At 68.6% G+C, this 57,671-nt stretch carries 31 protein-coding genes and 1 tRNA gene (2 of these 32 only partly in view); 15 read left to right on the plus strand and 17 right to left on the minus strand.

Features of this window, described 5'->3' with window-relative positions; translation table 11 throughout:
• A protein-coding gene (locus AC5L35_RS18835; RefSeq protein WP_495060999.1) for a protein kinase domain-containing protein crosses the window boundary here: on the minus strand, window positions 1-5,189 show its 5' portion. It extends 979 nt beyond the left edge of the window; 5,189 of the gene's 6,168 nt are visible here — the first part of the coding sequence; the start codon lies at window positions 5,187-5,189; the stop codon falls past the left edge of the window.
• 696 nt (window positions 5,190-5,885) lie between these two features.
• Here AC5L35_RS18835 and AC5L35_RS18840 point away from each other — a divergent pair.
• From AC5L35_RS18840 to AC5L35_RS18860, 5 genes are all read left to right on the plus strand, one after another.
• The gene (locus AC5L35_RS18840; protein WP_495060956.1) at window positions 5,886-8,111 is read left to right on the plus strand and encodes a DEAD/DEAH box helicase; all 2,226 of its coding nucleotides are present in this window, start codon (window positions 5,886-5,888) and stop codon (window positions 8,109-8,111) included.
• A 16-nt stretch (window positions 8,112-8,127) separates the two neighbouring features.
• On the plus strand, window positions 8,128-9,042 hold the full coding sequence (locus AC5L35_RS18845) for an HNH endonuclease (protein ID WP_495060957.1): 915 nt from the start codon (window positions 8,128-8,130) through the stop codon (window positions 9,040-9,042).
• Window positions 9,043-9,133: 91 nt separating this feature from the next.
• Window positions 9,134-12,331, plus strand: a complete 3,198-nt coding sequence (locus tag AC5L35_RS18850; RefSeq protein ID WP_495060958.1) for an AAA domain-containing protein — start codon at window positions 9,134-9,136, stop codon at window positions 12,329-12,331.
• 94 nt (window positions 12,332-12,425) lie between these two features.
• A complete protein-coding gene (locus AC5L35_RS18855) occupies window positions 12,426-13,817 on the plus strand; it encodes an MFS transporter (RefSeq protein ID WP_495060959.1) in 1,392 nt (463 codons plus the stop codon).
• A 16-nt stretch (window positions 13,818-13,833) separates the two neighbouring features.
• A complete protein-coding gene (locus AC5L35_RS18860) occupies window positions 13,834-14,277 on the plus strand; it encodes a hypothetical protein (protein WP_495060960.1) in 444 nt (147 codons plus the stop codon).
• 47 nt (window positions 14,278-14,324) lie between these two features.
• On the opposite strand, the gene AC5L35_RS18865 is transcribed toward AC5L35_RS18860, so the two are convergent.
• The 7 genes from AC5L35_RS18865 to AC5L35_RS18895 form a co-directional block, all read right to left on the minus strand.
• Entirely contained in the window at window positions 14,325-15,461 is a 1,137-nt protein-coding gene (locus AC5L35_RS18865; protein WP_495060961.1) for a DNA cytosine methyltransferase, read from the minus strand.
• Between the two features lie 38 nt (window positions 15,462-15,499).
• Window positions 15,500-17,401 (minus strand): DNA cytosine methyltransferase, encoded by a 1,902-nt coding sequence (locus tag AC5L35_RS18870; protein ID WP_495060962.1) that lies wholly within the window; start codon window positions 17,399-17,401, stop codon window positions 15,500-15,502.
• A complete protein-coding gene (locus AC5L35_RS18875; protein WP_495060963.1) occupies window positions 17,398-18,279 on the minus strand; it encodes a hypothetical protein in 882 nt (293 codons plus the stop codon). Before AC5L35_RS18875 ends, AC5L35_RS18870 begins: the two co-directional genes overlap by 4 nt.
• Entirely contained in the window at window positions 18,276-19,979 is a 1,704-nt protein-coding gene (locus AC5L35_RS18880) for a hypothetical protein (protein ID WP_495060964.1), read from the minus strand. The genes AC5L35_RS18875 and AC5L35_RS18880 overlap by 4 nt, the downstream gene beginning before the upstream one ends.
• A 107-nt stretch (window positions 19,980-20,086) precedes the next feature.
• Window positions 20,087-21,073, minus strand: coding sequence for a PD-(D/E)XK motif protein (locus tag AC5L35_RS18885; protein WP_495060965.1), 987 nt, complete (start codon window positions 21,071-21,073; stop codon window positions 20,087-20,089).
• Window positions 21,070-23,640: a Z1 domain-containing protein gene (locus AC5L35_RS18890; protein ID WP_495060966.1), complete on the minus strand. Its 2,571-nt coding sequence runs from the start codon at window positions 23,638-23,640 to the stop codon at window positions 21,070-21,072. The genes AC5L35_RS18885 and AC5L35_RS18890 overlap by 4 nt, the downstream gene beginning before the upstream one ends.
• Window positions 23,641-23,711: 71 nt before the next feature.
• Window positions 23,712-24,170 carry a very short patch repair endonuclease gene (locus AC5L35_RS18895; RefSeq protein ID WP_495060967.1) on the minus strand — a complete coding sequence of 153 codons (459 nt, stop codon included), beginning with the start codon at window positions 24,168-24,170 and terminating at the stop codon, window positions 23,712-23,714.
• A 235-nt stretch (window positions 24,171-24,405) separates the two neighbouring features.
• Between AC5L35_RS18895 and AC5L35_RS18900 the strand changes: the two genes are divergently transcribed.
• The 7 genes from AC5L35_RS18900 to AC5L35_RS18930 all read left to right on the plus strand — a co-directional run bounded on the left by AC5L35_RS18900 (window position 24,406) and on the right by AC5L35_RS18930 (window position 41,482).
• A tRNA-Ile gene (locus AC5L35_RS18900) sits at window positions 24,406-24,480 on the plus strand.
• A gap of 621 nt (window positions 24,481-25,101) precedes the next feature.
• A complete protein-coding gene (locus AC5L35_RS18905; protein WP_495060968.1) occupies window positions 25,102-29,733 on the plus strand; it encodes a DEAD/DEAH box helicase family protein in 4,632 nt (1,543 codons plus the stop codon).
• Window positions 29,730-31,583: a UvrD-helicase domain-containing protein gene (locus tag AC5L35_RS18910; protein ID WP_495060969.1), complete on the plus strand. Its 1,854-nt coding sequence runs from the start codon at window positions 29,730-29,732 to the stop codon at window positions 31,581-31,583. The genes AC5L35_RS18905 and AC5L35_RS18910 overlap by 4 nt, the downstream gene beginning before the upstream one ends.
• Window positions 31,576-34,776 (plus strand): helicase-related protein, encoded by a 3,201-nt coding sequence (locus tag AC5L35_RS18915; RefSeq protein ID WP_495060970.1) that lies wholly within the window; start codon window positions 31,576-31,578, stop codon window positions 34,774-34,776. The genes AC5L35_RS18910 and AC5L35_RS18915 overlap by 8 nt, the downstream gene beginning before the upstream one ends.
• 1 nt (window position 34,777) lies before the next feature.
• Entirely contained in the window at window positions 34,778-36,625 is a 1,848-nt protein-coding gene (gene drmB, locus AC5L35_RS18920; RefSeq protein ID WP_495060971.1) for a DrmB family protein, read from the plus strand.
• 825 nt (window positions 36,626-37,450) lie between these two features.
• Window positions 37,451-38,767: an ice-binding family protein gene (locus AC5L35_RS18925; protein WP_495060972.1), complete on the plus strand. Its 1,317-nt coding sequence runs from the start codon at window positions 37,451-37,453 to the stop codon at window positions 38,765-38,767.
• A gap of 627 nt (window positions 38,768-39,394) precedes the next feature.
• Window positions 39,395-41,482, plus strand: coding sequence for a glycosyl hydrolase (locus tag AC5L35_RS18930; RefSeq protein WP_495060973.1), 2,088 nt, complete (start codon window positions 39,395-39,397; stop codon window positions 41,480-41,482).
• A gap of 4 nt (window positions 41,483-41,486) precedes the next feature.
• Here the strand turns inward: AC5L35_RS18930 and AC5L35_RS18935 are convergent, their stop codons facing one another.
• From AC5L35_RS18935 to AC5L35_RS18965, 7 genes are all read right to left on the minus strand, one after another.
• Window positions 41,487-44,312: an alpha-L-rhamnosidase gene (locus tag AC5L35_RS18935; protein ID WP_495060974.1), complete on the minus strand. Its 2,826-nt coding sequence runs from the start codon at window positions 44,310-44,312 to the stop codon at window positions 41,487-41,489.
• Between the two features lie 32 nt (window positions 44,313-44,344).
• Window positions 44,345-45,166, minus strand: coding sequence for a carbohydrate ABC transporter permease (locus AC5L35_RS18940; protein ID WP_495060975.1), 822 nt, complete (start codon window positions 45,164-45,166; stop codon window positions 44,345-44,347).
• Window positions 45,163-46,092, minus strand: coding sequence for a carbohydrate ABC transporter permease (locus AC5L35_RS18945; protein WP_495060976.1), 930 nt, complete (start codon window positions 46,090-46,092; stop codon window positions 45,163-45,165). The genes AC5L35_RS18940 and AC5L35_RS18945 overlap by 4 nt, the downstream gene beginning before the upstream one ends.
• Window positions 46,093-46,197: 105 nt before the next feature.
• A complete protein-coding gene (locus AC5L35_RS18950; protein ID WP_495060977.1) occupies window positions 46,198-47,523 on the minus strand; it encodes an ABC transporter substrate-binding protein in 1,326 nt (441 codons plus the stop codon).
• 675 nt (window positions 47,524-48,198) lie between these two features.
• Window positions 48,199-48,402 carry a hypothetical protein gene (locus AC5L35_RS18955; RefSeq protein ID WP_495060978.1) on the minus strand — a complete coding sequence of 68 codons (204 nt, stop codon included), beginning with the start codon at window positions 48,400-48,402 and terminating at the stop codon, window positions 48,199-48,201.
• On the minus strand, window positions 48,399-48,656 hold the full coding sequence (locus tag AC5L35_RS18960) for a hypothetical protein (RefSeq protein WP_495060979.1): 258 nt from the start codon (window positions 48,654-48,656) through the stop codon (window positions 48,399-48,401). Before AC5L35_RS18960 ends, AC5L35_RS18955 begins: the two co-directional genes overlap by 4 nt.
• Before the next feature lie 52 nt (window positions 48,657-48,708).
• A complete protein-coding gene (locus tag AC5L35_RS18965; RefSeq protein WP_495060980.1) occupies window positions 48,709-49,686 on the minus strand; it encodes a trypsin-like serine peptidase in 978 nt (325 codons plus the stop codon).
• A gap of 963 nt (window positions 49,687-50,649) precedes the next feature.
• On the opposite strand from AC5L35_RS18965, the gene AC5L35_RS18970 reads away from it, so the two are divergent.
• Entirely contained in the window at window positions 50,650-51,063 is a 414-nt protein-coding gene (locus AC5L35_RS18970; RefSeq protein ID WP_495060981.1) for a GlcG/HbpS family heme-binding protein, read from the plus strand.
• 148 nt (window positions 51,064-51,211) lie between these two features.
• On the plus strand, window positions 51,212-51,994 hold the full coding sequence (locus tag AC5L35_RS18975) for an SDR family NAD(P)-dependent oxidoreductase (RefSeq protein ID WP_495060982.1): 783 nt from the start codon (window positions 51,212-51,214) through the stop codon (window positions 51,992-51,994).
• Window positions 51,995-52,024: 30 nt separating this feature from the next.
• Here the strand turns inward: AC5L35_RS18975 and AC5L35_RS18980 are convergent, their stop codons facing one another.
• Together AC5L35_RS18980 and AC5L35_RS18985 are read right to left on the minus strand one after the other, a co-directional pair.
• Window positions 52,025-57,004 (minus strand): AAA family ATPase, encoded by a 4,980-nt coding sequence (locus tag AC5L35_RS18980; RefSeq protein WP_495060983.1) that lies wholly within the window; start codon window positions 57,002-57,004, stop codon window positions 52,025-52,027.
• Window positions 57,005-57,139: 135 nt separating this feature from the next.
• A complete protein-coding gene (locus AC5L35_RS18985) occupies window positions 57,140-57,346 on the minus strand; it encodes a hypothetical protein (RefSeq protein ID WP_495060984.1) in 207 nt (68 codons plus the stop codon).
• Window positions 57,347-57,658: 312 nt separating this feature from the next.
• Here AC5L35_RS18985 and AC5L35_RS18990 point away from each other — a divergent pair, with 312 nt between their 5' ends.
• On the plus strand, window positions 57,659-57,671 hold the 5' end (the start) of the coding sequence (locus tag AC5L35_RS18990; protein WP_495060985.1) for an SDR family oxidoreductase. Its footprint extends 932 nt past the window's final position; 13 of the gene's 945 nt are visible here — the first part of the coding sequence; its start codon is at window positions 57,659-57,661; the stop codon falls past the right edge of the window.

A 57,671-nucleotide genomic window follows, 5' to 3' on the forward strand; every position in this document is an offset into this window, starting at 1 on the left:
CGGCCGACGTTCGTGATACGCACGGTCGCCGAGTCGCCGTACGTCACCGTCGCGATCGGACCGTTCGAGTCGGAGACCAGGGCATCCCGGCGGCCCGGGCGAGCGCCGTGGTCGTGGAAGCGGTACGAGGTCACCAGCCGGAAACCCGCCCGCCTGCGCTCCTCCTCGTCCGAGGAGATCCGCTCCCGCCGTTGCGTGTAGACGGTGTGCAGCTGGAGCAGACCGGTTGTCTTTTCCCGAATCGGCTCCTTGCAGAACTCGCACCTGTCGGCTTTTCCGAGGACGTCGTGGTGGTAACCGCAGGCGGTGCAGCGCTTGGCCTCGGTGGTGACCACGTCTCCTGTGGCGTCCGGCGGCAGCTGGATACGCGTGACCTGGTAGCGGGAGCCCTCGTGGTAGATGAGCGCGCCGGGGCCGAACTCACGAATGGCCAGGAACCGGGGGCGCTGGAGGTAGTCGCCCTCGCCGAACCTGCGGGTGGAGGTGGGGATGTAGGCGGCCAGGGGCAGCCGCGGGAAGGAGTACCCGGGCAGGAATCCCTCGCTGGCGAGATAGCGGTAGGGGCTGAAGTCGGCCAGCACCGACTTGCTGTCCACGCTCTCGTTCTTCAGGAGGTTGAGCTGCGTCTCCGCTTCCCTGCGACGGCGGACGGCGAAGTTACGGTCGCGTTCGGACAGGGTGTGGTCGAGCACCCGGCGGTTCTGCTCGGCCTGGTCCACAAGCGCGGCCTTGAAGAGGCCCCGCCATCGCTCGAAGGCTTGGTCGAACTGGTCGTCCGCGACCCGAAGGGTGTCCTCGATCCACTGGTCGTGCCACCACGTGGTGTCCTCGAACTCCGTCAGCAGCCGGCCGAACACCTGCCGGGCGGCCGTGACGGCACGCTGCTGCGTGTGGGGATCATGCTGGGCAGCGGCGATGTGGTCGTGCAACGGCAATAGGGGGTCGGGCCGGCGGGCTCCCTCGTCGTAGCCGATGTCGATGATGTCGGGGATGGCGCGGCCCAGCTTGAGTCCGGACTCGGCCAGCCAGATGGCCTGTACGTGGGAGCGCACGAGGTCCTCGTTGGCGAGGTCGAGGCGCGGCGGGGTGACGGCCCCGGCAACCATGCGGTCAGAGCGGCGGAAATAGTACTGGTCGTGGCTGTTTCCGGTGGCGCAATAGGTGGTGACCAAGGCAGGTTGTCCTGATCTGCCCGCTCGTCCGCTGCGTTGAGCGTAGTTAGCGGGGGTGGGGGGCACGTTGCGCATCATCACGGCGTTGAGCTCGGAGATGTCGACGCCGAGCTCCATCGTCGGTGAGCAGTAGAGGAGCTTGAGCGTGCCCTTGCGGAAGTCTTCCTCGCGCTGCTCGCGCACATCGGGGCTGACCTGGGCGGTGTGCTCCCGCGCCGCGAGGCCACCAAGGGTGCCAGCCGTATTCCGGTAGAGGTCGCGGAAGAACGGGTTGACGCGGGGACCGTCACCGCTGGCGTAGGTGCGGGTGAGCGGGTCATGGAAACCCGTCTCACCGTTCCCATAGCGCCAGATGAGTGCGCGAGCGGCGATGCGGTATCCGGTGATGGTCTGGCTTGGGGATCGCCGGTATCGCCCCGTTCGCTGCGGTGCCGTGTCGACCTTGGTCAGCAGCGCAGCATCAGCCAGCACGTTCATCACAGCCGCGATGACGTGCTGCGTGTCGTCGGTCGACAGGCCCGGGAAGTGCACCCGGCGCAGGTACTTGCCGAACTTTCCACGGCCGGACACGAAGAGCCCCGACCGGTCCATGCCCGGCTTCGACCCTTGCGGGTAGGCGGTGCCCACCTGCGGGCGGTCGCTTGTCGACAGCACCCACGGGTCGACGAGGCGCTCCTCGCTGGCGCGCTGCAGGTTGTCGAAGTCGTCGCGGAAGTACTGCACGTCGACGGCGAGCGCTCGGCGCATCTCGTTCAGCAGCACCCGCATGATCTCGGCACGGCGGACCGGCTCGGCATCGCGAAGTTCCGGCTGCGTCTTCGCCCACCGGCCGTGCTGCTCGGCAAGCCAGTCCAGGTCTTCGTAGTCGATCTCCAGCAGGCCGGTCTGCTCCAGGTTCGGCATGGTGACCCGCCAGCCGCGCTGCAGGTCGAGGTAGAGCCGGAAGGCGATGACATCCTGCAGCGTCTTGGCGGCATTGCGGGCGAGCGCGGGCGGCAAATCCGTGCCGCCCGTGTAGTCGGCCACGTCCAGGCCAAGGGCGTCCGCAACCCGAGATGCGAGTTTCTCGTGCCGAATGCCGTCCTCGCCCGCCTCGGACATTGCCTGGAACAGGGCGGCCCGCAGCTGAGTGATCTGCACGAAGTCGTTGAAGTGTCCCGCCTGCAGTGAGGCGTCCTGACGGTTGTCGACGAAGGTGAGCAGCTTGCGCGCCCTCTTGTCCAGCGCCTCGACGGGCGCTTCCTTCAGTGAGCGCACGATGGAGGCAGAGACGAGCGAGGTGGCCGACGAACGGCCTTCCTGGTCGAGGGTGGCCAGCTTGGCGAAGTCCTTGCCTCGGACCTGTTCGTAGCTCACACCGCAATGCAGGCAGAACAGGAAGGGTGCAGGGATGAACGCCGCTGCGAGCTGGCCGTCGCCTTCGGTTCCGTAGGGGTCCACCGTGACGGCCATGGGCAGCCGCTTCCGGTAGGAGTCCCGCAGAGCCTCGTAGCCGTGGTCGTCGACCTCCAGCCAGGACTCCGGAAGGCGTCCATCGAGGAGGGCGTCCTCCACCGTGCGCGGCCACGGGCGGTCGGAGTCGATGTACAGATAGCCATCGCCGGCCTGTCCACTGGTCGCGGCGGTGTCCCGACGCGGTTCGTAGACGACCCTGTCGTCCTTCGGCTTCCGCCAGACGGTCAGGTACTCCTGGCCGCACTCGCGGCAGAAGGCGAGCGGGAGCAGGATCTTGCCATCGGAGCCTGGCTGGACCCGCTGGTAGTCGCGCGTCAGATGCCGAGTGACCTTGTCCTCCAGCGTGACGTAGACCGTGTCGCCCTTGGACAGGAACTGGTGCAGCCGGAAGGCGAACAGGGGGCGCTCGGTCACGGGATGCCGGGCCTCGGAGCCTGCCTTCAGGGTATGGCGGATCGCCCCCACGCAGATGTGCTCGGGCAGACCACTGTCCTGGGCGAGTTCGGCGGCCGCGTCCTCGATCTTCGCAGGCTTCTGCCGGATCAGGCGGCCGGTGCCCTCCTCGGTGGCGAGACCGAAGCGGGTCTCGATCCAACGCGCGAGCGGGTCGGCCACCAGGTCGGCGTATGCGCGCGGGGCCACGCCTGCTTCGAGTCGCTCGATCGGCACCGTGTCCGGGGTGTCGCCGGTGGCGCGCACCAGCGTCTCACCGATGACATTGCCGGGGCTGACGGGTGCGCCGAACAGCGTGGACGCGACGCGGGCGACGACCTCTTGCTGCGCGGCGAACGTCCCTTCGCTGGACATGGTTGCGGAGGTGCCCACGCACTGCAGGCGCTCGGCCTTGCACGCCTCACGGACCCGGCGGATCAGCAGGGCGACGTCCGCACCCTGGCGGCCGCGGTAGGTGTGCAACTCGTCGAAGACGAGGAACTCCAGACCGCTGGCCATCTTGATCAGCGAGCGCCGGTCGTCGGGCCGGGTGAGCATCAACTCCAGCATCACGTAGTTGGTGAGCAGGATGTCCGGCGGATTGTCGCGGATCTCCTTGCGGCGCTCGTCGCCCTCCTGGCCGGTGTAGCGGGCGTAGGTGACGGGCTCGCGACCCTTGCCATAGCCGTCGAGGAGGTACTTGTCGAGCTCCTTGAGCTGGCTGTTGGCCAGGGCGTTCATCGGGTAGACGATGATCGCCCGGACGCGCTTGCGGGCCCCGGGCTCCTCGCGCTCGCGGTCCCTGAGGACCTTGTCGACGATCGGCACGATGTAGGACAGCGACTTGCCGGATCCGGTGCCCGTCGTGAGGACGTAGGACTCGCCGGAACGTGCGATATCGATCGCCTCGCGCTGGTGGCGGTGCAGGGTGAGCGGGCGGCCGTCGCACACCAGGCCACCATCGGTCTTGCCCGCTTGGAAGATGCGCGTGCACTCCTGGTGCAGCACGCCTGCGTTCGCCAGCTCGAGAACCGTGCCACCGGAGGCGAAGAACGGGTTCAGGGACAGCCAAGGGTCCGGCCACTGCGACTTTGCGTCGAGATCCTTCTCGACGAACGCGGCGATGTCCTCGTCGCGGATGATGGTGCCGCCCTCGGTGAACGCCCGGTAGTCGTCGACGAGCTTGCGGTGCACGCCGAAGACGTCCATGCCGGACATGGCCTGCCGGGTGTGAGGATCCGGTCTGGCCGCCACCGGAGTGGTCGTGCGTGGCTTCGCCAGGAGCGGGACCGGGTTCAGCTCCTCCCACCCGGGGATGCTCTTGTCGCCCACCGCAAGCGGCAGCAGGACCTCTCGGACGGCGGCCGCGTCGACCGGGCGGTCAACTGGATCCTTTTCCAACAAGCTCTCAATGAGTCGGGCGAGTTCCTTCGGAACGTCCGAGCGCAGCGGTCCCAGTGGGGGTGGGGGCTCGGTCAGGTGCTTCTGGCCGAGTTCGTGTGCGGACTCGCTGTGGAACGGTGGGACGCCAGTGAGCAGCTCGAACAGCACGCACCCGAGGGCGTACAGGTCGGCTGCCGGGCCCACAGACGACTCGCGAAACTGCTCGGGTGCCATGTAGCGGGCGGTGCCCACGGTGACTCCGGTGCTGGTCAGCTGGGCGTGCTCGATGTCGTCGACGATCCGTCCCATGCCGAAGTCGAGGACCTTGACTTTGCCGCCACGGAGCACCATCACGTTGGACGGTTTGAGGTCGCGGTGGATCACGCCGACTTTATGCGCTGCGGACAAGCCGGCTGCGATCTGTGCGCCCAGCGCGGCAACCCAGGAGATCGGCGACTGCGGGCACTCCGAGACCAGGTCACGGAGCGATCGTCCGTCGAGAAACTCCATTGCCAGGTAGGCCAGGCCCGCGGAGTCCGCGCCCCCGTCGATGATGCGGGGCAGGTTGGGGTCGTTGAGCTTGCGCATGATGCGGACTTCGCGGCGGAACCGCTCAACCGTCTTCGCGTCTGACGAGGAGTCGATGAGCGCGCCCGCACGGCTCCGCAGGATCAGCTTCACAGCGACGATGCGATCGACGGCATCCCCCTTGGCCTGCAGATCCTCCGCGCGGTGAACCTCGCCCATGTTGCCCTTGCCGATGGGGCCTAGCAGTCGAAACCGGTCCGCCACGAGGTCCAGGTTCGGGGCCACTTTTCCTCCAGCGATGTCCGGCCGGTTCCGCGTGTCGTACATCGACGCTGCGGGCTTCAGGAGTGTACACATGATCTAGCATCTATCGAGACTAGTATCTGTTAGCGATGTAAACGAGCGAGGTGGACACTTGGACAGCCGCCATGGCGGTCCCACTGCGTTGAGGTCGACGGACCTGGTCAGGTCGGCCGGGAATCGCCAGTTTGGGTGGGGGATCTCGTACGGCCTGTGTTGCCGTGTTGGGAGCGCCCACGTCGTTCCTGGTGATCGTCGTCCGACGACATGTCGTTGCCCGGGGCCCCGGTGCTACAGCGGTGGCAAAACTTCGGTGAAGAGCTGCCGGTGTGGCGGTGGTTCCGGCTGTTCGAGCGTTCGTTCGGTCGAACCGGTCGTTCGTCGTACGCCTGCTCACCCCTCGTCGGGGCCTCGGCCCGGCGGTCGTGGCTGGACTGGTCGGTCGGTGCGGTCCCACGCCGCTGGCCCGTCGCGTTGCCCCGTTCGTGTGATCCACCAGCGCCCTGGTGACGCCCACGTCGCCGGCGACGATCAACCGTCGGATCAGCGTGATGACCAGATGTGGGGGAAAACAGTGCAGTCGGTGATGGGTGCTCGGATGACGGCGAAGCACCGGTGAGCCAGAACGCCCCCGACGAGGCAGCTCTCGACATGGCCCGAGGCAAGATCGGGCCTGGTGCTCAAGCCACGATCGCGGCTGTTCGCGAGCTCGTCGACCGAGCCACTGCGCTGGTCTCCGCACCGCAGATCCTCCGCGACGTTGCTCGACACCAACTCGAGGTCCTCAACGGCGAACGGGTCGCGGCGCGTCTCCGCGAGACGCCGATCAAGGCGCTCAAGGACTTCGCTGGGCGTGGCGTACGGCTCGGGGCGATCGAGCAGGCCGGCTACCGCACGGTCGCCGACGTCCTGAACGTGCAGGACTATCGGCTTCACCAGCTTCCCGGAGTCGGTCAGACGACGGTTCAGGAGGTCAAGCGCGCGGCGCGCACCGTCGCCGTGCAGGTGCATCGCGACACCCGGTTCCGTTTCGACCCGGACCGCCAGGATGGTGCGCAGACTCAACTGCTGGCTACCCTCGCCGCCCTACGAGCAGCCGATTCTGCCGCGGCATCGCTTCAGAACCCCCTTCAGTCGTTACGGAGGCAGGTCGCGCCCCTGCTGGCTGACGCGGAACGGGCCAGTAGCCGGATCTCGATGTTCTTCTCCCGGCGCTCGAAGAAGAACGCGGCACTGGATGCGCTGGCCAAGCTCGACGTGATCCTGGCTGATCCTCGAACCAAGGCTCTGGAACAGGCGATCCGAGCCCACGAGCAGCAGCTCGACCCCCGCAGCTACGAACGAGGACGGCTGTGGGGGCAGTACCTGTCCGATGCCGCATCAGTCAACGCTGTGCTGTCGACCGTCGGAGGGGCCGGCGGAGCCGAGGACGAGGACGCGGCACGTGGCTTCGTTCCTGAGGAACTGCGCCAGCGCATCAGCGCCGTACCGCTCGATACGAGCAAACTGACGTCGACACTGCGTGGATATCAGGTTTTCGGGGCGCAGTACGCCATTCACCAGGAGCGATCCATCCTGGGCGACGAGATGGGCCTCGGGAAGACCATCCAAGCGCTCGCCGTATTCGCGCACCTTGCGGCAAAGGGCCAACGGCGCTTTCTCGTCGTTTGTCCCGCGAGCGTCCAGATCAACTGGCTCAACGAAACTGCCAAGCACAGCGTGCTTACGGCTCACAGCCTGCATGGTGCCGACCGGGATGCAGCCGGTCGCCGGTGGCTCCGCGACGGTGGTGTCGGCGTGACCACGTTCGGCACGCTCGGCCGCCTGCCCGCCGATGTGCGTGCCGCCGACGTCGCGATGCTTGTCGTCGACGAGGCGCATTACGTGAAGAACCCGGATGCTGCGCGTTCGAAGGCGGTGCACGAGGCGGTGCAGCGCTCACAGCGCTCGCTGTTCCTCACCGGGACGCCGATGGAGAATCGCGTCGAGGAGTTCCGCACGCTCGTGGGCTACCTGCAGCCCCGCGTGGCGCGGGACATCGACGCCGCCGACGCCATCGCGGGCGCCAAGTCCTTCCGCCGCGCCGTCGCCCCCGTCTACCTGCGCCGGAATCAGGAGGACGTGCTCACCGAGTTGCCGGAGAAGATCGAGACCGAGTCCTGGGTGCAGCTCGGCAACGACGACGAGGCTGCTTACACGTCGGCTGTGTCGTCCCGCAACCTCATGTCGATGCGACAAGCGCCGCTCAGCTCGCCAAGCTCGGCGAAGCTCGAGCGGCTGAAGGATCTCGTCGAGGAAGCCGAGCAGGACGGGATGAAGGTCGTGATCTTCTCCTACTTCCTGGGGACCCTCGAGCTGGTCCACCGCGCACTCGGGTCGTCGGTGGTCGGGACGATCAACGGATCGGTGCAGCCTGCGGCACGCCAGCGGATCGTGGACGACTTCTCCGCGCGGCCAGGACACGCGGTACTGCTCGGACAGATCGAGGCCGGCGGCGTCGGCATCAACATGCAGGCCGCGTCCGTCGTGATCCTCACCGAACCACAGTGGAAGCCCAGCACTGAGGAGCAGGCGATAGCGCGTGCGCACCGGATGGGCCAGGTCCGCACGGTGCAGGTCCACCGGCTGCTCGCCAAGGACAGCATCGACGAGCGCATTCGCGAGATCCAGCAGGGCAAACGGCTGCTCTTCGACGAGTTCGCGCGCAAGAGCGACGCCAAGGACGCCGATCGCCGAGCCGTGGATGCCACCCACCACCGACCTCGAATGCTCGACGACGAGTCGGTTCCGCTCGAGCGTCGTGTGCTGTTCGCCGAGCGATACCGGCTCGGCCTTGGCTGACCGGTATCGTCCCGCCGTGATCAACAGCCCGGAGTTCGACGCGGTTCTCCGCAGGGAAGCCCAGCGTTGGCTCACCGTCCGTACGAACGACGGGCAGATACCGATCTCGTCGTCCGACCTCCTCGACTTCGAGGTGGCCGGGCAGCCGTTCCGCCTCATGGACGCCCAACGGGGCATCCGGAAGCCCCGCGAGCTCTCGTCGGCGCTCTCGATCCGCACCGTATACACGGTCGAGGGCAAGGAGCGGCCCTACGCCGACGATGTCGGACCGGACGGCTTGCTGCGGTACAAATGGCGTGGCGCCGACTACAAGCATGCGGAAAACCGTGCGCTTCGAACCGCCATGGAAGACCAGGCACCGCTGATCTGGTTCTTCGGTGTCGCGCCCGGTGTTTACAAGCCGATCTATTTGATGTACCTGCTGTGGGAGGAACCGGAACTGCAGCAGTTCGTCATCGATCCGGATGTGGCGCGAGGGCTGGTGTCGAAGGGTGGCGAGATCACCGAGCAGGTGCGGCGCTATATCCTCCGGCAGACGAAGCAGCGACTGCACCAGCCGGTCTTCCGCGCCACAGTGCTTCGCGCGTACGAGACGCGGTGTGCGGTGTGCGCGCTGCGACACGCAGAGCTGCTCGATGCAGCCCACATCGTGCCCGACAGAGAGGCAGCCGGAATCGCGTCCGTCCGCAATGGCCTGGCCCTGTGCAAGATCCACCACGCTGCCTACGACAGCTCGGTCCTCGGGATCAGGCCGGACCTCGTCGTCGAGATCCGCGCCGACTTGCTCGAGGAGATCGACGGTCCGATGTTGGAGCACGGTCTGAAGGGACGTCACGGTCAGCGGCTGATGGCCTTGCCGAAGGTCCGGGCCGAGCGTCCGAACATCGACCTCCTGGAGGAGCGCTACGCGCGGTTCCGCGCCGCTGGCTGACCTCGTGCGCCCTGCAATGTCACTCAGATAGCTCTGTGTGAGCAAGCGGTCATCCTTGGTTGAATCGATCAGGGGCGGCGAGCGGGGGCGGATGGCTGCGGACTGGTCTGTTGAGGTCGTCGAAGCGGTCGAACGATGGATCGAGACGAAGCCCGAGCGCGGACGGAAGGTTGCAGGGTGGCGGAAGGTCGGCCTGGCTGACCCGCCCCGTGACGGCTGGCTGGTGCTGGATCTACGACTCAACGGGACCAACCCGGACACGCTCGGCGAGCCGTGCTTCGCTGGCGAGCGCGGCCCCGACGTCGAGTTGGCATATCCGATCGAGGAGTTCCGCATCGTCGACGGCGTACTCCTGCTGCGCGAGCCCCCGGGCCTACCCAGCCGTTGCCGTCACCTGTGGGTCCGTTCGATGTCGGCTCGGTTCCTCCTCGAGAAGCTGCGGGACGGCTTGCGTGCCGCAGGATCGGCGCCCTTGGCCGAGGCGCTGGCCGAGAAGAGGCTGGCGCAGCGAGCAACCTCGCGGGCAGATGCTGTGGGCCTCCTCGATTCCCAGGCTGAAGCCTTCCGTGCCTGTCTGAGTCCGGGCGTTCGGCTTGTCTGGGGTCCGCCAGGGACAGGAAAGACGCAGGTGCTCGCCCGCGCCATCGAGGAGCTCGTCCGTAGGGGCAAGCGCGTCCTGCTCGTATCGACGGCGAACGTCGCAGTCGACAACGCCCTGCACGCCGTGCTTCCTCGACTGCCGCGCCGCCCTGGAGTGGCGATCCGTGTCGGTCCCGCTCACCTGAAGGAGATCGCGGCCGATCCCGACGTCCAGCTGGAGCGGCTGGCGGCTACCCAGTCCCGCGCCGCTGATCAGGAGCGTGAGCAGGCGGCCGCGCGCCTGCGCGAGATGGACGGGCTCGATGCCGAGATCGAAGGCCTGCAGGCCGAGCTGGTTGACTACGACGATCAGACCTACCGGGCTGCGGCAGCGCGCGTTGCGGCCGAACGGAAGGTTGAGGAGCTTGGCCCACGAGTCCGGGATGCCGAGGCTGCGGCCAGGAGAGCAACTGCAGCAGAAGCGGCGGCCCGAACAGCGCTGCACGATGCGACGGCGACCCACGCACAGCTCGACTTGGCGCGCCGTGCGCTCGCCCAGCACCGCAACGCTGCCGACGAGCTCGCTCGTCTCGACGAGGAGCAGCGGACCCTCCGACTAGAACGTGACGCCGTCAACAACGAGCGCCCACCGCGCGGCCTGCTCGCGCGCCAGCGCCATAGCTGGCAGCGCAATCGTGTAGCGGCGGACTACAAGCGATTCGTCGCGGAGGCGGCCGATCGACGGAGAGGCCTGCTGGCGGTGCAGGTTGAAGCACGAGCGATCAGCGGCACCGTCAGTTCTGCCGATCTCGACGCCGCTGACGTCCGTCTCACGGGTGCGCAGCACGCTGCTACCGCCGCTCACGATGAACTCCAGAGCGCACGGCGCGAACTCAGCGGCTTGCGCACTGCCGTTCGGGATGCCAGATCTCACGGCAACCCGACCGAAGATGATCAACAGCTTGTCGCGCGGTGCGTACGGCGGAATCTCCCGATGCGACACCGACGGTTGCAGGAGTTGTTCGGCCGGCAACGCGAGACCGCAGGGCAGCGGGGTGCGATCGAAGCAGAGCTCCGCGCGATCACCGACCGGGTCCGCAATCTGCGTGCTAACGCGGAGAAGCAGCTTGTCCGGGAGGCCCGCGTCGTCGCGACGACGCTCGCACGATCCAGGCTCAATCGCGCGATCGCATCGACGATGTTCGACGTCGTCCTCGTCGATGAGGCTGGCGCAGCTGCACTGGCCGAGGTACTGCTCGCGCTGTGTCGCGCGAAGACCACGGCAGTGCTCTTCGGAGACTTTTTGCAGCTCGGGCCCGTACTCGAGGGGCTCGAGCGCGATTCCAGCCCGGCAATTCAGAAGTGGATCCGGGCTACCTGCTTCTCCCATGTGGGCATTCACGCCCCGAGCGACATCGACGCGACGGGAAGCTGCGTGGCGCTCACCTATCAGTTCCGGTTCGGACCGGAGCTGCGCCGGCTCGCCAACAGCGCGATCTACGAGGTCCTACGCGATGCCTACGAGCTCCCCGGCGTCAACGTCCGACCCCAGACGGAGATCGTGCTCGTCGACGTCTCGACCGTGCCCGAGCTGGCTGCCATCCGTGCCGGAACGGTCAGCGGCAAGTGGTGGATGGCGGGCGTCGTGCTGTCCCGGGCGTTGGCGGAACTACACGTGCCCGACGGAGCGGTCGGTGTCGTCACGCCGTACCGCGCGCAGTCCGAGGCAACAGTCGCTGCGCTGAACGACCGAGGCATGGTCGCAGGTACGGCGGTAGGAACGGTGCACTCTTTCCAGGGTCGCGAGTACCCGACGGTCATATTCGACCTCGTGGACGACGGACGCGGCTGGGTGGCCAGCGGGAAGCGCAGGGCATCACCCTGGGAATACGACGGATTGAGGGCCTTCGGTGTGGGCATCACGCGTGCCCGAAGTCGCCTCTATCTGATCGTTGATGGGCAAGCTCTGGCAGCTGCGGGTAGCGGACCGTTGAAGCAGCTACGAGAAGGCATTGACCGCGGGGAGATCCGGTGCTGGAGTGCCGCGGCAATGCTCGGTCTTGACGACCCGCCTCGCGGTCCGGTCGATGAGACGTTCACCGAGGTCTCCCGGCTACTTCAGCAGCTTGTGACCGTCACGGATGTGCACGACGAGCACACGTTCGGCCGTGAACTCCAGCGGCATCTGGGAGCCGCACGAACCTCGGTATGGATGTGGTCGCCGTGGATCGCCAATCGGGCGAGGGACGTCGTGCCGATGATCCACGCGGCTGTCGAGCGCGGTGTCGACGTTCGGTTGTTCATGCGACCGGACCACGATCGCCTCATGTCCAAGGAATGGGCTCAACGTCAGCTACCCGCGCTTCTCGCGTCAGGCGTCACACTCATCCGCTCCGACGTCGAGCATCGGAAGATCGTGGTCATCGACGAGCAGATCGTGCTTTTCGGCAGCCAGAACCCGCTATCCAACACCCCCGGAAGCTCTCGCGAAACCATGATCACGATGGACGGCCGGGCGTTCGCTTCGCGGTTGCTCATCGAGTTGCAGGTCGAGGAGGTCGGGACTCTGCGGCCGTGTTCGTCGTGCACGGAGCACATGGAGGTGCGGCGACGTCGGAGCGCAGCAGCAGATCTGTACTGGCAGTGCCGGCCGTGCAAGGTACAGATTCCGGTGCCTCGCCCCAGGCGTACGCGTTCGACGGCAGGATGATCGCTTCGGCGCGCCAGATCGTGAGGGCATCCGGCCAGAGTCTTCGACATCACACGTACCCCGGAGTCGCTCTTGCGGCGATTACGGTGTCCGGGTGCGCGAGGAAGCAGGTCTGAACCGGGGCCTGGCGCTCCTCATCGCCGGCGCGTTCTTCATGGAGATCCTCGACGGCACGATCATCGCGCCGGCCGCCCCGCACATCGCCGCCGACTTCGGGGTCGGCCCGGTCGACATCAACATCGCCATCACCGCCTACGTCCTGACACTGGCCGTGCTGATCCCGATCAGCGGGTGGCTGGCCGACCGCTTCGGCGCCCGGCGGGTGTTCACGGTCGCGTTGCTGCTGTTCACGCTGGCTTCGGCGGGGTGTGCCGCCGCACCGACGTTGCCCATCCTGACGGCGACGCGGGTCCTGCAGGGCGTGGGCGGCGCGATGATGGTGCCGGTCGGGCGGCTGGTGGTGCTGCGGACGACCGCCAAACCCGACCTGGTCCGCGCCATCGCCTACCTCACCTGGCCCGCCCTCGCCGCGCCCGTCATCGCCCCTGTACTCGGCGGGGTGCTGAGTGAGTACGCGTCGTGGCGCTGGATCTTCTTGATCAACATCCCGCTCGGGGTGGCCGCGCTGCTGCTGACCCGTCGTCTGGTGCCCGACCTGCGCGCCGAGGACGCAGGGCCGCTCGACCGTCGCGGGTTCGCCCTGACCGCCCTCGGAGTCGGCGCGCTGGTCGTCGGGATGGAGAGCCTGGGTGCGGGGGAGACGCGGTGGGTGGTGGTCGGGGTCGGGCTCACCGTTGCTGCCGTGCTGCTCGGTGCTGCCGTGCGGCACCTCCTGCGGTCCCCGCGCCCGCTCGTGGACCTCCGGATCCTGCGGGTCGCGACCTACCGGGTGACGGCGGTCAGCGGCTCGATCTTCCGCGCGGTGATCACCGCTGTGCCGTTCCTGCTGCCGCTGTTCTTCCAGCTCGGCTTCGGCTGGTCGGCGGCCCAGGCGGGGTTCGCCGTGATCGCGCTGTTCCTCGGCAACGTGGGCATCAAGCCGCTGACCACACCTCTGATGCGCCGCTTCGGGATCCGCACGGTGCTGCTCGGCTCTGTCGCTGCGTCTGCGGCGTGCCTGGTGGCGATCGCGTTCCTCCAACCGACGACACCCCTGCCGCTGCTCGTCGCGGTGCTGGCGGTGAGCGGGATCTTCCGGTCGATCGGGTTCACCGCCTACAACAGCGTGGCGTTCGCCGACGTCGAGGCGGGTCGGATGACGCACGCCAACACGCTGCTCTCGACGCTGCAGGAACTCGGCGCCGGCCTCGGGGTCGCGGTGGGAGCGTTGCTCGTGCGACTCGGTGAGGCGGTCGGGGTGATCCACGGCGTCGCTGGCCCCTTCCGCGTGGCGTTCGTCCTGCTTGCCGTGCTGCTGGTGGTGCCGGCGGTCGAGGGCCTGCGCCTATCCCGGTCGGCGGGCGATGTGGTCACCGGCCGGGCGTAGTCGAAAGGGAGACGTTGTGGCGGCACGACTCAGGCTGACGGCGGCCGACATCGGGGCGTGGCTCTTTACCTGCAACCCGCGGGAGTTCGCCGAGCTCGAACCGGGTCTGCGTGGCGGCGCCTCGGTCGACGGATGGTGCGCGCATCCCACCTACCGCGTCGACCTGGTGAAGGCAGATCAGGCCGCCGTGCTGTGGGTCTCCGGCAGCGCGACCTCGGTTCCGGAGCCGGGGATCTGGATGGTGGGGCGCACCACCGGCGTCATTACGCGTGACGAGCCGCGGCTCCGGGTCGGGTTGGCGATGACCCTGCTTCCCGAGGTGCTGCCTCGTGAGCAGCTGCGGGCTGATCCTCGGACCTCGGGGCTGGAAGTGCTTCGCGCGCCCCAGATGAGCAACCCGTCCATCGTCTCGCCGGAGGAGAAGGCGGTGATCGAGGAGCTGATCGGTGGGTGGCCGTGAGTGGCTACAGCGAAACGCTGGAGGCACTGTGTTGACTCGCGTATGAGTCAGCTGCCGACGGGTGACATCGCGGCCTCCGCCCCGAGATCCTCCTGGGCGCATGGATCAGCGCTGCCTGATGTGCCTGGAGCGCGCCACGAGGCGTTCACAGCCGCGTCGAGCATCGTGCTGTCCAGAGGCAGGTCGAGGGCCGCGGCGAGAACATGAGCGGCGAGACGTGGCGGGATCGCATTGCCGATCTGCTGGGCGATGTCCTTCCCCTGCCAGGGGTAGTCGATGGGGAAGGTCTGTAGCCGACCGGCTTCGGACAGGCTGAAGCGCTCCGATCCCTCGTGCGCGCCGACCAGACGGTTTCGTCGGATCTTCCCGGTCACGGTGGCGGCGGGCTCGTCGGATCGGCGTCGACCACGAGCCCTCGGGTCCCCTCCCGTGCCGTAGTTGGAGACGACGGTGAAGGGACCCGGCCGGCTCAATGCGCCGTCCATCGTCTCCCACGGAAGCAGTCCGTCGTTGACTCCCTCCAAGCGCGGTACGCCCTTACGGAACCGACGATGGGTGGGACGGGGGAGTTCCACTTTGCCGTCGAGGCGTGCGATGAGGATGGCGCGTCGTCGCGTCTGCGGCACTCCGAACTCCTCCGTGTGGAGAATTCCGTGATCAGCCCGGTAGCCGATGGCTTCCAGTGCCTCCCTCACTGCGCCCCAGACCGGAAGGACCGCAGGTACCTGCTCGAGGACGATGGCCTTGTACGGGCGACCGAGCAGGTTCGCCTCCAGCGCCCATCGCAGGGGCTCCAGCACCAGGCCTGTCCGCTCGTCGTCGAGTTCGGCCAGGGTCGCGCTGATGTCCTCGCCCGCTGCCATCCGCTTGACCAGGGCGAGCACTTGATCAAGTGCCCGGCGACCTGCGCCCGTTCCGGCGACGGTGAAGGTCTGGCAGGGCGGTCCGCCTGCGAGGATGGTCGCTTTCGCGAATTTATGGTTCGGCCCGAATTTCCTGACGTCGCCGTGAGTGGTGCCAAGTCCGGCCGCACGACGGGTTGCGCAGGCGTTGGCGTCCCACTCGACGCCGTGTGCGGACACACCGAGCCAGCGCGCAGCAACGTCGAGGCCTCCCGGACCCGCGAAGAGGTCGACCATGCTTGCCCGAGCAGGCGAACAGATGTGCGATTGCTCGGACGTCATGAGGCTGCATGCTATCGATCCACTCTCGGCCATCGAACTCACCGCGCCGACAACGCCGCGGCGACGGCTCGGCCCAGCGCCGATGCCATCGGTGGGGGGGTTGCTTCCGCCACCTGTCGATAACGAGCGGTCTTGCGACCCGCGATGGTCCAGTCATCCGGGAACCCCTGGAGCCTGGCGACCTGCTCCACCGTGAGTGGAACCAATCCCGGACGGCCGAGCTGAGGATCCCAGTGGAAGTCGGGGCCTGGAGGGTCGTCGGCGACGGTTCCACCGTCGACCCCCAACCGGGCCCATGCCCGTTTCGATCCGGTCGGGCCGAGGTCCGCTCCGCCTCGTTCCCAGGATCCGCCCACGAGGGTCGGTGCGATCCGGTTGGCATACGCGGCCCATTGTCCTGCCTGCAGCCATCCTCGGGCTGCCATGGACTCTTCCAGCGCCTCGCCGACCGTGATTGGAGGCTTCGGAGCGCTCGCCGGCGGCTCGAAAGACTGCACCTCCTCGCCCCGGAGGGCGACGAGGACTCCGTGCTGTCGGTCCTGGGGCACTCCGTGCTCCGCAGCGTTGACCACGAACCATTCGTACGAATAACCCAGATCAGTGAGCTGCTCGCGGACGAACATCCGGATGGCTGCGAACTCATCCCTGGTGGCCAAGCCCGGGACGTTGTCGACGAGAAGCCCCCGTGGCCGCATGTCCTTCACCAGACTGATCGTGGCCCTCAGCAGCTCGATCTCCTGATCACTGCCGCGAACACGGTTGGCCGTGGCGGCCGCTTGTACCCGCGGCAGACCTGCCGACAGCAGATCCACGCCGCGTACTTGCGGGTGTTCTGCCGGATCGAAATCGAGCAGATCCATCTCCCGGATGTCCCATCCCGGACGGTTGGCGCGCAGGGTGTCACAGGCAACCGGACGCTTGTCGAGCAAGAGCGTCGGGCTGAACCCGGCCCGTTCCAGGCCCAGAGCCAGACCGCCGGCGCCGGCGCACACGTCGACGAGAGTCAGAGCGGTGGAGGGCTCCTCCGATCGTGCTCGTGCGCCGGATCCGCCCGATCGCGGATCTTCCCGCAGGCGCACTTCGACGCGGGGTGCCGGGACACTCCGTGTCGTGGCGACCGTGAGTGGGTGTGTTTCCTGCTCGGTCGTAGCTCCCCTCGCATCTGCTCGCTGCTCTTGCCCCCGACGTGGCGTCGGAGGAATCTCCGCCCGCAGTGCACGCAGCTGGTCGTCGATCTGTTCGTCAGTGAGCGCCGAGAAGTCGATGAACATGACCCGGCGCCGCAGCAGTGGGGTGATCTGTCGCAGCAGCTCCGAGCCACCCGCGTCGTGCGCGCCGTCCGTGAGAGCCAGTCGGGCCACGGCGCGAGCCAGGCGGGGCACGCCACCGATAGTGCGGCGCTCCGTGATCTGGTTCAGGTCCCGCTCGGTCAGAGTGCGGAGCAACGAGAAGTCCGCGCGGCCGTCCCGCATGGTCTCGACGAAGGTGAGAGCCTGCCACCAGAGCCTGGCGTACATGTGACGTGTTCTGTCGGACGAAACCCACCGCTCGGGGTTCTCGCTGTCGAACCAGCGCCAACGCACGAGATCGGGTGCGGCGACGAGGGCCAGGAAGTTCCACACCTCGTTGTGAGCAGCTTCGACGGTGTTGATCTGCATGTGTCGGTGCAGCACCGCGGCAGCCGCACGGTCGAAGCCGATCCGGCTGCGGTCGTCCGACGACGGTTCCGGGTAACCGAACTCCGCCGCCGTGCGTCGCAGCTCCGCCACGAGGCCGAGCACCTGCTGGTCGCCGGCGCGGATCCCGCCTGTGGCCGCATAGGTGCGCCGGGGATGCTCCGGGGATGAGAGTTCGACGAGTCGTTCGACATCGAGCCGGCGCCGCTCGTCGTACAGCACGCGTGCAGGTACGGCGGCCAGCCGGGGCCACAGCTGGGTCATGAGAGCCGCCGTCCGAATCCGATACTGCGTGCTCCGGCGATCACAGCGGCCTTCAGCGCCATCGAGTCGACGTCGGCAGCGGTCCAGCGTTCGGCGTCAGGCAGGATACGACCGGTCAGGATCCGCGCGCTCGCGCCTGCGGAGTCGGCTTCACAGTCCGACAGCTCTGGCCAGCGTGCGAGTGCCCAGCGCACGATCTCCTCCACCACGCCCTCGAACATTGTGTCGTTGAGCACCCGATGCGCCTCCGCCGTGCGCCGCCCCGCGGAGACGGCGGCGACGAGCGCAGTGTCAGCCGAGTTGATCAGCAGGAGGAAGGAACCCATCGCCGCGACGTCGGGGGAGGAGGGCAGCTCGAGGTACCAGCTCGCCCGAGGATCGCGTCCGATCGACCGGAAATCGACGATCTCGGTGGGAAATGCGGACCCGTGACCGGTCAGGCGGACTGTCGTCTCGTCGTTCCACAGCACGCTGCCCGCCCACCGTGGTTCTCCCGAACGGGCGTGCATACGGTTGGTCGCGAGGACCAGCCTGCGGGTCAGAACGATCGTCGCTCCGGCTCGATCAGGGGGAACCTCCAGCTCGAGGGCGTTGTCGCCGTCGAGAACTTCGAACATGACGGGATCGCTCACGAGCCTGCTGTCGGTGGCGCGCCAGCCCAGCGACCAGAAGAGGGGGGTGCCGTCCAGCAGTCCGGTCGTGGATCGCAGCGTGGTGAGGCTGACGCCGACGCTCGAACGGAGACGAAGACGTGTGCGGTAGTCCCACTCCTCGATCCACGCCTCGAGCGGCTCCCACTCGACATCGACGAGTCGCTGCCAGGCCGAGGCGTCGATGCTGTCGAGGGGCGGGACGAAGTAGGGGCGGACGTCTCTCATGAGCGCGTTTCTCGTACGTCGAGGTCGATGCGGACCACGGCGTCCGGCGGAGGCGCGACGAGCAACTCCCAGGTCCGTTCGTCGTCGCGGTCGACCTCGATGGCGGCACCCGACCACCGGCTTCCCGCGTCAACCGAACGCCAGCCGACGACCTCAGGCGAGGACAGCTGACCGTCCGGATCCTCGACCCCGCCGTCGACGACGACACGCGGTCGGGCGACGACGATGCGACTCTCCGTCCAGTCGGGGAACCGCACCAGGCCGCGGATCAGAGCCCTGCCGTCGGCCGCCACGAGCTCAGGGCCCTCCACGAACCGCGGGACATCTCGCCGCCCTCCTCCTCCTCCTCCTCGTGTGGTGAGGCGTGTCGACCCCGTCGACGCCTCGGCTGCGCCGCCGTCGGCCGCGAGCAGCCCGGAGAGCTTCGACGCCAGCGCCGCCAGCGGGATGTTGCCCACCGGGGTAGCCGGCCGTCCCTTCGCAACGCGGTCGCGCAGCTCGTCGCGCACGAACGCGTTGCCGAGCCGCACCACGCCCAACGCAGTGCCGCCCAGGCCGTTGGTCACCCAGGTGTCGTGGGTCGGGGGCTCGGCCTCGGCGAAGAAGGCGTCCGCCTCGGTCGATGCGCGGAACACCGCGCCGTACTGAATGGACTCGTCGGTGGTCGACTCACCCTCGACGTAGTCGACGACGAGGTCGGCCTGGCGCATCCGGGCACAGTGGTGGGCCGCGCCGGTGAACGGAGCCGCCGCGGCGATGACCGAGTCGGTGCGGATGGGAGCCATGGCGTCGACGACGGCAAAGCGGCCTATCTCCGTCGGCGGTGATTTCCGGACGGGGACGCGGTAAGAACCGGGTTCCGACAGCCTCCGGTAGGCCTGGACGAACGGGGCGAGCTCGATCGATGTCTCAGGGTCGGGTACCTCCATGAGGAAGCCATCATTTCGCACCGAACAGACCAGGCGCCCCGGACGGTCGCGCAGCATGCGCGGCCAGAGGTTCCACAGCATCGTGGACGCGAGGAACTGGGCGGCGTCGTTCCCGTCGCGCGGCTCATCGCCCTCCCGTCGGCGGCCGAGATCGGCATCGACGATGGCGATCGTGGTTCCGGTCGCTCCGTCGGCGAATCGGGGGAGGCCCAAGCGTTGCGCCATTGCCTCGGCCTCGTCGTCGAGCAGCGGCCGGGTGTGCCCGTCGTCCTCACGCACGCCCAGCCAGTGCCTGCCCGTATAGCGGCGCCCGTCGTCCGTGTATCCGTCGCCGAGCGCGGCGGCGATGAGGCGACGCTGGCGGGTGCCGCGGAAGATGCAGACGCTGTCGGCGACGATCACGTGGCATCTACTGACGTTGTAGAGGATGCCCTTGCCGAAGCCGTACGAGCCGCCCCCAAGGTCGAGATTCTTCCGCTCACCGACATTGCGGATGAAGTTCACGAAGTCCGGTCGCTCGCCCTCGCGGGGCGTCTCGTCCGCTCGCAGCGGTCCTCCGAGACCCGTGGTGCCTCGGTCCGCGATCGTCATGATCAAGGGGGCGCGCTCCATCGCGTCCGACAGACCCAATCGGGAGGACGTCGGTTCCGGAAGCAGGAAGTCCCGCCATGCGTCGAACTGGTTGCCGGACAGTCTCCGGAGGCGGACGGCGTACTCGATCTCATGGTCGGACAGACCGGCGTCACAGGTGTTCTGAGCCGTCTCGCGCACGAGGACCTCGAGCGGATCCAGGCGTGGTTTTCCGAGTTGCCTGCGGATGCCCTCCGAGGCGGTCGAACCCTCCGCCGCCACGGGCTGCGACCACCACGACGCGCGGCTCACGAGCCGGCCGCCCAGACGCGGAGCGCGTTCTCGCCACGGGTGAGAAGCGGTTCCAACACATCCAGAGCCAGGCGGTACTCGACCCTTGAGATGCCCGGAGGCACACCGGCCGGTCCGAACGACGACGGGACGATGCGCGGCAGCGCTTCCGACACCTCTACATGAGCAATCCCGGTGACGACGAACCGCTCCTGGTAGCGCTCCGAGTCGGCCCGCTCATAGCCGGCAGCGGTCAGCAACCAGAGAGCCTCGCCACGGTCGTCGACTCGGGAGATGACGGCGTCGACCAGCTCCGGCAGGGTGCGGCCGCCGGGCTCCTCGATCACCTCTGCGACGACGAGCGCCAACGGTCGGTCGGGCGGGTCGAGCTGGTCGAATCCGTGAATCGTCACCGCGGACGTCGTCGCCCCGACGGCTTTCACCTCGATGGCACGGTCGGGCGTGACGATGTCGTGCGGCTCCCGGCGCGGACCACGCCACCACCGGGCAGGCAGTTCGGCGCCCGCGGTCACAAGGTCGAGAACCGTCAGCTCCGCGAACAACGACATCTGCGCTGTGAGCGTGAGCTTCTCGCTCCGCCGCGTCGCGAGCAGTGCCCTCCAACGGGACACCGCCTCCACGGTCGTGCCGGCCGGAGTGCGGGCGTGTTCGATCTGACCCAGGATGTCGACGAGGACGTTGTCGAAGGCGTGGACGAGATCCGGGCGCGTGCAGACGACGTCTACGTACCTCAGCGGTGTGCCCTGAAACGTGTAGGTCCTGAGCAGTACTGTCAACGCCCCCTCAACGCCGTCGGTTCGGACGTCCTCGTCTCCGACCGGGACGAGCAGATGACGTCCGTCGCCCCCGTCGACGCCGACCCGCACGTTGCCGCGGCCTGCGGGGATCGGCAGCGGAGCCGACGAGATGCGTGTGGGTCCGTCGGTCTCGAGCAGCGGCCAGGTGTGAGCGAGTTCCACGGCCCAGTCGACGTCCGACGTCACGGCGACTCCTGCCCGGTCAGCTCGACGAACTCGGCCTCGTCCGGCGTCTCGACATCGGCCGACGAGAGATCGACGGTGACGTGTGTGGTCCGGACCTTGGACTCGGCGTTGCCGGGAAACACGACGGCCATGCCGATCACGTCCGTGGCCGCCTCCAGCGGAAGACGTGTTGCCTCGTTCTGTACATCCGGCTTCGAGTTCGGGTCGATCGGATAGAGCAACAGCAGAGCCCGATTTCGTGCCACCGGGTCGCCGTTCCTCGCATCCATGAGTGCGGACTCGTTCATGGCTCGTGCCGCCGCGGGAGCGATGTCCAGATCGACGACACGGTGGTCCTTCGACATCAGGGTCTTGATGTCGGCTCGTTCGGGCGCACTGACCTGAAGCTTCGCGCGAGCGATGCGGCTGAAGTCGAGCCCACCCAGCCGGACGGAGCCGTGGCTGTCGTCTCCGGCCGCCATCACGGCGATGCTCCAGCGGTGAAGACTTCCCACCTCGCGCTCCTTCGCCGTGTACTTGAGCATCAGAGTGCTGTCGAGGTCGGGTGAATCGGGATGGCTCGAGTACCGACCGAGGAACCGCTCGACGACGTCGGCGGCGACGTCCCGGAAGAGAAGGCCCCCAGCCGGCAGAGGCTCTCCGATCCCGCCGGCGGCGCGGGTGTCCCGCACCAGCTCGTCAGCGGCGTCGACGTTGTGCTGCAGCCACTCGACGTCGTTCTCGATGAAGTACCGGGTCTGGATGCGCCGCCCACCGTAGGAGGTGAAAGCGGGAACCGCCGCACCCATCTTGGCCGTCACACGGAGCACGGGGTGAGTGCGGATCCGGACGCCGAACTCGCGCGGCGTCAGTCCCTGCTGCTCGTAACGCTCGATGTCGAGCCTGATCTCGTGCTCGACGGTCGCCAGATGACGGAACCAGGCCTCGAGTTGTCCCGTCATCCAGATGCGCGGGAGATCCTCGTAGCCGGGACGGAAGCCGAACCACCGGGCCATCTGCAGCAGGGTGTCGTAGGCCTGAGCCGCGCGGACGAAGTAGCTGACGACGAGACCCTCGAGAGTCAGGCCCCGGCTGAGCGTGTTGCCACCGACCGCGATTGCGACCTGCGGTGGGCCGCCGTATTCGAGTCGGTCGTCACTGCGGCAGTTGTCCAGCACCACCCTGGTCGACCCAACCACATCGGGCAGGCGTTCGAGCACCTCGGCGAACGACAGCGCTCGGACTCCGGGGAACGAGGCGGCGGGAACCTTGCCGGTCTCCTTCGTCCACACCTCCTCCAACGTCGCCAGGAACGCGGCGTCCCCGCTGCGGAGCTTCCGCACGGCGTCGTCCCGAAGATCGACGAGCGGTTCCTTGAACGCCTCGTGGACGGCGATCTTCATCGAGGTGTGCACGAGCATCGTCGAATGCCCCTCGTCGCCTCTCGCTCGACGTGCGGCGGTCGCCAACCAGAACCAGTGCGTCGCGTCAAGCAGCGACTCCGTGATGTCGGGCTGGAACCCCGCAGCGGCAGCGCGGCCGGCGGGCCGGAGGCTCGGCAGCTCGGCGTCGTCGATGAAGCGGACCATGTCGAAGCCGTCGAGGTCGGCTCCTGATACCTCTTCGCCCTCGACGGCGTCCCGTCCGAAGATCCGCTCCGAGCCGAAGTAGCCGTCCGGCTTGGGCAGGTTGAGGATGAAGTCGTCCGGGTAGAGATCATCCTTGCCCGGAGCGATCAGGACGTTGGCGAACGGCGTCGCCGTGTAGCCGATGTAGGTGCAGCGCGGCAGCTTTCCGAGGATCTGCCGGATGAGCGGGTTGATCGTGTTCGTGGCGACGGTCGCCTGGTCGGCCTCGTCGTCGATGACCAGGACGGGCACGTCGTCCAGCACATGCTTGCGGGCGGCGTCCTCCAGCCACTCGTCGAGCTTGGTCAGGACCGTCTTGTTCTTCTTGACCACGCACAGCGCGACCTTCGACTCCTGGTTGTGCAGCAGGGCGGTCGAAGGAGTGGCGTGCGGCCGGAAGTCATTGGCCTGGTCGGTGAGTGTCAGCCACGCAGTCGGCACGAGGTCGCGAAGCTGCTCGTCGAGGCGCTCCTGGGTCTGCCTGCGCAGGCCGTTATGGATCCCGGACAGCACGATCACGAACTTGTATCCGGCGTCTGCAGCCTTCGCGATCACCGACGTGAAGTTGGTCGTCTTGCCGCTCTGCACGTAGCCGACTACGAGCCCTTTCGACGCCCAGCGCGGGAGCTGCGGCCGCGGGGTATAGGCGACGACCTTGCTGGATGCACGGTCGACTGGCCGGATCCGGTCCGAGCTCCAGCCGAGCGTCTCTCGGAAATGCTTGTGCAGCTCTGGCCAGTACTGGTCATTGGCGTCGTTCGGCCCCGGATACCAAGGGTCTCGCGGTCCGTGCAGAACGGGTGGGTCGTCGCTCTCGATGGTTTCGATGCGTCGTCGATACTCAGCGATAAAGCCCGTCAGCATCTCTTCGCTGAGAACGGAGCGAAATCTGCTGCATGCCTCTTCGAGACCGTGTTTTCGGGCCCACCCCGCGAACACGACGAAGAAATCCTCGCTCACGCTTTGTCCTCCACGCGCCGCCCACCGGTGACCCCCGCCTGGTCCCCCGATGACCTCGCGAGGCGCTCACCCTATGGGGCGACGACGTGAGCCGTGTGGCCGGCCCGCACGAGGCGCGTTGCGAGGACAGCCTCCACGCGGTCTGCGGCAGATGCCGGCGGCTCGTGCTCCCAGACCCTGACCACAGACCAACCCGCAAGACCCAGCTTGTCGTCTGTATCGCGGTCCCGAGCGACGTTGCCGGCCAGCTTGGCCGCCCACCAGTCCTGGTTCGCCTTCGGGTAGGTCGCGTGCTCAGGGCAGCGGTGCCAGAAGCACCCGTCCACGAACACGGCCACCTTCTGGCGGGTGAAGACGATGTCGGCACGGCGGCGCCGCAGCCCGTCCGTGTCGAACCGGAACTCGACGCGGAACCGTCGACCACGGCGATGGAGTTCGGTCCGCAGGGCCCGCTCCGGCGACGTCCCGGTGCGTGCCTGCCGAGACATCCGGCTGCTGACGTCCGGGCTGCTCGGCGTCATGCCCGTCATCGGACCAGTATCCGACACGTGGTCCGGTCGCCGACGTGTCTCCCCTGTCGTCGTGTCCCCTCGGCGGGCGTGATTGGCTCGCAAGACTCTCTGCAGTCCGATACGTTTCGTGCGGCGAGTGTGGTGGCGTCCTCCGGGGGAGGCACACGTTGCGCGCCGACGGCAGAACGCCCGGCTGGGCGTGCGGGGCCCAGCTGCCACCAGCCCGGGCGGGAGCCGCTAGCCTCGGATTCACGGGGCGGTAGCTCAGCTGGTCAGAGCAGCGGACTCATAATCCGTCAGGTCGTGGGTTCGAGCCCCACCCGCCCCACCGTCGTCGCAGGTAGAGCGCTTGGGCTCGGTCCGGTTCAAGATCACGGTCACCGCTTACTCGCCGGAAACCCGAATCCGCAGCGAACCCATCGCAGCGTCGAGGGTATCGGCAGCCTGCCGCCCCTCGGCGCGTCGGTCCAATGTAGAGGTCCTGTGTGATCGAAAGGTTGTGAATAACCGCTGTGGCCGACGATGACCCGTGCTGTCAGCCCCGCGTGATCCAGAACGGCCATTGCGGTCTTACGTGGACAGCGCTGGGCTCTTGTTCATGCAGGTAAGGGGTGCGGCATGACGTTGACCCCAGGGGTGGCGGGTTCCGCACCTGGGCTTCGGTAGGTCTGCGACATCGATGCCGGTCACCGCAGGATGAGCAGCAAGAAGTAACACGGCTAGCCCGATCGGGCGAGTAGCTGGTCGGGTCACCACTCGCCGCTATGATCGGCACCACGTACGCCGAGTGGTCACCCGATCGCGGTGTGGATGTTTCGGGCTGTGGGGAGTTGTACACATCGGTGGACGTTGATGTCGCGTTGAGCCCGTGGCCCAGAGCGGAGTCCACGGAGGGTCGGCAGCGGTGAGCGAGCTAGACCTGACACCGCCTACAACCGTCCCGAGCGTCATGGATGTCGTCCGCGCGCAGACGCGGCGGGCCCTCAAGGCCTATCGGGCCGATCCTGGGCTCATCGAGGAGCACGCCCACAGTGAGCGTCGGATCAGCCAGGGCGGCTACGGTGACCGCCAGATCTTCGAGCTCGTCCAGAACGCGGCTGACGAGATCCGGAGCGATCCTGGCGGTGAGATCGCGGTCGTCCTGACTTCGACTCATCTGTACTGCGCGAACCAGGGATCGCCGGTGACCCCGGAGGGGGCCGACACCATCCTGCGGATGAGCGTGTCGCGGAAGCGTGGCGGGCAGATCGGCCGCTTCGGCGTCGGGGTGAAGTCGGTGCTCGCGATCTCGGACACCCCGGAGTTCTTCAGTACGGCGGACGGCGCTCCGTTCGCCTTCGGGTTTGACCGCGAATGGGCTGCCGAGGAGATCCGCCGGGTGCGTCCCGACGCCACGGAGACGCCTGTCCTTCGGATGTCAAGGCCGATCGACCCGGCCCGGGCGCGCAATCTGGACCCGACCCTCGACGAGCTGCTGACGTGGGCGACGACGGTGGTCCGACTGCCGCTGCGTCATGGAAGCGTCGACCGGCTCGCCGTCGACCTGAAGGCCTTCCCGGTCGAGTTCGGGATCTTCTCCCCGCACGTCGGCACGGTGACCCTGGAAGACCGCCGCGGCGTGCTGGTCCGGCGACAGATCTTCCAGCGGTCGCGTGGCAATCGTCGCATCATGCAGGAGGTCAAGCCTGACGGGACGACCCTCGATCATGAGTGGCGGGTCTTCACACGGATGCACCGGCCGTCCGTCGACGCACTGCGCGCCGCGGGTGAGCTGCACGACCGACCGGAGCTGGACATCTCGTGGGCGGTCCCGGAGCGGAGTACTGCACGGGGGATGTTCTGGGCTTACTTCCCCACCAAGTTCGCCACGACGTTGCGCGGAATCCTCAACGCTCCGTGGAAGACGTCCGAGGATCGGCAGGCGATCTTCGACGGCAATGCTTTCAATGATGAGCTGATCAAGGTCGCGGCTGATCTCGTCGTGGAGTCGCTGCCGGGCCTGTCCTCCTCCGACGACCCGGCCTCGTACATCGACTACCTGCCGGGTCGGGGCCGCGAGGCTCCGCAGTTCGCCGACGAGAGACTCACAGCGGCGATCTGGGCGCTGGCAGCGCAGTGTCCTTCGCTGGTGGATCAGGGCGGGGTGTTCCGGGCGCCAGGCGACATAGAGCTCCACCCGGAAAATCTGCCTGACGACTGGTTACGGATCTGGGCGAGCCATCCGGGCCGACCGGCCGGCTGGGTTCATCACTCGGCCGACAGGCGCGAGCGTCGTGCACGCGTCTCACTCATCCTGGGCCGGGCCGGCCGTACTGAAGCGTCGGTCGTCCAATGGCTCGAAGCGCTCGTGACGGATCGCAGCCCCGAGGCATCGGCGGCTGCCGTTCGGATCGTGGCCGCGATGACGGAAGCCCGGCACTCGCTGGCCGAGCATGCGAGCCGAGCGCGCGTCGTACTCACCGAGTCCGGGGAACTCGTCGCGCCCGCGCGAGGTGAGGTCTACCGACGAGCTGCGGTCGACAGCCTCGATGACGACCTGATCTACGTCGACGAACGCGTGGTAGCCGTCTTCGGGGCGTCGTCGGCGTTGGAGTCGCTGGGCATCCGCGAGGCGGATGCAACCGGTCGGTTCGCGGCCGTCGTCGACAAGGGATTCGCGGATTACGGCGATCAGCAGTGGAATGCGTTTTGGAGCCTCTCGCGGGAAGCAGGTTCAGTCGCCGCGATCGATGCGCTCGGGTCGATCGACCCACGGGCTCGGGAGCAGATTCATGTCCGGACGGTGGCAGGTGGCCTGATGCCTGCTTATGACTGTCTCCTGCCCGGTTCGGTCGTGCCTGCCGACGGCAGCCGCGACGCTGGCGTGACGGTCGACGTCGACTTTCACGCCGAGGACGGAGCGATCCTGCGCAGCATCGGCCTGTCGAACGGCCCCGTTCGCGACCGGGATCCGCGGACCGATGCCTGGTTCGAGGACTACCTGACCTACGCATGGGAGGTGCATCTCGGTTCCCTCGATGACAAGGACCATCGCCCGCAGCGAACGACGATGCGGGTCGAGGGGCCGAACCCGCCAGGACCCCTTCGATTCCTGCAGACGCTGACGCCCGAGGGACGGGCTGCGTTCCTCGGCGCTCTCCCGGACCAGGCTGATCTGGGCGGTGTGTGGAAGGTCCAGGTCGGCCGACAGCAGAGCACGCGGAGGGCGATCGCATCGCCATTGAGGTGGATCGCGACGCGGTTCGGCCATCTCCGAACATCAAGGGGACTGCGACCCGTATCGATGTGCGTCGGGCCCGAGCTCGGGGTGCATCAAGACCTCCTGCCGGTCGCAGAAGTCCGGAGCGAGGTCGCGGCGGCTCTGCGGCTCCCCCGAACACTCGAGAAGGTGTCCGAGAGGATGTGGGTGAGCCTGCTCCGTGAGGCTGCCGCGTCCTGCGACGACGAGTTCCCGGGCAAGGTCTACGCATTGGTGATGGACGCCGTCTCCGAATGGCCCGAGGGCATGTCGGCCACCCGATGCCGCGTCGGTGACGCCTGGTCGACCGAACACGCGGACAGCGAGATCGCGGTCACGGCCGTCCCCGCGGAGTACGAGGTGCTCGTCCGGGAGCGCGTGCCGGCACTCCTCGTGCCGACGTCCGACGCCGCGGAGCGGATGATCGACAGTTGGGGGATGCTGAATCCGTCGACCGTGATCAAGAAGGAGGTCCGGTTCGTCGCGCTCGCCCAACCCGTTCCCGTCCTGGATCTCTTCCCCCATCTCCGCACCGGGTTCCGTCGGCAGGTGGAGGGCTGGAGCCTCGCTCGCTGCAGTGAGCTGGAGCAGGTCACGCGAACCCCGAACGGGATGCGGACAATCCAGATTCAGCAGGTCGAGCACGAGCAGTCGGTCTTGGTCCTGCGACCCGAAGACGATCTCGCGGTGCTGACGGCCGTCGATGTCGTCCTCCGGCTGGGCCTGGGCCCATCGGGATGCCGTTCGATGATCGAGCGCCGCGACAAGCAGCGGGAGAACGAACGGATCCAGCAGGTGCGCGAGGCGCGGTCCGCCGAGGAGAAGGTCCTCGGACTCATCGGCGCGAAGCAGCTGCGTGCGGGCCTTCCCGCAGGGCTGGAGGAGAACGAGCGAGCCAGGACCGGCGCGCCTGTATCCGACACACGGGTGGCGGAACTCGCTCTGAAGACCCACGGCGCCGCCATCCTGCGGCATCACAGCCGAGATATCGCTACGGGCAACGAGGAAGCGCCGCGCACCTTCGCAGGCGGGTCTGTTGCACGTCGCTTCGTGGCCGAGCTCGGTCTCGGCGAGGAGTTCGCGGGCTACGCGGCGGTCACCCCGCCGGAAATGGAGGAGGTGGACGGGCCGGCCGAGCTACCGTCGCTGCACGACTACCAGGAGCGGGTGGTGAGTCGGGTCGTCGACCTCCTGCTCCAGCCGCAGCCCGGGCGTGCGATGCTGCGGCTGCCGACAGGCGCCGGCAAAACACGCGTCGCAGTCGACGCGGTGATCCGGATTGCGTCTCGGGGCGGCCTGAAAGGTCCGATCCTGTGGATCGCGCAATCGGACGAGCTGTGTGAGCAGGCCGTCGGTACGTGGAAGTTCGTGTGGTCCAAGGCCGGCCCCCGTGCCCAACTGACCATCAACCGGTTCTGGGGTGGAAACGACGCGGCGCCGGTTCAGGGGACGACACAGCTCGTCGTTGCGACGGACGCGCAGCTCGGCAACAGGCTCGGCAACGAGGAGTACGCGTGGCTGCGGAGTCCGGCGCTGGTCGTCGTCGACGAGGCGCACCGGGCGATCGCGCCGACGTACACGTCGATCCTCGAGAAGCTGGGGCTGACCAGCCGCCGGACGGACCGGCCGCTGATCGGCCTGACGGCCACTCCGTACCGTGGCATGAACGAGATCGAGACCAAACATCTAGTCGAACGGTTCGGTGGGCGCCGGCTCGACGAAGGTCTCTTCGCAGGGGAGGATCACTACGCCGAACTGCAGGCGATCGGTGTCCTCGCGAAGGTCGACCATCAGGAACTCCCGGGTGCGACGATCCATCTCGACACCGCGGAACTGACTGAGACGACGCGATTCGGGGTGCTGCCGTCGTCCGCGGAGGCAGCGCTGGCCGCAGACGACGCTCGCAACGAGCGCATCCTCGAATCGATCGTCGCTCTCCCGGAGGACTGGCCGATCCTCGTGTTCGCGACGTCGGTCAACCACGCGAAGCTGCTGACGGCGCTGCTCAACGACCGCGGCATCGGCGCTGCTTCAATCGACGGCTCCACACCCATGCCCGAACGCCGCAGCAAGATCGAGGCATACCGGTCACGGGAACGGCGCGTGCTCACGAACTACGGTGTGCTCGCGCAGGGCTTCGACGCCCCGACGACCAGAGCCGTCGTGATCGCTCGTCCCACGTACAGCCCGAACACCTACCAGCAGATGATCGGTCGAGGTCTGCGCGGCCCCCGTAACGGCGGTAGCGACACATGCCTGATCCTGGATGTCCACGACAACGTCGCCAACTACGGCCGTGAGCTGGCCTTCACCGAGTTCGAGCACCTCTGGCGCCGCCCGTGAGTGCCGAACGGACGATGAAGTCCTACACCGACGAACAGCAACGGATCATCGACTACCCGGCCGAGACGCTGCTGGTCGTGACGGCAGGCGCGGGCACGGGCAAGACCCACACGATGGTTGGGCGGATCGAGCACCTCCTGCGTACACAGGCTCTGCGCCCGTACGAGGTCCTCGTCCTCAGCTTCGCGCGAAGTGCCGTGAGGGAGCTGAAGACTCGATTGGCCGCATCCGGCGAGGCCGGACGGCTCGTCTCGACCCGCACCTTCGACTCGTGGGCCCTGGATCTGCTGACGGAGTTCGAGGCGGACCGCGATTGGCACCGCGTGGGGTTCGACGCCCGGATCGAGAACGCGGCTCGTCTGGTCCGGAGCGGAGTCGCGGACGAGCGACTCGAGGATGTCGGCCACCTGGTCATCGACGAGGCCCAGGACGTCGTCGGAGTTCGCCTAGAACTCGTGAAGGCACTCATCTCGAACACCGATTGCGGTCTGACCGTCGTCGGGGACGCCGCCCAATCGATCTACGGGTTCCAGATCGAGTCCCCCGAGGAGCGTCGTCGCGGTGCCGACCTCTTCCTGGGCTGGCTGCGTTCGCATTTCGGCGACGAGCTGACCGAGGTCGGTCTCGAACAGAACTTCCGCGCCGACACGGCCGAGGCGAGAACGGCGCTCGGGTTCGGGTCAGCGCTGCGTCGATCCGCCGAGACGAAGATGTGTGCGGGTGGTGCCTATGACCGCCTGCGGACGGCGTTGCTCGGCGTGTTCTACGTCGGTGCCCTGACCGACCCGTTCGTGTGCCGAGACCTGGGCGGTGCAGAGGGAACCACCGCGGTGCTGTGCCGCACCAACGGCGAGGTTCTACTGGCGTCAGAGCATCTCGCCGCCGCCGCTGTGCCCCACGCCCTGCAGCGGACCGCTCAGGACCGGGTCTCCCCGGCGTGGGTGGCAACGCTCTTCCGGGACGCTCGAGCCGCCACGATCGATCGAGACGCATTCGACCATCTGGTAGCACCGTTGCTCCCGGCCCACCACGATCCCGACCTCACCTGGAGCCTCCTGCGTCGCCATCACGGCGACCGCGGCCGCAGGGTCGATCTCGGGCGGCTGCGCCGTGCGCTCGCCGAGCGTCGGCTTCCGGACGAGCTCACCGCTCAACCCCCGGCGGATCTGATCGTGTCGACGTTCCATCGGGCGAAGGGTCTCGAGTTCGACCGGGTCGTTGTGATGGATCCCGGATCGTCTTCGGCCGAGAACTCCGACACCCCGGAGGAGGAAGAGGCGCGCCTGCTCTACGTCGCGATGACCCGGCCGCGCAGCGAGTTGATGCGAACCGACTCCGTGAGATCGCGGACGGTTCGGCCTGATCCGCGGATCGGTCGCTACATCCGATTCGGGTTCAAGAAGTGGCAGCGCCTCGGCGCAGAGGCTATGGGCGACGATGTCGACTTCACCGACCCGCCGGGCGGGTCCGAACAGGCGGTTGATGTCCAGGCCCGCCTCGCGACGGCAGTGTCGGCCGGTGATCCGGTCGTCCTCGAACAGGGTGCTCCAGCCGGAGCCGAGGCGGGCGCGAGCCCTGGCTATCTGATTACCCATGACGGAGTGGTCATCGGGTCGGCCTCGGAGGCGTTCCGGCGCGCCATGTTCCGGGTGTTCGGTGGCCGTCGGGGGTACGAGCCGCAGACCTATCCCCGTCGGATCACCGGCTTGCGCCTCGACGCCGTGGAGAGCGCGGCCGGCGGCAAGGCTTCCGGACAGATCGCGGGCCTCGGTGATCACGGCGTCTGGCTCGTACCCCGCCTCGTCGGATTGAGCAGGTTCGAGTTCGACCGAAAGGACCCCGATGCCTGACCTGGCGGCGCACTACTTCTTCCGCGACGAGCTGGTCGACCGGTTCCGCGCAGATGTGCTCGGCCCGGTCGACGGGGAGGACGAGATCCTCACGGAGGAACCCGCGACCGCCTACATCACGGGCGTCCTCTACCCACGGGACCGTGGGCGGGGACCCACCCAGGAGCGGAAGGAGGCCGAGGACGTCGACCTGACCCCCGTCTCCACCTCTTCCGACGAGGTGCCTGAGACCGGGGTCGCGATGGCGAATCGGCAGATGCCCTCCGCCGCAGGCATCACCTTCGCCGTCGACCCGGCGGTGACTTCGACCGTCTCGGTATCGGTGAGCGCTGCGGTCTACGAGCCCCACGACGCCATGGGACGAGTCGTGTCGCCGCAGCGCGCCGAGAGGCGCGGCACCGACGACGACTCGATCCGGTGGCACCGGCGGGCGTTCACCGCCACCCCCGTGACCGTCTCGGTCACCGAGCCGAACGCGTCGGCGCCGGTCGACATCGGAGAGGGGCTCGTAGTGCGGCTGCGGGTTCGCCCGGCCGACGACGACGGCGTCATCGCGGTCACCGTGACCCTCGTCAACGACCGGACCGCCGATCCGTCGGGCCTGATCGACCGCTACTGCGTGTTCCAGCCCGAGATCCGGGTGGAGGTCCCCGGAGGCGGTCCGGGCCTCGTCGAGCGTCCGGCGCCCGCGACGGCCGACGAAGAGGATCTGGAGCTCAGCGCAATGTTGCACCGCCACGCACCTCTGTTCGCCGTCGGTCACGGATGTACCGCGATGTGGGACCTGACCCCACCTGCTTTCCGCGGCCCACGGTCCCCGACGCGAGCGGGGACGAACGCGGTGTGGACGTCCTTTGTCCCCGACCGCGACGTTCTGCTCACCGAGTCGAACCCCGAGGTGCCCGAACCCGGGATGCTCGAACTCGCCGAGGCATCGACCGCCGATCTCGTCGACACCCTGCGGAGGATGCTCGACGGCTACCAGAGGTGGATCGAGGAGCGGACGGCAGACGCCGTGCCGCTTCGCGGCAGCCGTTTCGAGACCGCGGCTGATCGTCAGATGCAGGCCTGCGCAGAGGCCTGCGACAGGATGCGCGACGGGATCGGCTTGCTCGAGCAGAACGAGCAGGTGCTGGCTGCGTTCCGATTGGCCTGTTCCGCCATGGCCGACCAGAGGGCCCGTACGATCTGGATCCGATCGAAGAGGGCGGCGGCGCTGGACCCGGCGGCCGGGCGATGGCGGCCGTTCCAGATCGGCTTCATCCTGCTGTGTCTCTCCGGGGTCGTCGACGCCGACCATCCCGATCGGAACGTCGCCGATCTGCTGTGGTTCCCCACGGGCGGAGGCAAGACCGAGGCCTATCTGGGTTTGATCGCCTTCACGACGTTCCTGCGGCGGCTGCGCCGTCGGGCGGCCGGTGCGGGTGTCACGGTTCTCATGCGTTACACCTTGCGGCTGCTGACGCTGCAGCAGTTCGAACGGGCAGCGACGCTGATCTGCGCGATGGAGACGATCCGCCGCACGCACCCGGAGGACCTGGGGACGGAGCCGATTTCGATCGGCATGTGGGTCGGGGCCGCCGCGACTCCGAACCGGCTCGACGACGCCCACCACAGCATCGAGGAGCTGCGTGCGGGGCGGACGGTCCGTGAGAAGAACCCGGTCCAGCTCACCGCCTGCCCTTGGTGCGGCACCCCGATGGATCACGCGAATTACCACGTCGACCGGGCTGCCGGACGTATGACGATCCGCTGCCGCGACTCCGGCTGCGAGTTCCACGCCGGGCTACCCATCCACGTCGTCGACGAGGACATCTACGCTGTGCGCCCGACACTCGTCATCGCCACCGCCGACAAGTTCGCTCAGATAGCCTGGCGCTCCGACGTGGCGAAGCTGTTCAACCGCGACGGCGCACCGGCAGGTACACCACCGCCGGAGTTGGTCATCCAGGACGAGCTGCACCTGATCTCAGGGCCGCTCGGCACGTTGGCCGGCCTGTACGAGACCGCCATTGACATCGCTGCCGACCGGCCCAAGGTGGTGGCTTCCACGGCGACGATCCGCCGGGCGCAACAGCAGGGCGCACGGTTGTTCGATCGGGAGGTCCGGCAGTTCCCGCCCGCCGGAATCGACTCGCGTGACTCCTGGTTCGCCGTGGAGGCGCCCCGTACCGCCAAAGCCAGCCGCTGCTACGCAGGTGTCCTGGCCCCGGCGACCAGCCAGGCGACACTGCTGATCCGCGTCTACTCCGCTCTCCTGCACCACGCGGCCCGCATCGCAGGGGATGACGCGGTCCGCGACACGTACTGGACACTCGTCGGCTACTTCAACAGCCTCCGGCTGCTCTCGGCCGCCGAGCTGCAGGTGCATGCCGACGTCCAGGAGAGACTCGCACGATTGAGCAAACGCGACGGGGTCGACGGCCGCGGGATCGACAATCTCACCGAGCTCACGAGCCGCATCGATTCCAGCGACATCCCGTCGCGGCTAGCGTGGCTGTTCGTCGCCCATCCGAGGCCGGAGGCGTTCGACGTCGTCCTGGCCACAAACATGATCTCGGTCGGGGTCGACGTCGACCGCCTGGGCCTGATGGCGGTCATGGGACAACCTCAGACCACCGCCGAGTACATCCAGGCCACGAGTCGCGTCGGGCGCCGTGACCCCGGCCTGGTCGTGACGATGCTGAACGCCTCGCGGTCCCGGGACCGTTCGCACTACGAAAGCTTCCTCGCCTACCACTCCGCCCTCTACAGACAGGTCGAATCGACGAGCGTCACCCCATTCGCGGCTCGGGCTCGCGATCGAGCCCTCCACGCAGTGTTCGTCGGGCTGCTTCGAATCCTGCATCCGATCGCCCGGCCGAACGACGCCGCCGGCCGTGTCGAGATCTTCCGCGGCGAACTCGACTCGGTCAGGGCAGCCGTGCTGGCCCGGGTCGAGGCCGTGTCACCCACGGAGCGCACGAACGTCGACGTGGAGCTCGACGACTTCATCGAGCACTGGCGGGACATGGCGTCGAGCAATCCGCAGCTCGTGTACGAGTCCCGTCGTCACATCGGAAGCACACGGCGAGGACCCGACACCGCCCTCCTGCGCTCGTTCGGCCAGGACGACGACCTCGAACAGGCCTACGACACGATGTGGAGCCTGCGCGACGTCGATGTCGAGTCCGACCTCTACCCGGAGCGTTGACATGCCATCGAGAGCCCGACGCCGCGCCTCCGGCGAGGAACGCCCCTTCCGAGATCCGCTCGGATCCGTCCGCCGATCGCAGCTCATCACCACCTACGGTGTCGGCGCTGTGGTCGCCCTCGACGAGCAGTCCTACATCGTCAGCGGACTCGACGACTGGAAGATAGGTAGCACACCCGACCTGCACGAGTTCCGCCTTCAGACCAGACTTGGGGTCGAGGGCTTCCGCCTCCCACCCGCCGCGGATCCCCCCGCCGGTGACGGCGTCCGGGCGCGCCGCTTCCCGACCCTCTACTCCTGCCCCGGCCGGCCGCCGGGCTCGGACGAGGGATGCCAGCACAACCTCAAGCCATACCGCGAGTTCAACTCACCCCGGAAGAAGAACGTCTGTGCAGCTTGCGGCGAACCCCTGACCCCGTCCCGTTTCGTCGTCGCCTGCGTTCGCGGGCACCTCGACGAGTTCCCGTACTGGCGCTGGGTACATGCCGGATCTGAGGCCCGCGACCACGACGGCCGCCACGAGCTGTCGGTGCGAACCACCGGTCGAACGGCATCCTTGCGGTCCATCGTCGTTGGGTGCAGCTGCGGGAAGGAGGCGTCCATGGAGGGCGCCTTCGGGCCGGGCGCCATGGCCTCGATAGGTCACACCTGCAGCGGAGCACGTCCCTGGCTGGGCCCAGCCGGCCAGGTCCAGGGCTGTGATGAGGAATGCCGGACCATGCAGCGCGGCTCCTCAGCCGCCTGGTTCCCGATCGTCCGTTCCGCCCTGTCGATTCCGCCTTTCTCCGATCGGCTCTATCGCGACATCCGTGGGGACCTCGCTATCTGGATCGGGGAGACGGACGACGTGATCGCCAAGCAAGCCAGGCTGCGCGGCTTCGTCGGGGAGCGCTATACGGAGAAGGACGTTATCGAGGCCGTCCGCCAGTACGAGCGCTACCAAGCAGGGGAGCGACCAGACCCATCGGCCCTTACCGGCTTCGAGGGGGCCGACGTGCTCCGCATCGAGGAGTTCCGGCAGCTGTGCGAAGAAGGCTCGACCGATGAGTTCGAGTGCTCGGCGCCTCCTGATGCCGATGAGGCCGAACCCCCGGATGGAATCGATCGATCCATGCAAGTCCATCGGCTCCGTGAGGTCCGTGTCCTCCAGACCTTCACGCGGGTGGAGCCACCTGTAGAAGGCGACGCCCCCGAGCGACTCGCAGCCCTGAGCCGGGAGCGTGCGAATTGGTTGCCGGGCATCGAGGTCGTCGGTGAAGGCGTCTTTCTCGGCCTGGACACCGACAAGCTCACGGCTTGGGAGGCGATCCCAGACCGGGGGTCACCCGAGCGCCGAGCGGCGATCATCAGGGCGCAGCACGAGGAGGTCATGGATCGCCGCGCGAAGAACAGGGCGCGACGTGTCGCCGACTCGCCAGTCCGCGCTCGTCTCGTCCTGGTCCACACGCTCGCGCACGCACTCATCAACGAATGGAGTCTCGACGCGGGCTATCCGGCCTCCGCCCTCCGCGAACGCCTCTACGTCTCCGGCGACATGGCCGGATTGCTGGTCTACACGGCGAGCAGTGACTCGGCCGGCAGTCTTGGGGGCCTAGTCAGCCAGGGCGAGATCAGGCAGCTCCGACGGTCGCTGGCGGGCGCGCTGGAACGCACCCGCTGGTGCTCTTCCGACCCGCTGTGCATGGAGGCCGAGGCATCCGGCACGGACAGCCTGAACCTAGCGGCCTGTCACACCTGCGTACTATTGCCGGAGACTAGCTGCGAGCTGAACAACACCTTCCTCGACCGTGCCATGCTGATCGGCACTCCCGACCGTTCCTGCATCGGCTATTTCGACAATGTGATCTGACGTGCCCACCGTCTGCCGGACGGCCCGACTGATGGCGCAGCGGCACCGGGACAAGGTGCGTTCCCGCTCGCGAAGAGCCTCCCCTCCGGCACCCGTGCGGCGCATCACCGCCAGTCCCGATCCCGAGCCTGGTACTGCCCCCAATTTCCATATACCTGCTACCGGGGTTACGCGGACCCAGCGTGACCGCGGCGCGTGCCACGACCGGTCCCTCGACCGCGCCGCCGAGAAGGGCGAACGCCCTGCCATGCTCGACGCCGCACCTGCGACGACCGATGCGCAACGCTGTGTACATGCCGTTCGGGCGCGACAATCTCGAGAGCCAAGAGTTGGTCCGGCTCGTCGCCTTCTCCAGAGAATCAACGACGCGGAGGGCGGCGCTGCTCGCATGGCGCCTCCGCCCGCGCAGCTCGGAGGGCTTCGCGGTCAAGATCACCACCATCCTGTAGCCGCCCGAAACTCTGTGGACGAATCGACCCCATGGCTTCGTCGATTTGCCCCGCCTGCTCGGACAGCTGGTGGGGTCGCGAATGGGCGCTGTGCCGGATTTTCATAATATTATTTGCGCGCACAGTATTTGGACCTGATATCCGCTTGATGTTTCTTGCTGCTGTGCGCGGTACGGCGTGGGCTCTATATCGGTGGTGACCCTCCGGCGTCAAGTGTTGAGCCTATCACTCTTTCGGGTGACATCAGGTCTCGAACATTGCCATCGCCTTTCATCGGTGGGCTACTGCGGGCGCAGTCGAGCCGCTGCGTCGTCGTCGGAGAAGCCGGCGTGCGACTCGCCCGTCCCCTTGCCCCGATGGATCCAGGGAGCGCACTATGCCCGTCTCACCGAACCAGGGATCCACCGCCGGCGGGGACGCGGTGACCCTCACGGGTACCCGCTTCACCGGCACCACCAGCGTGCGCTACGGCTCCCGCCAGGCCGCGAGTTTCACGGTCCTGAGCGATACGACCACGGCCACCATCACACCCTCGGGAAACGGCGCGGTGCCGGTCGCTGTGACAACTCCCGGGGGGACGGGGGTCGTCGGCACCTATTTCTATCTGCCACCGCCCTCTTTCCGTATCATCGCACCTGCCGTCGGCCCGGTGGCAGGGGGAAACACGGTGACTTTCACCGGACGCGGGCTCTCCACTACGACCGAGGTCCGATTCGGTACGCAGATCGCAGTATTTGTCGTCGATTATGACGGCCAACTCACCGTGACCGTCCCGGCGGCGACCGCCGCGGGCCCGGTCACGGTCACCGTGCGCACCAGGGGAGGAGTCGGCAACGGGGGCACCTACACCTACCTGGCACTCCCTTCTATCACCGCTCTGACACTCGACTCGGGACCGGTGGGTGGTGGCAACCTCGTCGTCATCACCGGGACTGGGTTCCTGTACACGACCGGCATCTCCTTCGACGGAACGCCTGCCACCCTCTACCGGATCGCCTCGGACACCGAGATCAACGTCCTGGTGCCGGCCGGCGCGCTCGGCTTGGCTGATGTCTCCGTCACCACCCTCGGTGGCACCACCACCGCCGTGAACGCCTACACATATCTCGGCACTTTCGCTGTGCTCGGCGGGCAGTCCGTCACCAACACCGGCCTCACCAACGTCACCGGAGACCTCGGAGTGAGCCCGGGGGTGTCGGTTACCGGATTTGCGCCCGGCCAGGTGAACGGGACCATCCATATCTCGGATGCGGCCGCCGTCGAGGCCCAGGCTGATCTGGTCGCGACGTACGCCGCCGCGGTCGCCCGGACCCCGGACGCCGGCATCCCCGGCGACATCGGCGGTCTGACGCTGACTCCCGGCGTCTACAACGCGGCTACCTCCCTCGGAGTGACCGGGACGCTCACACTGGATGCCCTGGGCGATCGCAACGCCGAATGGATCTTCCAGATCGGATCGACCCTGACGACGGCAACCGCGAGCGCGGTCGTCCTCACCAACGGCGCCACGGCCCGCAACGTCATCTGGCTGATCGGAAGTTCCGCCACCCTCGGCACCAACACCGCCTTCGCCGGCAGGGTCCTGGCCGCCGTGTCGATCACCGTGAACGCCGGTGTGAGTGTCAACGGCCAGGTTCTTGCGCGCGACGGCTCCGTCACCCTGGACAACAACACCATCGTCCGGCCCTGGTGAGATCACCGAGGTACCCGAATACGCCGAGGTGGCCTAACTCCTGAGTGAACTCGGGCGGTGGCGTGCGCGCTCGACAATTCAGACCGGATCACCCCGCGGTCGCGTTGATACCTTTCAATGACGCGCACCGAGGGGGCCACGACGATGCCGTCAGCCGAGCCGACCATCCGAACGCTGCGAGAAGGCTTTGCCGCCCCACCACCCGACAGCCGGGTGATGATGCGGTGGTGGTGGTTCGGGCCCCTTCGTCGAGGAGGCCGAGCTCGCCCGCGAGCTGGAGGTCATGGCGGCCGCGGGCATCGGTGGGGTCGAGGTGTGCTCGACCTACCCGCTGTCGACCTCCGAGGGGGCCGGGGGTGGCTTTCTCTCCGAGCGGTTCCTGTCCCGGCTGCGGTTCGCTGCCGAGACGGCCGCCCGGCTCGGTCTGCGCTTCGACGTCACGATCGGCAGTGGGTGGTCGTTCGGTGGTCCGCACATCACCGACGAGGCCGCCGCGCGGCAGTTGCGGTGGGACGTGCGGGAGGTGCCGCCGCGCGCCGCACGGATCCCCGCCGCCCAGCCTTGGCCCGGTGACCATCTCGTCGCCGCGTACGTCGGTGACGGCTCCCGGCAGGAGCTCCCCACGCAGTGGCGGCAGCTCGCCGAAAGGGACGGTGTCGTCGAGATTCCGGAGGGGGCCGGGCCGCGCACCGTCCTTTTCGCGGTGTCGAGTCCGACCGGCCAGAACGTCAAGCGGCGGCGGTCGGGGCGGAAGGGCCGGTGCTCGACCACCTCAGCCGGGCGGCCACCGAGGCGCACCTGCGCGCCGTCGGCGAGCCGATCCTCGTCGCGGTGCCGAGCGAGCTCGTCACCGCGGTCTTCTGCGACAGCCTGGAGGTGTACGGCGCGGACTGGACGCCGGCGCTGCCGGAGGAGTTCCGGGCTCGCCGCGGCTACGACCTCCTGCCCGAGCTACCGCTGCTGCACGTCCGCGGTGCGGGGTCGGAGCGGGTGCGCGCCGACGTCGCGATGACGCTCGGGGAGCTGTACGAGGAGAACATCGTCGCCGTCGTGGGGGAGTGGGCGCAGCGGCACGGCGTCCTGTTCCGCATCCAGAGCTACGGCCAGCCGCCCGGGTCGCTGAGCGCGTACCGGCACGCGGACCTGCCCGAGGGGGAGGGGTGGGGGTGGCGGTCGGTCACGCAGACGAAGTGGGCGACGTCGGCGGCGCACCTCTACCAGCGGCCGGTCGTCTCGTCCGAGACCTGGACGTGGGTGCACTCGCCGTCGCTGGCCGCGACGCCGCTCGACCTGGTCGGCGAGGCGCACGAGCACCTGCTCCTGGGGGTCAACCAGCTCGTCGGGCACGGCTGGCCGTACTCGCCGCCCGACGTGTCGGCGCCCGGCTGGATCTTCTACGCGGCCGGTGTCCTCAGCGACGCGAACCCGTGGTGGCCGGCCATGCCCGCGCTCGCGGGCTACCTGCAGCGCCTGTGCTGGCTGCTGCGCCAGGGCCACCCGGTTGTCGACGTCGCGCTCTACGCACCGAGCCGCGACGCCGCGCAGCGCTTCGAGCCCGGCACGCGCGGCTATCTCGACCTGTGGCGCGCCACCCACGAGCACATCGGCGACGCGCTTCCCGCGGCGTTGCGGGAGGCCGGGTACGACTACGACCTCGTCGACGACACGGCCCTGCGCGAGGCCGACTGGAGCCGGTACCGCGCCGTCGTCCTGCCGTTCGTCCGGGACCTGCCGGTGGAGACGGCGCGCCGGCTCGAGAAGTACGCCGCGGCGGGCGGTGTCGTCGTGACCGTGGGCGGCGACGTCCACCGGGACGAGTGGATCGCCGTCGCCGACGTCGATGCGTTGCTGCCGGCGCTCGGGAAGCCGGACGCCCCGACGAGCCCCGCGACGCCCGACATCGGCGTCGTGCACCGCCGGGCCGGTGAGGTCGATCTCTACTTCGTGGCGAACACCGGCCCGCACCCGCAGTCCTTCACGCTGCACCCGCGCGACATCGCCGCGGCGTACGAGCGGTGGGACGCGCGCACCGGACGCGCCCACCGGGTCGACGTCATCGACACCGGGGTGCCGCTGCACCTGCAGCCCTACGAGGCCGCGGTCGTCGTCGGGCTGCCCGCGCCCTACGAGACCGTCTCGGTCGTACCGGCGGACGGCCCGGCGGACGCCGTCGAGCTCGGCGGCCCGTGGACCGTCGCGTACGCTGACGCTCCCGACGAGCGGACGGCCGTGGTGCTGCCGCACCGGTGGGAGGACGACCCCGGGCGCGCCGACTACTCGGGCGGTGCCCGGTACGAGACCATGGTGACCGTCGACCGGCTCGGCGGCCGCGTGCTGCTCGACCTCGGCGCGGCGAGCGCCGACGCGCTCGACGTCCTCGGCGAGCCGGGGCTGCGCGGCGCGTCGTACCGGGCGGAGGTCGCCGCACCGGTGGGCGAAGTAGCCCAGGTGATCGTCAACGGCGTCGACTGCGGCTGGGCGTGGGCCCCGCCGTACGCCGTCGACGTCACCGATGCGCTGCGCGCCGGCGAGAACACCGTCGTCATCCGGGTCCTCGGCACCGGGCTCGGCACGCTGCGGACCAGCACCGAGCTCACCGCCACCGTCGACGCGGTGACCGCCACCTACGGCAAGCGGTTCACGATGCAGGACCTGGAGCTCGCGCAGCGGCCGACGACATCAGGGCTACGGGCCGTGCCGTCGCTGCGGATGTAACGTTTCATTCCGCGCCGCGGGACCGGGTCACACCCGCCAGGGCCTCGGCGACCTCCGTCTGGATGACCGGTGGGATCTTGCGCATCACGTCGACGAGTCGGCTCCCGCGCACCCACCGTGTCGTGTCGCGGAACTCGCGTGCCTGCTCCTCGTCGTACTTGCGCAGCGTGCCCATGACGGCTGCGTACGCGGCCGGGTCGTCGGCGATGTCGGCGAGCTCGGAGTCGAGCGAGACGGCGCCGTCGGGCGTGGACCGGCCGTTCACGGAGACCGTCCACGAGTGCGATCCCGAGCCGACGACCAGCGGGTCCGAGCCGTCGGGCAGGTGCACGGTGGCCGTGGTGCCTGCCGGCACCACCGCGGTCACGACGATGCCGCCTGAGGTGCGCTCCCAGCCTGCCGCCGCCCGTCCGTAGGGCGTCTCGTGCGCGACCCGGGCGAACTCGATCCCGGCGATCGGGTGCGGCGCGATCCGCAGCTCCCGGTAGCCGGGCGCGGCGGGGGCCAGGCCGGCGACGGTGCGGTGCATCCAGTCGGCGATCGCGCCGAACGCGTAGTGGTTGAACGACGTCATCTGGCCCGGGTTGATCGAGCCGTCCTCGAGCATGCTGTCCCAGCGTTCCCAGACGGTCGTCGCCCCCATCGTCACGGGGTAGAGCCACGACGGGTTCTCGGTCTGCAGCAGGAGGCGGCCCGCCACGTCGACGTGCCCCGTGGTCGTCAGCGCGTCACAGACGATCGGGGTGCCGACGAAGCCGGTGGCCACCCGGTAGCCGCCCGCGCGGACCAGGTCGGCGAGCCGGTCTCCCATCTGCCTGCGCAGCTGCGGGTCGGTGGCGATGCCGTACTCGAGGACCATCGCGTACGCGGTCTGCGTGTCCGAGAGCATCCGCCCGGCGCCGGTGACGTACTCGCGCAGGAAGGCGGCGCGCACCTCCTCGGCGATGCGCCGGTAGTGCTCGGCGTCGGCGGCGTACCCGAGGAGCGCCGCGGTACGGGCGAGGATGTCGGTGGACCGGAAGACGTGGGCGCTCGCGACGATGTCGGGGTCGGTCTTCGCCTCCCCGGGCCGCTCGGGCGGGGCCGCCGGGTCGAGCCAGTCGCCGAACTGGAACTGCCCCTCCCACAGCCGCCGCTCGCCCGCGAGCCCGAGGATCGTCTCCACCCACGAGCGCATGCTCGGGTACTGGTCGACGAGCACCTGCCGGTCGCCGTACCGCTCGTGGAGCACCGTCGGCACCACCGTTGCGGCGTCCCCCCACGCGGCCGCGGGGACGGGCCTGCCGAGGACGTGCGGGACGACGAACGGGACGATGCCGTCCGCCGCTTCCTGCTCGAGTGTGAGGTCGCGCAGCCAGCTCGCGAGGAAACCGTTGCAGTCGAAGAGGTCGGTGGCGGTCGGCGCGAAGACCTGGATGTCGCCGGTCCAGCCGAGCCGTTCGTCGCGCTGCGGGCAGTCGGTGGGGACGTGCAGGAAGTTGCCGCGCATGCCCCAGACGATGTTCTCGTGCAGTTGCTGCAACTGCTCGTGCGAGCACTCGAACTCGCCGGTGCGGCGCATGTCGCTGCTGACGACGACGGCGACGATGTCGGACGGGTCGAGCTCGCCGGGCCAGCCGTCGACCTGCGCGTACCGGAAGCCGTGGAACGTCGACCACGGCTCCCACGTCTCCTCGCCCGTGCCGGCGAGCGTGTAGGAGTCGGTGGCGTCGGCCGCGCGCAGCGGCCGGGTGCCGAGCTCACCGTTCTCGAGGACCTCGGCGTGCTTCAGCGTGACCGTGGTTCCGGCCTCGCCGCGCACGGTGATGCGCAGCCACCCGACGAGGTTCTGGCCGAAGTCGAGCACCGCCTTGCCGCTCGGCGTCGTGATGACCTCCCGCACCGGTAGCTCGGCGACGCGGCGGGCGCCCGGTGAGCGGCGCGCCTGCGGCACCGGGAAGTCCCCGTCGATCCGCGCCGGCAACCAGGCGTGGTCGTCGAAGCCGGGGCTCGACCAGCCCGCGGGCTCGCGCCGCGCGTCGACGTGCTCGCCGGGATAGATGCCGCTGCGGGTGGTCGGCCCCTCGCCGGTCGCCCGCCAGCCCTCGCCGCTGGCGACCGTCTCGCTCGTGCCGTCGGCGAACTCCACGACGATCTGCACCGCGACGGCAGGCTGCTCGCCGTAGATCCGTTCCGCCGCGTCCCGGAAGCCGAAGCGTTCGGTCCACCAGCCGCCCGCGAGGCGGACGCCGACGGCGTTCTCCCCCTCGACGAGGAGGTCGGTGACGTCGGTGGTCTCGTGCACGAGGCGCCACTGGTACGCGGTCCAGCCGGGCTTCAGCACCTCGTCGTCGACATCGCGCCCGTTGACCGCGACCTGGTAGACGCCGTGCGCGGTCGCGAACAGCCGTGCCCGCCGCACCGGGCGGTCGACGGTGAAGGCGTGCCGCACGAGCACCGGCTGCGCCGGCTGCTGCGGGTCGGCGAGGCCGACCATCCGTGCGGTCCACTGCCCGTCGGCGAGGAAGCCGGCGACGACGGGCAGCGGCCCGCTCCACGCGGACGTCCCACCGTCCGTGCCGGTGACCCGCACCCGGACGGCGACCTCGTCGCCTGCTGCGAGCGGCTCGAAGGGCCAGTCGACGAGCACCGCCTCGGGGCCGTCGAGGCGGACGGTCGTCGCCTCCCCGCCCGTGGGGGTGAGTTCGACCTCGGCGGACGCCTGCCGCCAGTCCGGCACGTCGGTCTCGACGACCCAGGACAGGCGCGGCGTCGGCGTGGCGACGGTCCTGCGGTCGGTGGAGTGCTCGGCGGTGGTGCGGATGACACGGGTCGACGGCGCAGCGGTCACGGACGTCCTTCCTGGAACGGATCGACGGTGGCTCAGCCCTTCACGGCGCCGGAGGTCATCCCGGCGACGATCTGGCGGTTGAAGAAGATGAACATGACGAGCGGCGGAATGGTGATGAGCAGGATGTCCATGAAGAGCAGGTTGTAGCTCGTCTGGAACTGGCTCTGGAAGTTGTAGAGCGTGAGTTGCACGGTGGGGTTGCCGGGCAGGAAGTAGAGCGGGTTCACGAAGTCGTTGAAGACCTGCACCGCCTGCACGACGACGACCGTGACGACCACCGGTTTCAGCAGCGGCAGGATGATCCTGAAGAACACGCGCAAGGGGCCGGCGCCGTCGATGATGGCGGCCTCGTCGATCTCCCGCGGAATCGTCGAGATGAAGGCGCGGAAGAGCAGGATCGAGAACGACAGACCGAACGCCATCTCGACGAGAATGAGCCCGAGCATGGTGTCGAACAGGCTGATCCCCTGGAGCACCCAGATCGTGGGCACCACCGCCGGCGGGATGATGAGCCCGGACAGCACGAGGAAGTTGATGAACGGGTTCCAGCGCGTTTTGCGCCGCTGCAGGACGAACGCCACCATCGCGGAGAGCACCACGATGCCGGCCACACTGGCCACCGTCAGCACGGTGCTGTTGATGAAGGCGATGACGAGCATGAAGTCGCGCGCCTGGATCACCTCGACGAGGTTGTCGACGAAGGCGATCCGGGTGGGCCAGGAGAACTCGAGGAGGTTGGCCTCCTGCCGCGTCTTCAGCGACGTGAGGACGATGAACGCGAACGGGACCACGAAGATGACCCCGGTGAGGACGAGCCCGAGCGTGCTGGCCCAGTAGCGGTAGGTGCGGCTCACATCTCCACCTCTCGCCGGTTGAGGAACAGCGTCAGCGGCAGGACGATCGCCGTGACCACGACGAACAGCACCACGTTGCCCGCGGTGGAGATGCCGTAGAAGCCGGCCTGGTACTGCTTGTAGATCACGGACGCGATGACGTCCGAGGTGTAGCCCGGCCCGCCGCGCGTCATCGCCCAGATGAGCTCGAAGGACCGCAGGCCCCCGATGAGCGACAGGATGATCACCGTCGCGGTGGCGGGCCGAGCCAGCGGGAGAACGATGTGCCGGAAGTTCTGCCACGCACCGGCCCCGTCCACCCTCGCGGCCTCGTAGTACTCCTGCGGGATCGAGACGATGCCGGCGATGTAGATGACGGTGGCCAGGCCGACGCCCTTCCAGATGTCGACCCCGGCGACGGACAGCAGCGCGAGGTCGGGGTCGGTGAGCCAGCCCGGCCCGTCGATTCCGAGCAGCGCGAGGGAGTCGTTGATGAGCCCGTCCTGCGGATCCATGAGCACCTGGAACGCGATGCCGACACCCACGGTGCTCACGAGCACCGGGAAGAAGACCACCGACCGCAACCAGCCGCGGGCGATGATCTGCGACGTGAGGAACACCGCGAGGAGCAGGCCCAGCACCACCTTCGCCCCGGACGTGACGAACGCGTAGATCATCGTGTTCACCAGGCCGGTGACGAGCTGTGGCTGCTCGAAGAACGTGACGAAGTTGTCGAAGCCGATGAACTCCGTCTCGAAGAGCGTCCACCGGGTCAGGCTGAAGTAGAACGACGCGAAGGTGGGCACCAGGAAGAGCACCGAGTAGACGATCGCCGCCGGCAGATAGAACCAGTGCGGGTACGGGCTCTTGCGTCTGCCGCGCGCCTTGTCGGGCCGAGTGCTGCGGCCGGGCGGCGCCGCAGGTCCAGCCATGGTGTTCGTCGCCATCGGGTGCCTCCCTGCGCGGGGTCCGGGCGCCGGCCGGGCTCGTCGTTCGTCGGATGAGCCGGGCCGGCGACCCGGTCGGGTCTGCCGGCTGTCAGCGCGGCGCGGTCACCAGCCCGCGAGGCCGAGCTGCTGCGCCTGCTGGGCGACGTCCTGGTCGTAGAGAGCGGCGGCGTCCTCAGCGGAGCGGATGCCGGAGCCGACCTCCACCGTGAGGTTCTCGAGGTTCGGACCCTTCACCGGCGACAGGAACTCCAGCGCCGGGCTCGCGGCGTTCTGGTCGAGGTAGGTCTGGATGTCCTTGACCGCAGGCGGCACGTCCGCGGGGAGCTCGCAGCCCGTGACGACGTACGGGCCGGTCGGCGTCGCCGCGTCCGTCATCGCCTGGCAGCCGGCGGGGCTGGCGATGAAGGCCAGGAAGCGCAGTGCTGCGTCGCGCTGCGTACCCTGCACGGTCTGGGGCATGTACACCGCGTTCGGCGTCCAGATGGTGATGCCGTTCGTCGCCGCGTCGTCGCCCGGCAGCCCGAAGACGCCGATGTTGGCGACCGCGTCCGGGTGGCTGGCGACGAGCTCGCCGATCGCGCTGGTGAGGATGGGGTAGTGCACGCCAGTGCCCTCGGCCAGCATCCGCAGCCCGTCGTTGTAGGTGGCGGATGCGAAGTCCTCGTTCATGTAGCCGGCCTGGTGCACCGCCTGCTGGTGCTGGAAGCCGCGCAACGCCGCGGCTGACGTCGCGTACTTCACCTGGCCTGCCGTGTAGCGCTGGGGGAAGTCCGGCTCGGTCTGCAGGACGTTGCGGAAGTCGCCGAGGACGAACAGCTGCGAGGTCCAGGTCTCCCGGTAGGTCTGGATCACCGGCGCGGCGTCGGACCGCGCCGCGATGACCGCGTTGTTCGCCATGAACTCGTCCCAGGTCCGGGGGATCTGGAGACCGAGCTGCTGGTAGACGGTCTTGTTGTACATGACGGCGCCGGCCTGGACGGTGCCGATCGGGGCGCCGAAGACCTGGCCGTTCCCGGACACCGCGTCGACGAACGTCTTGTCGAGGTCCTGGGCCCATGGCTGGTCGGTGATCGGCACGAGGGTCTGCGCCGGGTTGAGGGCCTGCAGGAGCGACCCGGAGTTGTAGACGAAGACGTCGGCCATGTCTCCGGTGGCGAGCCGCGTCTTCACGAGGTTGTCGCCCTCGGTGCCCTGCGGGCGCTGCTCGACCTGGACGGTCACGCCGGCGTTCTGGGCCATGAAGGCGGTGGCCAGTCCCTCGGCGAGGGCGATGTCCTCGGGGCCGTTGCTGGTGAGGAACGACAGCGTGACGCCGTCCCCGTCGCCCCTACTGGAACCGAGACTGCCGGCACTGCAGCCGGTGGCGAGGACGGCTGCCGCCGCCAGGGCGACGAGCGCCCGCGTAGGTTTGCACGTGGCCTTGCGCATCGTATGACCTCTTTGTCAGACGTGGCTGCGGAGTTGAATCGTTTCAACTGGTGGCTGTGCGGCGATGCTAGGCGCGCGGTGATCTCACCGTCAAGGTGTGCATTGGCCGCCGGCCGCATTGCAGCAGTGGGTCTGAAGGCGAGAAGACCAATGTCGTCCTCCGCGGCGGCGGGCCGGTTGGGTTGCCGCCGGCCCTGTCGGTGTTTCCTTGGTCGTCGCTCTCGAATTCGACGAATGTGAGAAATCGAGATGGCGATCGAAAACTCGTCAAAGGCCGATCGCGGTCCTTCGTCAAGTCGTCTTGGTCCTATTCATGCGGCGCCCGACATGAATGGCGAGCACTCGTCAGCTACTGCGACGGCCAACCCGGTGGGTCGTTGGAGTTTCCACGCTCCTCGGCCGTCGACGTCGCGCCGATCGGGTCCGCGTCATGCACACTTCCGACGACTGGTCGGATCAGCGGATCATGATCCGCCAGGTCATGGGTTCGAGCCCACCTGCACCACTATCTGACCACCACGAACTGGCGCCGCAAGATTGTAAGAAACGTTGCGCGGGGCACTGTCGGCACGGGCGCGTCTCGACGGCGCTGCTTCCGTTGCCGACTCTCGGGAGGTCGCGCACCCCGAGGTACGCGCCGTCGCGTTCGTCGGCCCGAGGACAAACGGGGACGAGCTATCGAAGACGCCGCGCGGCGACATCGACCCGGAGGCTTGTGCAGATCTCGACGAGTGAACGTCCACGTGCCGCCTCGGGGACGTCGAAGGTGCCGACCGAGGTTTCTTCGGAGGCCACCGGGTAGGGGCCGGCGTAATCATTGTCCATCTCGACGGCGGCCAGGATGACCCCGTCCTCATCGAAGAGCGCCGTGATCCTCATGCACCGATCACCGCGATCGCGCTGAATCTGATGAGGCCCGGGCTGGTGCTCCGCACCACGAAGTGCTCCGTCCACTGATTGTTGTTGTCCGATGTCGTGAACTGCCGGGTGACCTCTACCTCGCTGTTGAGCTGGAACGGCCGGACCGAGTATCCCCAGTAGTGCAAGTTCTCGCCGGTCGTCCAGCTCCACGAGACAGTGCCCGCGGCTTGGAAGGGATTGTTCTCGGTCCAGAAATGTCGCAACTCGGCCATTTTTCCTTGTCCTCGCTCGTTGATCGGATCGTAGGAGGATCGCTGCGGTCGTTCACGGAGGGAAGTTGGCCAGCCCGAACTTGACGAGATCGACAAGTGCTTTACCGCCTGCGAACACCCACCGGCGCGGGTCGAGCACGTCCTTCTCCGAACCACTGAGGACGCCGACGACGCGAGGGTTCGAATTAGGTCCGAAGAAGAGCGGGCCACCGGACCATCCCGGGCCCAACGGATGGCTGTGGGGTACCTCGAGCTCAAGTCCTGGACTGTCGTTGTCGATGTCCGCGATACGGATGATCGACTCGAGCGCCTGTCGCAGTCCGAATGCGTCGGGGTACCCGAGCGAGGAGTAACGCAGCTCCTCGTACCTGCTCTCGTCGCCGAACGACTGGGTGCCCATGAAACCCAGCGAACTTCCCATCGGCTGGAAGAGCCTGCAGATCACGTAGTCGAGACCGCTCGCCTCCGGCTCGGTCCGGAAACCATGGAACCTGTCGACAAACGACTGGCCGAACGGTCGCTGGCCCGGTCGAAGGCCGGGAATGAACTCCATTGACCACTCGCCCGGCCGGGCTCCCCATGGTGCCAGATGACCAGCCGTGAGAACCAGGTTCGGACCCACGAGCACGCCCGTGCCGCCTTCCGGCCCGTTCGGTCCGCCTCGAGCGAACACCTTGCCGACGGTGCGGAACGGGAACGGCAAGGTTGGCGACTCCTTGGCCTCGGTCGTCCGTACACGGCGGGGACGAGGTTCGTGGAACAGGTGCTCCCGGCCGGTGCCGCCCACCCCGGCTCGGAACGGGACGAGTCGCGGAACGGACTCGACGTCCACCCAGGATGGACGGAAGCCGGGGGTGTCGACGTCGGCGAGCGCCGGCCCCGACTCCGACGGGTCGGCGGCTGCCTGGTGCTGGCCCGGGATCCCGGTGAGCAGCATTTCGCTGCCCCGGACGCGCCAGATGTCGGGCGTTCCCGCCACCCGCTCGACGGTGAGGTTGAGGGCCGGCTCGTCCAGGGATCGTATGAACACACCCGAGTCCTTGGAGAGCGCGTCCTGCAACTCCGGGGGCATCCTCTCAGTAGCCAGGATCGGCTCGGCGTCGTCGATCTCGGTGTCTGAGTGGGAAGGGGGAGCGGCCGGGTCATCCCGCCCCTGATACCGAACGTCCATCAGAGAGTACTCTCCTGTCGGTTGTTCTGAAGTGAACGAACGAGCGCCACGTCTGACATCCGCGCCTGTAGAGGTGTCGACGCAGGCGGAATCGCACCGTCCCTCCAACGGCTGCCCAGGTCCGCAGTCGGGTTCTCGTCGGCGGAAAATGAGCGCGTTCGCGAGACCGTCTCAAAGGCATCCCACGGCTCCTGGCGACGGGATGTCAAAGCGCGCGGAGTATAACGACAAAGGCTGCCCATTTTCAAGGACTGTGGTCGGTCGTGCGGACACATCGGCCCGAATTCACCCGCGGCCGGGCCGGTAGCGACCCTTTTGGTTGGCATTCGGACTTGCCGCTACCCGCGCTGGTCGCTGTCAAGTGGTATCCCAAGCGGCACGTCTGCCGACACATATCACGCGACGTCGCCACCGAGGAACCGCCGACGACAGGGACAATGCGTCGAATGGTGGGTGCGATACTCCAACCGGTTTCCGCAGCCGAACCAGGAGTTACGGCGCGAGGGTGGATCAGCAGAGGATGGCGGAGAGCCTTCAGCGGCTCCTCGGGTTGGTCCATCACAGGCCGGTGGGACGCGCACGCGTTCGTAACGCCACGACGGCGTGATCTCGCCCAGGACCGAGCTCGACATCCGCTGGTGCCGACCGACAGCCCGCCGATCGTGGTATCACGGGGAGTCACAGCTGTCGCAACGACTGCTGCACGTCGGTCCACACGGCCGGCGCGTCGCTGACGCTGGTCGGCTCGACGACGAGATCAAGCACCTGCTCGCGGCCCCGGCTGAGGTCGCGGTGCCCGTCTTCTTCTGACAGGGAGTAATCATGAGCCGCAACATCACCCTCGAACAGGCCGACAACATCATCGAGGCCTGCAAGGTCGAGGCCGGCTCCATCGGGCAGCCCATGAACATCGCAGTGGTCGACGACGGTGGCAACCTCGTCGCTTTCGTGGCGATGGACGACACCAAGCTCATCGGTGCGGACATCTCGCAGAAAAAGGCGCTCACCGCCGTCTACTTTCAGTCGGACACCCGCGATCTCGTGCCGCTCGTGCAGCCCGGGGCGGCCTTGTACGGGATCGAGTCCACCACCGGCGGGCGGCTCGTCGTCTTCGGTGGAGGTGTGCTGCTGCGCAGCCCCGACGGTGCGATCGCCGGGGCCGTGGGCGTCAGCGCCGGCACCGTGGAGGAGGACCACCAGGTGGCGGAGGCCGGCCGGAAGGCCTACGTCGGCTGAGTACTGATCGGAGATACCTCCGCGGCGCTGTCACAAGCTCCGCGGCTGCCCTGTCCTTCCTCCGGGCCGAGTGACGGCCAACCACGGCGAGCGCGCGACGGGTTCCTGACCAGGCGCGCCTGGCGTGGCGACTATCGGAGGTGACCAGATGCCGAACAGCGAGTCGGTAGTACCAGGCCGCGCGGGTGCCTTTGCCGGGCGCGGTGTGATCGTCACGGGCGCGAGCTCAGGGATCGGCAGAGCGACCGCGCGCGCCTTCGCTCTGGCGGGCGCCGGCGTGCTGGCCGTCGGTCGGCGCGCGGAAGAACTGGAGGAGACGGCGGCGGGGGAACCGTCCATCGTCCCGTTCGTGGCCGACCTGCGCAGCGACGATGCGGCTCAGGCCGTGATCGATGCCGCGGTGGGGGAGTGGGGCCGCATCGATGTCCTGGTGAACACCGCCGGGGTCTTCGCATCGATGCCCCTGGCCGAGAGCACGGCCACCCGGATCGCCGACATCCTCGCGGTGAACGTGACAGCGCCCAGCCTCCTCGCCAGTGCCGCGCTGCCCCAGCTTCGACGACACGGCGGCACCATCGTCAACGTGTCGAGCACGTTCGGACACCGCCCATCTCCCGGCGCCAGTCACTACGGGGCGTCGAAGGCTGCGGTCGAGCAGCTCACCCGTAGCTGGGCCGCGGAGCTGGCCCCTGAACGGATCCGCGTGAACGCCGTCGCACCCGGGCCGACGGAGAGCGGTGCGCTCGCCGCTGCCGGCCTGTCCGACGCCGCGATCGCCGAGATCAAACGGGCGGAGGAGGCGCGGATCCCGCTCGGCAGGCGCGGGGAGCCCGACGAGCCGGCCGCGTGGATCCTGCATCTGGCCGACCCCGGTGCCGCGTGGGTGACCGGGCAGGTCCTCGCCGTCGACGGAGGACTGGCGCTGACCTGACCTGGGTGCTGCCCGTGGCGCGGTGGTCCGTCACCCGGGACCCGGGTGGGTGGGGGAGAGCGGGAGCTCGGCCTGCAGCGTGGTGCCGGCGCCGGGGGCGGTGCGTATCGAGAGGTGACCCCCGAGTGCCTCGGCCCGGTCCTTGATTCCGACGAGGCCGGTTCCGCCCCCGAGGTCGGCGCCACCTCGGCCGTTGTCGCGTACGCAGATCCGCAGCGCGTTGCCGTTGGTGGTGTGGAGGAGGTCGATGGTGACGTGGGCGGCTGAGGCACGTGCGTGTTTCGCCGTGTTGGTGAGTGCTTCGGCGACGAGGTAGTAGGCGGCGATCTCGACGTGTTCGGGTAGTCGGCCCTCCGCCCGCATGTCCAGCTCGACCGGGACGGGGGAGCGGCGGGCGAGAACGTTGAGTGCGGGGCGTAGGCCGCCCTCGGCGAGGGTCGCCGGATGGATACCGCGGGCGAGCTCGCGCAGTTCGTCGAGTGCGACGGTTGCCTGGGCGGCCAGGTCGTCGAGCTGCGCGGCCAGCTCGACGTCTCCGGGAGGCACCATCACCTGCATCGCGCGCGCCTGGAGGACCAGGGAGACGAGCTGTTGCTGGGCGCCGTCGTGCATGTCCCGTTCGATGCGCCGGCGGGTCTGGTCGGCGGTGGCGACGATCCGCGCGCGGGAGGTGGTGAGCTCGCCGTAGAGCTGGGCGTTGTCGAGGGAGACGGCGAGCTGGCCCGCGATGAGCGTGACGGCGTCGAGCCGCTCGGCGGTGAAAGCCCCGCGGATGAGGCGGTTCTCCAGCAGCAGCTGGGCCCGCAGGGTGCCGCGGCTGAGGATGGGGACGGCCAGCAGGGAACAGCAGTCGAGATCGGTGAGGTACGGGTCGCGGGCGAACCGGTCGTCGCGGGTGGCGTCGGCCACGACCAGCGGTTCACCGATGCGCTGGACGTAGCGCAGCACGGACAGCGGCACCGATCGTTCGTTGCCGGTGCCCCTGACCTGCGTGTTGCCGCCGTCCGGTGCCGGCAGCAACCAGTCGTGGTGGTCGTCGCTCCACAGCAGGAGCTGCACGCCGGTGGCGCCGGTCATCGCGCCGAGCACCTGGGCCACGCGGGCGTGCAGCCGTTGGATGCTGGTCTCGGAGCTCAGCGCCTGCGACGCGGACAGGATGCCGAGCAGGTCGATCGTCCCGGTCGTCAGGGTGGCGCGCTGATGAAGAACGTCGACGGCCTGGTCGCCGTGCGTTCCGGAGGCGGCGTCGGGGTGTCGTCGCAGGATCGGGTACGCCCAGTCCAGCTGGCCGACCTTCGCCGCCGCTCCCCAGGAGAGGTACTCCTGGCGGGCCTCGGCGAGCAGGTCGTAGCCGGCATGTTCGACGCCGTGGGCCAGGTAGAAGCGGGCGGCGTGCTCGGCGATCACAGCTCGATGCCACGGGCGCTGCTGCCGGGTGACCTCGCGCCGCGCCGCGTCGAAGGCCAGCACGGCGGCCCGGAAGTCGCCGACCGCCCAGGCCCGCTCGGCCTCGACCAGTCGCAGCAGGTGCAGGAAGTTGTCGGGCGCGTCCGTGGCGCGGGCGGCCAGCCACCGCGTCACGTCGTCCAGTTCGGACAGCAGAGCGGCGCGCTCGTCACCGTGGCCTGCGCGGGCCTGCTCGGCGACGGCCAGCCCGCGCAGCAGGTAGGCCACGGCGGTCGGGTAGTTGCCCAGAACGGCCGGCAGCAGCGGCATCGCCGCTGCGGTGTGCCGCGCCAGCTCGCTCCCGTTGCCGAAGACGACCGCGGCGATCGCCCGGTTGAGATGCGCGTGGAACAGCGCGAGCGGGTTGTCGGCGTACCTGTCCATGGGAGCCGCTGTGCCGATCGCGGCCGACCCTCCACCGCGCAGCACATCGGCCAGCCAGAGGTGGCTGTCGAGCCACTGGCCGGTCTGTTCGCTGCCCGTACGGCGCACGAAGGCCAGCCCCGCCTCCACGTGGGCGACGACGTCGTCGAGGGTTGGCGCGCAGTCCAGCACGTAGTACACGGTCGGGTGGTAGGTGTAGCCGGCGTAGGCCAGCGCGCCGCCGGCGATCAGCCCCTCGCGGGCGCGCTGGGTGGCGTGGAGACCGTTCTCGATGGGCTCGAACCAGCAACTGAGGATGGCGAACACGCGGCGGGCGTGCGACGTATCGGGTTCGTAGCCGCGGGCTTCGCCCGTCGCCAGGATCCGCCGCAACGCCCGGTACCCGGCGGCGCTGTCGCCGCGCTGCGCCACAGCGTGGAAGGAGGCGACGCAGGCGGGGCTGACCAGGGTGGGACCCGGGCCGTGTTCGAGCCAGATCCGCACCGCCTCCAGGCTCAGCCACGCCTGTACCGCGTGGTCGGCGACGAAGTAGGCCGCCGGCAGGATCGCGTCGATCAGGCGGGTCGCGGCGAGCAGCGTGGGGTCGGTGATCTCCGGTCGCGCCAGATCATCGGCAGCGTCGGTGTGGTCCAACCACCGGTACAGATACCCGAACTGGTGGTCGAGCTCGGCGTCGAGCCGGTCGGCTGCCGGGACGGTGACGCCGAAGGCGCGCAGCGAGTCCAGGCCCAGCTCGATCGCCTCGGCAAAACGGGCCTGGTGGGTCAGGCTGCGCGCCTGCAGCGCCGTCGCGTCGACACGCTGGATCGCCGAGGGACACAGCCGGCTGAGGACGCGGTACTCCTCGTCCGCCTCGTCGAGGCGGCCCAGGCTGTACAGGGCGGCGTGGCGGCCGGTGTGCACCGTGATCAGCGAGGCGGTCTCCTCCGGGTCGATGAGCGGGAGCGCGCCGGCGAGGAGCGCGTTCACCAGGGTGTCCTCGCCGATCAACGCCGCCTGTTCGGCGGCGCGGCGCAGCAGTGCCACCACCCGCTGTCGTTCCGCTCCGCCGTCGACGGCGTCGAGCACCGGCAGGTACTGCTCGGCCGCGACCGCGAACAGTTCTCCCACCCCGGCCAACCGCCGCGCCATCGTCAGCTGCAGGTCGCGTCGCCGCTGCGGGTCCAGCCCGCGCAGGATGACCTCACGGGTCCGGTCGTGGCGAAACCGCACCGCCTCCCGCAACCCGGGCTCCACCACGAGGACGCCCTCGTCGAGGGCGGGCGCCAGCTGTCTGTCCAGGACAGCCGCCGGTGCGTCGGTGACGGTCTGGAGGAGGCTCACCTCGGCGCGCCCGCCCAGGCATGCCATCGCCTCCACCACTCCGCGGGAGGTCGGCGGCATGGCCTCGACCCGCGCCGCGAGGAGACCGGCCACCTCGGATTCGCCGAGACGAGCGCGCGCGGCTGCGTCGTCCCACCGCCATCCGGTGGCCGTCGCGGTCAGCACGCCCTCGCGTTGCAGTGCGTTGAGCAGCTCCACCGTCTCGTGCGGGTTGCCGGACGTGTGCCCGTTGACCATCTCGACCAGGCCCGCCGCTCTGGCCCGGTCCACGTGCAGCATGTCCGCAACCATGGTGACGAGGCTCGGCACCGGCAGGTTGTCCAGGCGCAGCTGCCGCACGCCTGCCTGGTCGCGCCACCGGGACAGCAGCGCGGCCAGCGGATGTGCCACGTCCACGTCGTAGTCGCGGTACGCCCCCACCAGCAACAGGCCCTCGACCGGCTCCTCGCTCAGCACGAGATCGACGAAGCCGAGCGGTGTGCGCCCGCCCCACTGCAGGTCGTCGAGGAACATCACCACCGGCCGTTTCCGCGACGCGACCGCCCGCAGGCCGTGCATACCCACTTGCTGCGCTCGCGCCTGTGCGGTCAGCGGGTCCCCCGCATCGGGGGGCACCCCCAGCAGCGTCTCGAACTCCGGCACCGTCGCGCTCATCAGACCCGCGTTCGGGCCGAGCGCCGTGAGGGCCCGCTCGCGGACCTCCGCCAGCTCGTCGTCCGGCTCGGCCAGGAGCATCCGACCCAAGGCGCGGAACGCCTGGTGGACCGCGTTGAACACCAGATCCCGCCGGTACGGGTCGAACTTGCCGGCGACGAACCAGCCGTCCCTGCCCGTCACGACCGTCCGCAGCTGATCGACCAGCGCCGTTTTGCCCACCCCCGGCGCCCCACTGACCAGCACCCCCTGGCATCGACCCGCCAGCGCCTCCTCGAAGGCCGCCTCCAGCGCCGCCGCCTCGGCATCGCGCCCCACCAGCCGTGACGGCGGCAGCAACCGCAGCGGAACATCGTGCTCGCCGATGCGGAACCGGGTCGCTGCCGGACGAGCCCGGGCGTCCCGCAGCCACTCCAGGTCGTGGGCCACGCCCTCCGCGCTCTGGTACCGGTGGTCCGGTTCCTTCTCCAGGAGACGCATCACGATCTCGGACAACGGGGCGGGCACGGCCGGGTTGACCTCCGCCGGCGCCACCGGCACCCGCGCCAGGTGATCGTGCGTGAGGCGCAACGGGTCGCCGGAACCGAACGGCGGCTCGCCCGTCGCCAGCTCGTACAGCGTCGCACCCAACGAGTACAGATCGGCACGCTGATCCACCGACTGCCCGGTCCGCCCGGTCTGCTCGGGGGCGAGGTAGGCGAGCGTCCCGACGATCTCGGTGTGGTGGGTGAACTCGGGCCGGATCTCGGCGAACGAGGTCGCCCGCGTGAAGTTCAGGAGGCACGGGGCTCCGTCGTCGGAGATCACGATGTTGGCCGGGGTGATGTCCCGGTGCATCACTCCCCGGCGGTGGATCCCCGCCACCGCCCGGGCCAACCCCGACGCGAGCCCGATCAGCTCATCCACGTCCAGCGGTGTCGCCCGACGGGCCAGGCTCGTACCACCCACGTCCGCCAGGACGACCGACCCCGGGTACCGCGGCGCCTCCACCGGTTGGACAACCCCCGCGACACCGCGCAACCGCTGCAGAATCGCCACCTCGTGCCGCAGCCGCCGATCGGCGTCCGGGCCGAGCGGCTCCTTACGGACGACGGTGCGCCCGGGCAGGAACAGCCGAGTCACCCGGGTGCGTGGGCTCTCGTGCAGCAGGACCTCGGGTCGACCGGGCGGATCCCGGCCCGGCTGCACCCCGTCCGTGCCCATCCGATACCTCCGCACTCGGTCGGACGCACGTCGCGCCAGTCGTACGCCCGACCGCCTGCTTGCGCAATACCTGGTCCCAGGCGGCTGCGGGTACGACGGCGCTACCGACGGACGTCCGCGCCGGAGCGCATCCGGCTATCGGACGATCCGCAACGCCAGCTCCGGCGGGCAGCCGCGCTCCACGAGGTTGGCCACCTCGTGCCAGTCGACGACTTCGGCGAACCTGCCGGCGAGCAGCCGCGAGAGGCCGAGCCGCCGCAGCTGGAGGGTTCGCCACTCCCGGACCAGAACGTCCTCACTGCGGCCGACAACGGCCGGCGAGCGGGTGAAGCATCTCTTCATCGGTCTACACCTCGTCAGCGAAGTTGGGGCGACAACGTGCCTTCTCGGCCGCCTTGTCCACGGAGTGTGAGCAGCGTGGGGGCAACGGGGGCCTCGAAGCATCACGGGCACCGTCCGTCGTCGCCTGCTGCTGGCAGGGGTCCTGCGACCCCCGCTGCCTGGTAAGGCGGTCCGGGGAGCGACCCCGGACGGGGCCCGCGGTGACGGTCTGTCTGTGGCGGTCATCGCAGGCCTGACAGGGCATGGATGACAGTGCCGAACGCTCCCACGCTGTCAGTGGCACGAACCGACCACTTCGGCAGGAAGAACGCGATGAGAGCAGTTG

It is taken from the genome of Pseudonocardia sp. OZ21 (assembly GCF_059359135.1).

What these genes read in the sequence shown, in the direction of transcription:
- AC5L35_RS18915 (WP_495060970.1), top strand. Translation starts at nt 31,576, where the DNA reads ATGCCTGACCTGGCGGCGCACTACTTCTTCCGCGACGAGCTGGTCGAC.
- AC5L35_RS18980 (WP_495060983.1), bottom strand. Translation starts at nt 57,004, where the DNA reads ATGGGCACGGACGGGGTGCAGCCGGGCCGGGATCCGCCCGGTCGACCC.
- AC5L35_RS18945 (WP_495060976.1), bottom strand. Translation starts at nt 46,092, where the DNA reads ATGGCGACGAACACCATGGCTGGACCTGCGGCGCCGCCCGGCCGCAGC.
- AC5L35_RS18970 (WP_495060981.1), top strand. Translation starts at nt 50,650, where the DNA reads ATGAGCCGCAACATCACCCTCGAACAGGCCGACAACATCATCGAGGCC.
- AC5L35_RS18925 (WP_495060972.1), top strand. Translation starts at nt 37,451, where the DNA reads ATGCCCGTCTCACCGAACCAGGGATCCACCGCCGGCGGGGACGCGGTG.
- AC5L35_RS18870 (WP_495060962.1), bottom strand. Translation starts at nt 17,401, where the DNA reads ATGACCCAGCTGTGGCCCCGGCTGGCCGCCGTACCTGCACGCGTGCTG.
- AC5L35_RS18895 (WP_495060967.1), bottom strand. Translation starts at nt 24,170, where the DNA reads ATGACGGGCATGACGCCGAGCAGCCCGGACGTCAGCAGCCGGATGTCT.
- AC5L35_RS18955 (WP_495060978.1), bottom strand. Translation starts at nt 48,402, where the DNA reads ATGAGGATCACGGCGCTCTTCGATGAGGACGGGGTCATCCTGGCCGCC.
- AC5L35_RS18960 (WP_495060979.1), bottom strand. Translation starts at nt 48,656, where the DNA reads ATGGCCGAGTTGCGACATTTCTGGACCGAGAACAATCCCTTCCAAGCC.
- drmB (WP_495060971.1), top strand. Translation starts at nt 34,778, where the DNA reads ATGCCATCGAGAGCCCGACGCCGCGCCTCCGGCGAGGAACGCCCCTTC.
- AC5L35_RS18985 (WP_495060984.1), bottom strand. Translation starts at nt 57,346, where the DNA reads ATGAAGAGATGCTTCACCCGCTCGCCGGCCGTTGTCGGCCGCAGTGAG.
- AC5L35_RS18875 (WP_495060963.1), bottom strand. Translation starts at nt 18,279, where the DNA reads ATGAGAGACGTCCGCCCCTACTTCGTCCCGCCCCTCGACAGCATCGAC.
- AC5L35_RS18905 (WP_495060968.1), top strand. Translation starts at nt 25,102, where the DNA reads ATGGATGTCGTCCGCGCGCAGACGCGGCGGGCCCTCAAGGCCTATCGG.
- AC5L35_RS18865 (WP_495060961.1), bottom strand. Translation starts at nt 15,461, where the DNA reads ATGACGTCCGAGCAATCGCACATCTGTTCGCCTGCTCGGGCAAGCATG.
- AC5L35_RS18975 (WP_495060982.1), top strand. Translation starts at nt 51,212, where the DNA reads ATGCCGAACAGCGAGTCGGTAGTACCAGGCCGCGCGGGTGCCTTTGCC.
- AC5L35_RS18950 (WP_495060977.1), bottom strand. Translation starts at nt 47,523, where the DNA reads ATGCGCAAGGCCACGTGCAAACCTACGCGGGCGCTCGTCGCCCTGGCG.
- AC5L35_RS18850 (WP_495060958.1), top strand. Translation starts at nt 9,134, where the DNA reads ATGGCTGCGGACTGGTCTGTTGAGGTCGTCGAAGCGGTCGAACGATGG.